At 53.9% G+C, this 43,610-nt stretch carries 49 protein-coding genes and 1 tRNA gene; 19 read left to right on the plus strand and 31 right to left on the minus strand.

Features of this window, described 5'->3' with window-relative positions:
* Together VGA14_RS00500 and VGA14_RS00505 are read left to right on the plus strand one after the other, a co-directional pair.
* The coding region (locus VGA14_RS00500) for a universal stress protein (RefSeq protein WP_331001778.1) at positions 1-228 on the plus strand (228 nt) is incomplete at its 5' end.
* 699 nt (positions 229-927) lie between these two features.
* Positions 928-1,227: a hypothetical protein gene (locus tag VGA14_RS00505; protein ID WP_331001779.1), complete on the plus strand. Its 300-nt coding sequence runs from the start codon at positions 928-930 to the stop codon at positions 1,225-1,227.
* A 207-nt stretch (positions 1,228-1,434) separates the two neighbouring features.
* Here VGA14_RS00505 and VGA14_RS00510 read toward each other — a convergent pair whose 3' ends face one another.
* Positions 1,435-2,010: a hypothetical protein gene (locus tag VGA14_RS00510; RefSeq protein WP_331001780.1), complete on the minus strand. Its 576-nt coding sequence runs from the start codon at positions 2,008-2,010 to the stop codon at positions 1,435-1,437.
* A 289-nt stretch (positions 2,011-2,299) separates the two neighbouring features.
* Here VGA14_RS00510 and VGA14_RS00515 point away from each other — a divergent pair, with 289 nt between their 5' ends.
* Both VGA14_RS00515 and VGA14_RS00520 read left to right on the plus strand, forming a co-directional pair.
* Positions 2,300-2,476: a hypothetical protein gene (locus tag VGA14_RS00515; protein ID WP_331001781.1), complete on the plus strand. Its 177-nt coding sequence runs from the start codon at positions 2,300-2,302 to the stop codon at positions 2,474-2,476.
* Between the two features lie 741 nt (positions 2,477-3,217).
* Entirely contained in the window at positions 3,218-3,424 is a 207-nt protein-coding gene (locus VGA14_RS00520; RefSeq protein ID WP_331001782.1) for a hypothetical protein, read from the plus strand.
* A gap of 511 nt (positions 3,425-3,935) precedes the next feature.
* Here VGA14_RS00520 and VGA14_RS00525 read toward each other — a convergent pair.
* Positions 3,936-6,806 (minus strand): choice-of-anchor D domain-containing protein, encoded by a 2,871-nt coding sequence (locus tag VGA14_RS00525; protein ID WP_331001783.1) that lies wholly within the window; start codon positions 6,804-6,806, stop codon positions 3,936-3,938.
* A gap of 939 nt (positions 6,807-7,745) precedes the next feature.
* On the opposite strand from VGA14_RS00525, the gene VGA14_RS00530 reads away from it, so the two are divergent.
* Positions 7,746-9,080 carry a glycerate kinase type-2 family protein gene (locus VGA14_RS00530; protein WP_331001784.1) on the plus strand — a complete coding sequence of 445 codons (1,335 nt, stop codon included), beginning with the start codon at positions 7,746-7,748 and terminating at the stop codon, positions 9,078-9,080.
* On the opposite strand, the gene VGA14_RS00535 is transcribed toward VGA14_RS00530, so the two are convergent.
* From VGA14_RS00535 to purQ, 9 genes are all read right to left on the minus strand, one after another.
* Positions 9,074-10,069 (minus strand): biotin--[acetyl-CoA-carboxylase] ligase, encoded by a 996-nt coding sequence (locus VGA14_RS00535; protein ID WP_331001785.1) that lies wholly within the window; start codon positions 10,067-10,069, stop codon positions 9,074-9,076. The genes VGA14_RS00530 and VGA14_RS00535 overlap by 7 nt on opposite strands.
* Positions 10,070-10,073: 4 nt before the next feature.
* Positions 10,074-10,301, minus strand: coding sequence for a hypothetical protein (locus VGA14_RS00540; RefSeq protein WP_331001786.1), 228 nt, complete (start codon positions 10,299-10,301; stop codon positions 10,074-10,076).
* Positions 10,298-11,497, minus strand: coding sequence for a redox-regulated ATPase YchF (locus VGA14_RS00545; protein ID WP_331001787.1), 1,200 nt, complete (start codon positions 11,495-11,497; stop codon positions 10,298-10,300). The genes VGA14_RS00540 and VGA14_RS00545 overlap by 4 nt, the downstream gene beginning before the upstream one ends.
* A gap of 204 nt (positions 11,498-11,701) precedes the next feature.
* Positions 11,702-12,064, minus strand: coding sequence for a hypothetical protein (locus VGA14_RS00550; RefSeq protein WP_331001788.1), 363 nt, complete (start codon positions 12,062-12,064; stop codon positions 11,702-11,704).
* 37 nt (positions 12,065-12,101) lie between these two features.
* Positions 12,102-12,521, minus strand: a complete 420-nt coding sequence (locus tag VGA14_RS00555; protein ID WP_331001789.1) for a CoA-binding protein — start codon at positions 12,519-12,521, stop codon at positions 12,102-12,104.
* Positions 12,522-12,557: 36 nt separating this feature from the next.
* A complete protein-coding gene (locus VGA14_RS00560) occupies positions 12,558-12,929 on the minus strand; it encodes a hypothetical protein (RefSeq protein WP_331001790.1) in 372 nt (123 codons plus the stop codon).
* Positions 12,930-12,962: 33 nt separating this feature from the next.
* Complete coding sequence (gene purF, locus VGA14_RS00565) at positions 12,963-14,399, minus strand: amidophosphoribosyltransferase (RefSeq protein WP_331001791.1); 1,437 nt, start codon at positions 14,397-14,399, stop codon at positions 12,963-12,965.
* 75 nt (positions 14,400-14,474) lie between these two features.
* Positions 14,475-16,643, minus strand: a complete 2,169-nt coding sequence (gene purL, locus VGA14_RS00570) for a phosphoribosylformylglycinamidine synthase subunit PurL (RefSeq protein ID WP_331001792.1) — start codon at positions 16,641-16,643, stop codon at positions 14,475-14,477.
* 2 nt (positions 16,644-16,645) lie between these two features.
* Complete coding sequence (gene purQ, locus VGA14_RS00575; protein WP_331001793.1) at positions 16,646-17,335, minus strand: phosphoribosylformylglycinamidine synthase subunit PurQ; 690 nt, start codon at positions 17,333-17,335, stop codon at positions 16,646-16,648.
* A 111-nt stretch (positions 17,336-17,446) separates the two neighbouring features.
* Between purQ and VGA14_RS00580 the strand changes: the two genes are divergently transcribed.
* Positions 17,447-17,905 (plus strand): cyclic nucleotide-binding/CBS domain-containing protein, encoded by a 459-nt coding sequence (locus tag VGA14_RS00580; RefSeq protein ID WP_331001794.1) that lies wholly within the window; start codon positions 17,447-17,449, stop codon positions 17,903-17,905.
* On the opposite strand, the gene purS is transcribed toward VGA14_RS00580, so the two are convergent.
* The gene (gene purS / locus VGA14_RS00585; protein WP_331001795.1) at positions 17,902-18,165 is read right to left on the minus strand and encodes a phosphoribosylformylglycinamidine synthase subunit PurS; all 264 of its coding nucleotides are present in this window, start codon (positions 18,163-18,165) and stop codon (positions 17,902-17,904) included. The genes VGA14_RS00580 and purS overlap by 4 nt on opposite strands.
* A gap of 90 nt (positions 18,166-18,255) precedes the next feature.
* Between purS and VGA14_RS00590 the strand changes: the two genes are divergently transcribed.
* Positions 18,256-18,329 (plus strand) — tRNA-Thr (locus VGA14_RS00590).
* Between the two features lie 3 nt (positions 18,330-18,332).
* Here VGA14_RS00590 and VGA14_RS00595 read toward each other — a convergent pair.
* Both VGA14_RS00595 and VGA14_RS00600 read right to left on the minus strand, forming a co-directional pair.
* Complete coding sequence (locus tag VGA14_RS00595) at positions 18,333-19,067, minus strand: ABC transporter permease (RefSeq protein ID WP_331001796.1); 735 nt, start codon at positions 19,065-19,067, stop codon at positions 18,333-18,335.
* Positions 19,067-19,984, minus strand: a complete 918-nt coding sequence (locus tag VGA14_RS00600; protein ID WP_331001797.1) for an ABC transporter ATP-binding protein — start codon at positions 19,982-19,984, stop codon at positions 19,067-19,069. The genes VGA14_RS00595 and VGA14_RS00600 overlap by 1 nt, the downstream gene beginning before the upstream one ends.
* 234 nt (positions 19,985-20,218) lie before the next feature.
* On the opposite strand from VGA14_RS00600, the gene VGA14_RS00605 reads away from it, so the two are divergent.
* Genes VGA14_RS00605 through VGA14_RS00620 form a run of 4 tightly spaced genes read left to right on the plus strand, consistent with a single transcriptional unit; the run spans position 20,219 to position 24,173 of the window.
* Positions 20,219-20,539 carry a hypothetical protein gene (locus VGA14_RS00605; RefSeq protein WP_331001798.1) on the plus strand — a complete coding sequence of 107 codons (321 nt, stop codon included), beginning with the start codon at positions 20,219-20,221 and terminating at the stop codon, positions 20,537-20,539.
* Positions 20,540-20,579: 40 nt separating this feature from the next.
* The gene (locus tag VGA14_RS00610; protein ID WP_331001799.1) at positions 20,580-21,803 is read left to right on the plus strand and encodes a M50 family metallopeptidase; all 1,224 of its coding nucleotides are present in this window, start codon (positions 20,580-20,582) and stop codon (positions 21,801-21,803) included.
* A gap of 52 nt (positions 21,804-21,855) precedes the next feature.
* A complete protein-coding gene (locus VGA14_RS00615; protein ID WP_331001800.1) occupies positions 21,856-23,985 on the plus strand; it encodes a beta-CASP ribonuclease aCPSF1 in 2,130 nt (709 codons plus the stop codon).
* 47 nt (positions 23,986-24,032) lie between these two features.
* Positions 24,033-24,173 (plus strand): hypothetical protein, encoded by a 141-nt coding sequence (locus VGA14_RS00620; RefSeq protein WP_331001801.1) that lies wholly within the window; start codon positions 24,033-24,035, stop codon positions 24,171-24,173.
* Here VGA14_RS00620 and VGA14_RS00625 read toward each other — a convergent pair whose 3' ends face one another.
* Positions 24,174-24,464, minus strand: a complete 291-nt coding sequence (locus VGA14_RS00625) for a UPF0147 family protein (protein WP_331001802.1) — start codon at positions 24,462-24,464, stop codon at positions 24,174-24,176.
* A gap of 67 nt (positions 24,465-24,531) precedes the next feature.
* Positions 24,532-24,849 (minus strand): hypothetical protein, encoded by a 318-nt coding sequence (locus VGA14_RS00630; protein WP_331001803.1) that lies wholly within the window; start codon positions 24,847-24,849, stop codon positions 24,532-24,534.
* A 73-nt stretch (positions 24,850-24,922) separates the two neighbouring features.
* Between VGA14_RS00630 and VGA14_RS00635 the strand changes: the two genes are divergently transcribed.
* Positions 24,923-25,111 carry a hypothetical protein gene (locus tag VGA14_RS00635; protein ID WP_331001804.1) on the plus strand — a complete coding sequence of 63 codons (189 nt, stop codon included), beginning with the start codon at positions 24,923-24,925 and terminating at the stop codon, positions 25,109-25,111.
* 81 nt (positions 25,112-25,192) lie between these two features.
* Here the strand turns inward: VGA14_RS00635 and VGA14_RS00640 are convergent, their stop codons facing one another.
* Genes VGA14_RS00640 through VGA14_RS00650 form a run of 3 tightly spaced genes read right to left on the minus strand, consistent with a single transcriptional unit; the run spans position 25,193 to position 27,607 of the window.
* Entirely contained in the window at positions 25,193-25,618 is a 426-nt protein-coding gene (locus VGA14_RS00640) for a universal stress protein (protein WP_331001805.1), read from the minus strand.
* Between the two features lie 25 nt (positions 25,619-25,643).
* On the minus strand, positions 25,644-26,687 hold the full coding sequence (locus tag VGA14_RS00645; protein ID WP_331001806.1) for a hypothetical protein: 1,044 nt from the start codon (positions 26,685-26,687) through the stop codon (positions 25,644-25,646).
* 32 nt (positions 26,688-26,719) lie between these two features.
* Positions 26,720-27,607, minus strand: a complete 888-nt coding sequence (locus VGA14_RS00650; RefSeq protein ID WP_331001826.1) for a class I SAM-dependent methyltransferase — start codon at positions 27,605-27,607, stop codon at positions 26,720-26,722.
* A gap of 176 nt (positions 27,608-27,783) precedes the next feature.
* Here VGA14_RS00650 and VGA14_RS00655 point away from each other — a divergent pair, with 176 nt between their 5' ends.
* Positions 27,784-28,317, plus strand: coding sequence for a hypothetical protein (locus tag VGA14_RS00655; protein WP_331001807.1), 534 nt, complete (start codon positions 27,784-27,786; stop codon positions 28,315-28,317).
* 42 nt (positions 28,318-28,359) lie between these two features.
* The gene (locus VGA14_RS00660; protein WP_331001808.1) at positions 28,360-28,527 is read left to right on the plus strand and encodes a hypothetical protein; all 168 of its coding nucleotides are present in this window, start codon (positions 28,360-28,362) and stop codon (positions 28,525-28,527) included.
* Here VGA14_RS00660 and sucD read toward each other — a convergent pair whose 3' ends face one another.
* From sucD to thiC, 3 genes are all read right to left on the minus strand, one after another.
* Positions 28,528-29,430: a succinate--CoA ligase subunit alpha gene (gene sucD / locus VGA14_RS00665; protein WP_331001809.1), complete on the minus strand. Its 903-nt coding sequence runs from the start codon at positions 29,428-29,430 to the stop codon at positions 28,528-28,530.
* Positions 29,431-29,432: 2 nt separating this feature from the next.
* On the minus strand, positions 29,433-30,542 hold the full coding sequence (locus VGA14_RS00670; protein WP_331001810.1) for a succinate--CoA ligase subunit beta: 1,110 nt from the start codon (positions 30,540-30,542) through the stop codon (positions 29,433-29,435).
* Positions 30,543-30,809: 267 nt separating this feature from the next.
* A complete protein-coding gene (gene thiC, locus VGA14_RS00675) occupies positions 30,810-32,144 on the minus strand; it encodes a phosphomethylpyrimidine synthase ThiC (protein ID WP_331001811.1) in 1,335 nt (444 codons plus the stop codon).
* Positions 32,145-32,236: 92 nt separating this feature from the next.
* Here thiC and thiD point away from each other — a divergent pair, with 92 nt between their 5' ends.
* From thiD to VGA14_RS00690, 3 genes are all read left to right on the plus strand, one after another.
* Positions 32,237-33,574 (plus strand): bifunctional hydroxymethylpyrimidine kinase/phosphomethylpyrimidine kinase, encoded by a 1,338-nt coding sequence (gene thiD, locus VGA14_RS00680; RefSeq protein WP_331001812.1) that lies wholly within the window; start codon positions 32,237-32,239, stop codon positions 33,572-33,574.
* A 66-nt stretch (positions 33,575-33,640) separates the two neighbouring features.
* Positions 33,641-34,342: a nucleotidyltransferase family protein gene (locus VGA14_RS00685; RefSeq protein WP_331001813.1), complete on the plus strand. Its 702-nt coding sequence runs from the start codon at positions 33,641-33,643 to the stop codon at positions 34,340-34,342.
* Positions 34,342-35,580, plus strand: coding sequence for a putative sugar nucleotidyl transferase (locus VGA14_RS00690; RefSeq protein ID WP_331001814.1), 1,239 nt, complete (start codon positions 34,342-34,344; stop codon positions 35,578-35,580). The genes VGA14_RS00685 and VGA14_RS00690 overlap by 1 nt, the downstream gene beginning before the upstream one ends.
* Here the strand turns inward: VGA14_RS00690 and VGA14_RS00695 are convergent, their stop codons facing one another.
* The 3 genes from VGA14_RS00695 to VGA14_RS00705 are packed head-to-tail and all read right to left on the minus strand — an operon-like array spanning position 35,581 to position 38,528.
* A complete protein-coding gene (locus VGA14_RS00695; RefSeq protein ID WP_331001815.1) occupies positions 35,581-37,032 on the minus strand; it encodes a UDP-N-acetyl glucosamine 2-epimerase in 1,452 nt (483 codons plus the stop codon).
* On the minus strand, positions 37,029-37,469 hold the full coding sequence (locus VGA14_RS00700) for a hypothetical protein (RefSeq protein ID WP_331001816.1): 441 nt from the start codon (positions 37,467-37,469) through the stop codon (positions 37,029-37,031). The genes VGA14_RS00695 and VGA14_RS00700 overlap by 4 nt, the downstream gene beginning before the upstream one ends.
* Positions 37,470-37,502: 33 nt before the next feature.
* Entirely contained in the window at positions 37,503-38,528 is a 1,026-nt protein-coding gene (locus tag VGA14_RS00705) for a galactose-1-phosphate uridylyltransferase (RefSeq protein ID WP_331001817.1), read from the minus strand.
* A 603-nt stretch (positions 38,529-39,131) separates the two neighbouring features.
* Between VGA14_RS00705 and VGA14_RS00710 the strand changes: the two genes are divergently transcribed.
* Positions 39,132-40,412, plus strand: coding sequence for an alkaline phosphatase family protein (locus VGA14_RS00710; RefSeq protein WP_331001818.1), 1,281 nt, complete (start codon positions 39,132-39,134; stop codon positions 40,410-40,412).
* 33 nt (positions 40,413-40,445) lie between these two features.
* Positions 40,446-40,601 carry a hypothetical protein gene (locus tag VGA14_RS00715; protein ID WP_331001819.1) on the plus strand — a complete coding sequence of 52 codons (156 nt, stop codon included), beginning with the start codon at positions 40,446-40,448 and terminating at the stop codon, positions 40,599-40,601.
* Here VGA14_RS00715 and VGA14_RS00720 read toward each other — a convergent pair.
* The 6 genes from VGA14_RS00720 to scpB all read right to left on the minus strand — a co-directional run bounded on the left by VGA14_RS00720 (position 40,591) and on the right by scpB (position 43,569).
* Complete coding sequence (locus tag VGA14_RS00720) at positions 40,591-40,800, minus strand: hypothetical protein (RefSeq protein ID WP_331001820.1); 210 nt, start codon at positions 40,798-40,800, stop codon at positions 40,591-40,593. The genes VGA14_RS00715 and VGA14_RS00720 overlap by 11 nt on opposite strands.
* A gap of 71 nt (positions 40,801-40,871) precedes the next feature.
* Positions 40,872-41,867 carry a transcription initiation factor IIB gene (locus tag VGA14_RS00725; RefSeq protein WP_331001821.1) on the minus strand — a complete coding sequence of 332 codons (996 nt, stop codon included), beginning with the start codon at positions 41,865-41,867 and terminating at the stop codon, positions 40,872-40,874.
* Positions 41,864-42,166: a Gar1/Naf1 family protein gene (locus VGA14_RS00730; RefSeq protein WP_331001822.1), complete on the minus strand. Its 303-nt coding sequence runs from the start codon at positions 42,164-42,166 to the stop codon at positions 41,864-41,866. The genes VGA14_RS00725 and VGA14_RS00730 overlap by 4 nt, the downstream gene beginning before the upstream one ends.
* A 67-nt stretch (positions 42,167-42,233) precedes the next feature.
* The gene (locus VGA14_RS00735) at positions 42,234-42,554 is read right to left on the minus strand and encodes a signal recognition particle subunit SRP19/SEC65 family protein (RefSeq protein WP_331001823.1); all 321 of its coding nucleotides are present in this window, start codon (positions 42,552-42,554) and stop codon (positions 42,234-42,236) included.
* A gap of 44 nt (positions 42,555-42,598) precedes the next feature.
* Complete coding sequence (locus tag VGA14_RS00740; RefSeq protein WP_331001824.1) at positions 42,599-42,988, minus strand: 30S ribosomal protein S8e; 390 nt, start codon at positions 42,986-42,988, stop codon at positions 42,599-42,601.
* Positions 42,989-43,014: 26 nt separating this feature from the next.
* Positions 43,015-43,569 carry an SMC-Scp complex subunit ScpB gene (gene scpB / locus VGA14_RS00745; protein WP_331001825.1) on the minus strand — a complete coding sequence of 185 codons (555 nt, stop codon included), beginning with the start codon at positions 43,567-43,569 and terminating at the stop codon, positions 43,015-43,017.
* Between the last annotated feature and the right edge of the window lie 41 nt (positions 43,570-43,610).

Raw genomic sequence — 43,610 nt, forward strand, 5'->3', positions numbered from 1 at the left:
GATAGTCTTGCAGAAAGAGCACAGAAGGAATATGGCATAAAACCAGAGCTCAAATGGCAAATAGGGCATCCCGCTAAGGTCATCGTAGATGTTGCAGAGAAGACGGTTGGCGCAGACTTGATTGTGATGGGTAGTAGGGGATTAGGAGGTTTTAAAGAGTTGTTGCTTGGGAGTGTGTCTCATGCTGTTGTCAATCACGCCAGAGAGCCGGTATTGATCGTAAGATAAAGCGTGCAAAGATTTGACAACCTTCAACACCAAGTTAACACCTTGCGCTAGCAGAACTTGAGAGCGGCGCTCTATGTGATGACGAGCTGGCGAGAGTCGGCGCGCTCGTCGCAGAGCTCCAGAGCATGGCCGCGCCTGCTGTGTAGGTCAGTTTCCATTCTTACAACAACTGTAGCCGAGTCTACTTGACAACTTAAATAGTTTCTTAGGTAAACTATTAGCGAGGTGAAATAATGGGGAAACAAGAGAGCGCAGATAAAGAGTCAAACGGCGATTGCTGTACCGATTCTTGCTGCAAGTTAGAACCGTGCAAGTGTGGATGCTGTTAGAGCCGTAAGAGGGAATGATATTCAGTCCTTGCAGCGTGAAAACTTCTTCTGGCATCTTGAGGTCAAAAATAGGGCGAGTCATCACATACGCTATGAAATGGTAGAACTGGCAGTTTGACAATTCTGGCAAATCGTCACAGATTTCAGAGTTTGTATTTAAAGGAAGGAACCGTAACGGCCGTGCATAAGCCAGCACCAACAACACAAGAATGTGGGTCACTCTGCATGGTATAGGCAATGCATCTGAATGATAATTCCCCGTTCTGCGTCCTGACATGGGAGTTGTGGTTAGAGCAATAGATAGCCAGACAACAGGTTGGAGCTTATCTTTATCTATCAGATCTACCGTACTTAGTACGTCAAAAACACCTTGAGTCTGGATACTAAGAAGCAAGATGTTCATGATGTCCTCCACGACGACTCTTACTATGAGAAAGAGGATTATGAAAGTCTTGTAGCGCTCTTGAGGCACATATTGCCGATCGGCCAAAAGTACAAGATATGGAAGGAGGATGAAGACCCCGGCGAAGCCTTGGAGCTTTTGCAGGATCAATTGCAAGCTGCGGTAGACGAAGATCGCAGGGCACTGCTTAAGAAGGGAAGGGACGATCTACTGCGAGAGATCCGAGTCAGCCTAGAGGAATATCAAAACTTTGTAGGCCGGCCGTAGGAAACAAGACTTATCAACCAAAATAGCATAACTAGAAAAAGAGCTAATGCTGCGAAAGGCTGTGAAGCCCTGATAGAATTCATGCGCTAGTTGCATCGCAAGTACCGCGGCGGAGCTATTTACTTTGATGATGGCTTACGAGGCATCAGAAAGCATTGGCGAGAAAATAGATCGCGTCTGACAGATGGTTTCAAAAAAGTAAAGGAGCTATTCTGCGGCCCTTTCCACCAGCTCTCCTGATGATGTAGCAAGTCTTCCACTAAACCCAAGAACGCCACCAAATACTATGTGCATGGCAAGCGCTCCTGTCACTATGGTTCCTGAAAGTTGCACCAACGTGCTAGCAAGCTGGTAGACAGAGGATGATGGGTCTGACGTTGCCACGATGTTCTCGAGCATTGGCTGCATAACGCCAAAGTGCAGAGGCAGGAACAATATCGCCCATATCGCCACGCCTGTGATTGTGCCGGTCGCAAGGCCTTTGAACACAGAGGTGATGTACAGCTTTTTCACGGAATTTGAAATTAGCAAGTAGACGATTCCAATTACCGTGGCGGTTATCATGTGTAGAAGAAAGCCAACATAGGCATCAGTCGCGGGGCCCTGCCCAAATGCCATGCCAATCATCTTGTAGAACGTTCCAGGCTGCGTCATGGTGGGTGTCAATAGGTTCGCATCGATAGCCAGAATCAGTCCGAATATGGACCATCCGGCTATCTGTCCTGCAACTATGCCCATCCTTATCGAGTCTTTGAACGTTGGCGAGTCGATCATCGGTACCATTGTATATTCTACACGACTCAAAGATTTTAGTTTTCTTGCTAGGGCCGCTGGTAAATGCTTTGCAATCGAGTGATACGATATAAATTCTACATCATATTGCACCATTTGTGATACATCATATACGCGAGATGATCAGGCAAGTGGGCCGTTTCAGGTAGACGATTCGATGTTCTTGCAGTGTTGCGTAGTTGGATGCTAATCTATTCCACAACTCAGACGCGTAGTGCATTGTGATCTTGTAATGCAGTGCAGTCCTATTAAATAAATCGATGCATCTCGAATCAATCCCATGGATCTCCCAAAACTCAGGCATATTGGAATCGACAGGTGGAAGCTAGAGCGAATCATTAACCTGCATGAGGGAGGTCATACCCTGCAGGATATTGCTGACGAGGTGGATGTAGAAGGCCATATAGTCGAAGAAGTAATAGAGCTGGTAAAGAAGCAGAAATCAGAGCCTATGTGAACGACCACATGAAACACGGATTCAAGTAGGGCATGTCAACATCATAATGAGCAGTCATTATTCCATCAACACAACGCCGGCAAATGTCCCGGTCTTCGACTAGCTGCTGCTCAAAGGATAGCGAATTTGGGTCTGTCGGCGCGTCGTACTGGACGCATGTCTCGTGCCTCCTGAGGCCTGTCTAAGAGCTTGCTGATCAGAAAGGCCCCGCCCATTGGAAAGCGCAACTGGGAGAGAAGGAGGGGCGGGACCTCATTGGAACTCGGTTATTATCTCACATGCGGCAGTTGGACTTAAGCTGCGAGTGTACACTGCATTGCAGACCCAGACTTCTTTATGCCCCCTCTGTCTGGAATGGGACTAGAGTCTATAGGAATAAAAAGCGTCTTCCTAACTTCAAGAAGATGCCGGACCCACTCAAAGAAGGCGCACGCCAAACAAAGTGAGTCATGTCGCATTGCATGTTTCAGCTGACGAATTCTCGACTTTTGTAGAATCGACAGCAAAATCCAACGGATTAAGCACTTGGCATGATGTACGGGGCTGGTACTATGACTTGTAGTCAATCTCTACATATTGGCTTGGTTTCTTGGTTTTCAAGTCTATTTCTGCAGGGGCCTTGACGGACAAAATCAGGAGTTAGGGGCAGGATATCAAGAGGGAAGATGATCATAGCCGACTATTACCATTCAATAAGATAGCTTAGTAGATTCTAAATGCGACGTCATCCGGTTGGACTGCATGGTTGAAGAAGGCGATAAATGTCTTGAATGTAAAATGGGCACGATGCAAGCTACTGGCTATGTCCTCAATAAAGGACGTATGAATACCGAAACGTTCCAAGGGTGGGAAGCAGAAAGAGAATATCAATGCGATAATCCGGCGTGTGGAAAGAAAAGGCGTAGCGTGCAAAGGTCGTTCAGCATCGATGCGATATTAGGAAAATAACACCTCCGCCGCACCAGATGCTGACGATAAGAAATAAGGGCCAATGAAGGCCCCGAAATCAAGGGCGGATCTCAGTATCAGGCCGAAGCGCAGTCACATCTTATTAACATCACCAATTTTTTCCTCCACCCAACAGAAGAAGCCTTTCAGAAATTACTTACCACCAAGATTACTATTCCAGAAACGACAACATTTACTCACAAATACAAAAGTCTAGGCCAAAACAGGATAGTCACGTGGGTAAGGAAATCTAGAATGGGAACGTGCTTCTCAGAGTTTCGTTATCCTAGCTTGAATGTCGGGAAAAGGTCTTGAATGGAGTTACGCAACCGTGCCCTTCGCGAATAAGACGCATGATAGCGGTACAATTCGAATTGAAGGTTACTCGAAAGATGATTCTCAAAGAATCTTTGCAGAATTTGCGGTTTCCTAATAGAAGACCAATCAGCAATTATGAAACCACATCCACATTCCTCTGGGACCATGATTATGCCTTGGGGTTGTCTATCATTTAGCAGCCTAGCGTATCTTCAATTTCTTGGGCATCTACTATCAGCTCCTCGGTTTCTTGATGGGTTAACTTCTTCCCTGCCTGGACCTCCACATGGTTTATGAAAGCGCCCAGTTTTCCACAGACCGATGCATCATTGTTCGGTTTGTCATCTTCTAGCAACCCTGGAGCCTGATTCAGCATATTGGCGTCTATCCCCATTCCTTCAGCTTTGATTATCAACACCCTTAAGGCGTCCGCGGGGCTTGTTGGAGGTGCTGTTCCGTTGCCTGCCAGGCTGGCTGAGGCTGAGCCGACGCCCGTGGCTGAAGCAGTCACTGTAGCTGACCTCGGGCCTGTGGCAGTAGGTGTGAAAGTCACGTCAAATGTGCATGAAGCGCCAACTGCAAGTGTTTGGGAGCTGCAGTTGTCGTTAGTGACGCTAAAGTCACCGGGGTCGCTACCACCAAGTGACACTGCTATAGCTGGCGAGGTCGACTGGCCTGTGTTGGTGACGGTGAACTGGTGTGAATCGCCGTCAGTGTTTATCTGTGCAGAGCCAAAGTCCTGGTCTGATGGTGTCACGTCAAGCTGGGCTGGAGTCGGTGGTACTTCTGTTCCTTCACCTGTCAGGTTGGCCGAGTCTGAGCTGCCACTTGCCTCTGAAGCAGTGACAGTAGCTGGCCTTGAGCCGACGCCTAGCGGGTGGAACATCAAGGTAAAGTTGCATGTCAGTCCTGATGCGAGCGTAGCGCCGGTACAGGTGTCGCCAAGCTGGAGGAGATAGTCACCGGGGTTGGTGCCGCCGTTGGCTAGGGATATGGTCCCAGACGTGGTCTGGCCTGTGTTGGTGACGGTGAACTGGTGTGAATCGCCGTCAGTGTTTATCTGTGCAGAGCCAAAGTCCTGGTCTGATGGTGTCACGTCAAGCTGGGCTGGAGGTGGCTCCGATAGGCAATCATTTGCCTGTCCTAGTGTACTTTCTCTGAAAAGCCACGCGTAGCTCCCATCAACACATAGCTGCCAGCTTCTGGAATCGTTCTCTTCGTCAAGCGGTGGAGTAGCAAAAGAGCCGACTGAATTTACCTGAACATCCAGTGTGTTTTTCAATATGACAGTTTCATCGTCGTTGTCTAGCCATTGACTGTCTAATCCGACTAGGAGAAAGCCTCCGACAGGAATTATTGTGTCAGAAGGCATAACTATCGTCTCATGCTCTGTCCCGTGGGTAGAGCTTACAGTCCAGCCGCTGACATCGACAGGCTCGGATGATGGATTGTATAGTTCTACCTGCTCCATAACGCCATCGTCAGAGATGTTATCATTTCCAGGCGGGTTCAGCTCAACTTCGTTGATAATAACGCAAGGTAACTCTGATAAGGGATTGCCATTGAAAGTGCCAAAGTTGTTAAAGACGCCGCCACTGCACCTAAAGATATTCCCCAGATTGGTGGTGGTGGAACCTTCGTTATTGTTGTAGGTGCCCCCGAAATAGATGTTTATGGTGCCTTCGTTGGTCGTGGCAGAGCCTAGATTGTTATTGTAAGCACCGCCTCCCATGATGTTCATGGAGCCATTGCTGCTGTTGAAGACGCCGAAGCTGCTTACGCCGCTATTGCTCACAGTAATATCTCCAGAGTTGGCGAGGGTGCCGTCATTAAGGATGCCCCTGCTGTTGGATCCACTATTGCTCACAGTAATAGTACCAGAGTTGGTTATGGTGCCGATGTTAAAGATGCCGAAGCTGCTTACGCCGCTATTGCTCACAGTAATATCTCCAGAGTTGGCGAGGGTGCCGATGTTGGTGATGCCGAGGCTGTTAAAGTCGCTATTGCTCACAGTAATAGTTCCAGAGTTGGTGATGGTGCCGATGTCGTGGTTGCGGATGCCGAGGGCGTTGTCAGAGCTGTTACTCACAGTCAACGTTCCAGAGTTGGTGATGGTGCCGATGTTGGTGATGCCGATACTGCTGGCGCCGAGGGCGTCGCTGCTATTCAGCACCGTAATCGTGCCAGAGTTGGTGAGGGTACCGGCGTTGCCGATGCCGATGGTGAATGGGCCACTATTCTCCACACTCAACGTGCCAGAGTTCTCGTTGGTGATGGTGCCGATGTTGAGGATGCCTACGTTGCTAAAGTCGCTATTCACCACCGTAATCGTGCCAGAGTTGGTGAGGGTGCCGCTGTTGGTGATGCCGGTGCTGCCTTCGCCGGTATTCTCAACGCTTAATTCGCCAGAGTTGGTGATGGTGCCATGGTTGTTGATGCCTTCGCTGCCGACGCTGTTAAAGCCGAGGGCGCCGTTGCTATTCAGCACCGTAATCGTGCCAAAGTTGGTAATGGTGCCTTCGTTGAGGATGCCGGTGCTGCTTAGGCTACTATTCTCCACACTCAACGTGCCAGAGTTCTCGTTGGTGATGGTGCCGATGTTGAGGATGGCGTAGTTGCTGATTTCGCTATTAGCCACTGTCAAGGTGTCAAAGTTGGTGAGGGTGCCTTCGTTGACGATGCCGGTGCTGATTTCGCCGGTATTCTCAACGCTTAATTCGCCAGAGTTGGAGATGGTGCCGCTGTTGGTGATGCCGATGGTGGCGATACCGCTATTCACCACCGTAATCGTGCCAGAGTTGGAGATGGTGCCGCTGTTGGTGATGCCGGTGCCACCGCTATTGCTCAGAATAAGTTCGTATGTGGGGTCAATTACAAGCTCATCGCCAGAGTTGATGGTAATGCTGCCATAAGTTAGCGTAAAATTAGTATCAAGGTGGACGACCGAATCTACACCTACGTCGCCATCAATTACAATGACATCTCCATCAGCCGGGGCAATGTTGCCATCCCAATTATCTGCGTCAGACCAATTTACCCCATCGCCACCCCCATCCCATATCACAGTTCCAGCAAACGCCTGCTGCGGAGTGCTTGTTAGAGCAAAAATGCCAACAGCTCCGATGGCAAAGAGTATAACGAACTTGACATGGCTGTCCGATTTTGGGATTGGAATTGCATGCGGCAAGATGTTGGGTAACCGGCCTATCATGTCACTACTTTACCATGAGATCTACTATAAAAATAGGTACAGAGTTTTCTTATAGAAGCAGTGATTGGTATGAATATCATGGCCATTATCTGGACTTGGAATCAAGTCTTCTGCATAAACATCGATCGTTTATGTAATTATTTCATTACGTGAATGGATCGCCGGACCGAAGGGCGAGGAGCTGCCCAAAATGAACGAGGACCCTACTGTAAAGCTCGGATGGACAATGTGCCACTTAAGGTGCAATTCTGAGCACAAGATATGCCACTATTTGCCTTGTGTAACCGGTGGTTGTTTAGAAAACAGTCACTATGACAAGCAGGTTTGTCGCACGATGTATAATGTAAGCAGAGCCATCATGACGTATCTTGACTCTTTTATAGCGTGTGGTATGATACTGCCAAAAAGCTTGTCCCTATGAGATATGTCGATTAAGAGGTCAAGAATGGTTAGATTCAACAGAGCCGATTAGAATGTTATCTTCTTAACTTTAAGAAAAACATCCTGGCCTTCAGCCATGGTCCTAGATTCGACAATCTGACCGGACTGTAGGTCCCACTCCTTGACAACTTTCTTTGGCATGGTTATTGACAGCGTTGAAGGATGATCCTTGCGGCTCTGAACGATGGAACTTGGGTAATGATTATAGCATGGTTTGCCCATTGTAATACAAAATTGCGTTTTGCGATACTGTACGGCCCTTTTTCCGTCGGAAAGCTTATGGAAGCGTGACTTTAACATAGGTTAAACTACAGGAAATAAAGAAATAGCAAGCCGACCATCCCAGTTTGTTTGATAAAAAACCGCGCGGCACTTGAGAGGTTTCACGGCAAGCAGTCGTCGCTCGTGCTGTCCGCGCTTGAAGCAGCGATAAAAAGCGTCGACCCCGGTGCCCTTGTCAAAAAATCATTGTCATATAGCAGGGGGACGCTTGTCGCCCGCAACATTACAGGCAAGAATTTCAAGATAGACAAATTCAACAGCATCTACATCGTCGGGGCGGGCAAGGCGTCTGCAGCCATGACATCGGCCCTTGCCAGCGTATTGAAAGACAGGGTTACAGGCGGGAGCATAAACGTGCCCCGCGGCACGGAAGCAAACAACATTGACAGGATTTCCATAATACACGCATCGCATCCGGTTCCTGACGACGAAGGGACAAGGGGAACTAAAAAGATAATCAGCATTCTAGAAAAAGCAGAAACAAAAGACCTTGTCATTATGGTCGTCTCCGGCGGAGGGTCTGCGATGATGCCGCTTCCTGCAAAAGGCCTTACATTGAAAGACAAGCAGGAGGCCACGTCGGCGCTGCTTGCGTCAGGGGCTACCATACACGAAATAAACTCTGTGCGCAAGCACCTCTCTGCAGTAAAGGGCGGACAGCTTGCACGATATACAAAATCTCGCGTGCTGTCGCTTGTCCTGTCCGATGTCATTGGCGACGACTTGGCAGTCATCGCATCGGGCCCGACTTTTCCCGACTCGACCACGTTTTCAGACGCACAGCAAGTCTTGGAAAAATACGGAATTACAGACACAAGGGCTGCGCGGCATATCGCAAGGGGAGCGCGTGGCTTGATAAGAGAGACTCCCAAGCCCGGCGACCCGATTTTTAGGCGCGTCGCAAACGTCCTTGTCGGCAACAACGAGCTTGCCTGCAAAAGCGCCTCATGCTATTTGCGCCGCAAAAATGTGCGCACGGAATTTCTCGGTTCCGGATTTGACGGCGAAGCGCGTGACTTTGGCGCCTTCTTGGCCAAGCTTGCCGGCGACATCAAGTCGAAATCACCTTTTGCGCTTGTCGCAGGAGGTGAGACGACCGTCAAACTCGGAAAAACTTCAGGCAAGGGAGGCAGAAACCAGGAAGCAGCCCTTACCTGTGCTCTGTGCCGCATAAAGGCAGTGGCGGCTTTTCTGGGCACCGACGGCATCGACGGGAACTCTGATGCGGCAGGCGCGCTCGTCTCGGGAAAATCCGCCGCCCTTGCAAAAAAAATCGGCGCAAAAGCTTTTCTTGTCAGACACGACAGCTATCATGCGCTTGAAAAAATGGGCTCGCTTATATTCACCGGCTACACGGGCACCAACGTGAACGACATTGCCATTATTTACAAGGCTGGTCAGTAGCTCACCGTCACGTCGCCCGACACGACATTCACGTCGCCGGCGGCAGTAGCAAGCACCAGCGAGCCGTCATCGCCTACATCCTTGGCCATGCCAGAAATGACCTTGTTCTGCTGCACCACTGACGCCTGCCTCCCGAGCATGTCTGTCCTTTTGCGCCACAGGGCGACTATAGTAACAGACCCCTTTTCCTCGAGCAGCACGACATACTGCTCCAGCTTTTCCAGCAAGAGCCTTGTCAGGTGCAGGCGGTTGACGTCGTGCCCGAGCTCGTCGGAAAGCGAGGTTATCGCAGGTCTTCCCTCCCTTTCCAGATGCAGTTTTTTAGTGTCAACGTTGGCGTTTATGCCTATGCCAATTACAGCGTAGTTGACCGCGTCTGCCTCGGCGCTCAGGTCCAGGAGTATGCCAGCAACCTTCTTGCCCTTCACCATCACGTCATTTGGCCACTTGAGCGTTGCGTCAAGGTCAGTCGCCTCCCTCACCGCGTCGCACACCGCCACTGCTGCGACAAACGGCAGCATCGTGCTTGCCGCTGTCGGTATGGACGGCTTTAGTATGACAGAGATCCAGATGCCGCCCATTGGCGAGAGCCACTTGCGCTTGAGCCTTCCGCGCCCGCCGGTCTGCTGTTCTGCAATCACGGCCGCGCCGTGCGAACCGGGCTTTTCTGCAAGCGCGATTGCGAGGCTCTGCGTCGACTGCGTGCTTTCCCTGTAGATTATGTTCTTGCCCACGAACGACGTCTTAAGCACCCTTGCAAGTTCCCAGGGGACGGGATTTTCCGTAGCACTCTCCAGCCGGTAGCCCTTGCCGTGCAGCGACTCTATCCTGTAGCCGAGCCGGCGAAGCCTGCGTATGTGCTTCCACACGGCGCTCCTTGAAATCCCTGCTTTTCTTGCAAGCGACTGGCCCGACGAATAGTCAGCGTTTGCCTTGAGCAAATCAAGAAACTCGACGACCCTTTTGTCCCTTGGCAGAGCGCGAGTCATGCCTTTACAAGTTCCACTTGTAGTAGACAGTGCCGCCCCTGCATGTGGCATAGACGTCAGAGCCAGCCTCCCTGAGCGAGCTTGACACCTCAAGCTCGGCAAGAAGGCTTTCGACGGCCGTGTCGTTGTCCTTTTTCCCAAAAAGGTTGAGTATCTCCTCTCTTGAGTACATCCTGTCCGGCTCCCTTTTCAGGATGCTGCGGATCTCTTGCAAGAGTTCCTGTCTTGTCATTTCTTTTTCTTTGCAGATACTATTGAAAGCACGTCCCTGTCTTTCAGGTGGTAGTCGGAAGGCAGGTGGAGCCCGTCGCGGATGTCTACTGCGTACAGCAGGCCCTTGGCAAGCTCGCTGTGTACTTCTCGCGCAAGGTCCTCCACAGTAGAGCCGGACCGCATCAGATACACGTCAGGGAGCACGTTTCCGTGCTTGTCTGCCATCTTCTTTGCGTCGGCGACAGGGTAGACTGCGTTCATCTTAAGTAGCTTGAAGACCGCGACGTTGATGGCAAACTGCACGCCCGTGCGCATGTACTCGCCCAGTATATCCTTTCTTATCAGGTTGAGAGCCCACTTTTGCTTGTCGTTGAGGGATGCAGGGTCGTTTATTTCAAAGCGCTCGTCGCCCGGAACGTATTTTATGAGGCCCTTGTGCTCGGCGCGCCTGAGCGTTAGTTCGGCGTCCGCGCTTGACGGCACGACTATCATATCCTTGTACTCCTCGCGCAGGCGCTTGAAGTTGTCAGTCGAACTGGACAGGTCAACTTTGTTTGCCACGATAAGGGTCGGCTTTGAAATGTCGCGCAGGCTCCAGCAAAAGTCCTTGCTCTGTTCCGGCCCAAAGTCGTCGAGCAGGATGCCGACAAGGTTGTTCTGCGCCAGTGCGAGTTTGACGTGGTCCTCCCTTACCCCTATACCCCTGAACACCTCCGTTATCGCTTCGACCATGTCTGCTGCCCTTGACATTTTGTCGCGGTTTGCCTCGAACAGTTTCAGGTACCACATCACCATCTCTTCCTCGATGTCGCCCACGTCGGCAACCGGGTCGCCAGAGCCGGGCTCTGCTATCCTGCCCGATGCGTCGATGCTTCCAGAGGCGTCAACTATGTGCAGTAGCGCGTCTGACTGCGCCGCGATTGAGAGGAACTGGTTGCCAAGGCCCTTGCCCTCCCACGCTCCTTTTATAAGGCCTGGCAGGTCCACAAGCTCTACAGGTATAAAGCGCCACCCGTCTATGCACCGCGAGTTTTTCGGGTGGTCCTGAACGCCAAATTCCTTGTGGACACACAAGGTGATTGCGGTCGCGTTGCCCACCGACGGCTGCTTGGTCGTGAACGGGTAGTTCGATATCTCGGCCGAAGCAAGTGTTGCGGAGTTGAAGAAGGTTGTCTTACCGGTGTTGGTCTTGCCGATCAGGCCGATCTTGATCATGTAAAAACCCCCACTGTTTTATTATATATAGGATGTGGATTAGTGGACATGGCTGCATACCGAGCCTACAAAGCCCACCAGCCCGACGAAACTTGCAAGCAGCGATGCATGGACAGCAAACGATAGCTTGTGTGATGTTGGTTTTGCATGTAAAGTCGTTAACGCCTGTGCCATCGCGTTATTTACGCCGAGCTAGCCGATAAACTAGTCGGCATGACGTTCGCCGGCCCTTTCTTTGGCCACCCTTATCTCGTCGCATCGCCACGCTATCTCTAACAGGTTGTCCTCCGTTAGGTCTGAGTCCCACTTCTCAAGCAGCATCCTCGATATCTCCGTAGCGTGGTAAAGCATACCCCAGTAGGGGTGGTGCTCTGCGGTCGTGTACGCAAGTTCCAAAACTTCTGCAAGCCCCGACGACGCCTTTTTTAGCGCGTCGGACTTTTCCGTGTACACCTTAACGATACCGGCGTCGCCATCGACGCCAACCCTAGCCATTACCCCCTCGGCTGCAAGCGCGTCTACGGCCTCCCTGACTTTCTGCGCTACCCTGTCTGTGCTCTCTGCCATACCCTGCATCCAGCGCGCCGGATAATTGAGCTTATGGTCAGGAGTCGAAAAGCCGATGGTGCTCTTCAAGCATGCACCGGTTGTAAACGACCTTGATGCCTTTCTGTTTTGCGAGCTTTTCTGCCTGTTCGTTGTAGATTCCAAGCTGCATCCAGATGAGTTTTATCCCCGGCTTTTTTATCGCGTCCTGGACAGCAGGCAGTACGTCGTCTGACGGCCGGAACACGTCAACGATGTCGACTGGCTCCTGCACGCTTGAAACCGCGGGATACGATTGCCTCCCCATTATCTCCGGCGCCGTCGGGTTGACCGGTATCACGTTGTACCCCTGCTCCATCAGATACTTGGGGACGTAGTTTGCCGGCTTGCCGTCAGTCTTGGACATGCCGACCACTGCGATGTTTTTCATTTTGTAGAACTCCCTCAGCTCGGCGTCAGAGAATGAGTCGATGTTCATCAGAATTTCCGCGGCGGTTTTGTTATTTAAACGCAGTCATGAGCCTATCATGCCAGGCAACTTTATCGGAGTGCGATATTGCTGCACTTTCCTGATGTCCGGGTCTGCAGTCACTGTGACAGACTCTAGCTGCGCCCCCTCGGGCGGCGACACCGTCCTCTTGGTACCGGCCTCCATTGTTCCAACAGACTCCGTCTGGCCGCCACCAAAATCGACCACGACGTTTGTAAGCGTGAGCCGGCCGGTGTTTGAAAGCACTACGCGGGCGTCGGTGAAAAGCGACTGCTCGTCCTTCAGCGCGTCAACGGTCAGCGAATAGTCTTGCGTCGGGATGGCGGGCACAAGCATGATTGCCATTGCCGCAGCGACAACGCCGCTTGCGATTGCAATCACGATGCCAACGCGCACTTGCAAAAAAGCCCGTTTCTAAGATATAAGTTCTCATTCGCCCTTGATCTGGGCCCTGGTCTTGAACAGCGGCTTGATGCCAAGCGGGGCATAGTTGCCAGTGGAGCAGGTAAAGCACAGCTCTTGCTCCGGGATGCCTATGGCCTGCGCCAGGTTTGCGGTGTCGTTGTAGGCGACGTAGTCTGCGCCAATCACATGCGCCACTTTTGACGCTACCTTTTCGTTGGACTGCTCTTCTGCTCCGTGCTGGTACGCGATGAGCTCTTCCTGCGACGGAAAGTCGATGCCAGCGTAGCACGGATAGCGTATCGGCGGGTACGTGACGACAAGGCTTATCCGCCTTGCGCCGGACGCCTTGAGCGTGCTTATTATCGAGGCCGAGCTTGTGCCCCGGACGATGCTGTCGTCCACCACGATGACGTGCTTGCCCTCGACCACATCGCGAATTGGGATGATGCCTTTGTTTATCTCGACCCTGTCGTTTTGATATGGCTCGATGAAGCTTCTCATATTGCCCTTCTTGCTGTACCTGTCCTTCAGAAGCCCCTCCTCAAATGGCAGACCCGCCTCGAGCGCGTAGCCAAGCGCCGCCGGCCTTGCCGAGTCCGGCACCGGGACGACGACGTCGGCCTCCCTTATCGGGAAACTCTTGGCTAGGAACTGCCCGATGCGCTTGCGCGCCGCATATACGTTGATGCCCTCCATTATGGAAGACGGATGTGCAAAGTATGTGTATTCAAAGGCACAGTGCGCGTGCGGGCTCTCCGTTGCAAACTGCTTGGTCTCGATGCCGGCCTTGCCCATCTTGACCAGCTCGCCCGGCTCGACGTCGCGCACCAGCTGCGCTCCAACTGCTGAAAGGGCACATGACTCCGACGCCACCATGTAGGTCGAAGTCTCTTTGTGAAAGCCGAGTACCAACGGGCGGAAGCCTCGCGTGTCGCGGGCGGCGTAAACAGAGCCGGCGTCTGTAAGGAACGTAAAGCAGAACGAGCCGACCATCTCGCTCTTTAGTATTGACATTGCAGAAGCGATGTCGTCCTTCTCTGCTATGTGCATAACGAGCCTCTGCGCCGCCACAAGCGTGTCACTCATTGTCTGTGGTGTGAACGTACACCCGCCCACCATTCCTGAAAGTTCTTCGACGTTTGCTATCGTGCCGTTATGCGCTATGCACAGGTCCTTGACCTTGAGCGGCTGCGCGTTTTCAAGGTTGCTCTTGCCAAAGGTGGAATACCTGACGTGACCTATGGCCGCACTTGACTTGTACTTTCTGACTATGGACTGAAAGTCGGGCGCAGACGCTGACACGAGCCCGAGCCTCTTGAAGGGCGCCTTGCCCGGGACGGCAATCCCCCAGGCTTCTTGCCCCCTGTGCTGGACCGCGCGAAGCATATCTATTGCAAACGGCACTACGTTGTGGCCGGCGAGCGAGAAGATGCCTACTACGCCGCAGTTTTCATGGACCAAGGGCTGTTCCCTCCCTGAAAAGTGCACAGGCCATAAGTGGAGCTAGCTTGGCGGCATGATCTAAAAAACGTATCTTCACTGCATTATCCTGCTAAGCGCGCCGAAAGCCTGTTCGAGTTTTGCAAGCGGAAGCGATATTTGCATTTTCCTGCCCTTAGTAAATTCGGCCCTGCCCCGGGCAGACCGGCCCACCTGGGCAAATTTCACCCCCTCTGACTTTAGCAGCTGGTCTACCTCCGCAGACTTGCTGGTGCCTACGACGTAGCGAGAGTGCGACTCCGAAAAGAGGAGCTCGTCTGACCTATTGCAGGTGCTTGGAACCTTGTCGATGTTTACTCTGAACCCGGTCCTTCCCGTCACTGCCATCTCTGCAAGCGCCACTGCGAGTCCGCCCTTTGAGCAGTCATGCGCGCAGCCCACAAGGCCGTTTCTTATCAGTTTCATGACGGCAACGCCGTTTGCTCTGTCTGTTGCAAGATCTACCTGCGGCACCTGTCCTCCCGTTATCCCGTGCACGTATTCATAGTATTCGGAACCGCCCATCTCCGGCTTGGTTTCCCCGACCACAAAGATCGTATCGCCCTGTTTTAGTGCGGAGCGGGTAATCCACGACCTGTCGTCGATGAGCCCGAGCGTGCCCATGACAGGCGACGGCTTTATTGCGCCCTTGGAAGTCTCGTTGTAAAAACTGACCTTGCCCCCGACGACCGGAATTTCCATGAAGTTGCAGTAATCCACAATGGCGTTTACTGCCTGCGCAAACGTCCAGAATATCTTGGGGTCTTCGGGACTCCCAAACTGCAGGTGGTCCACCACGCCTATTGGCTCGGCGCCGGTGCATATCACGTTGCGCACGCCCTCTGACATGCAGCCAAGCGTGCCCTGGTAGGGGTCTAGGTAGCAGTGCTTGGAGTTGCCGTCAAGCTTTGCCGCGACAAACTTTCCGTTGTCAAGCCGCATCACCGCCGCGTCGGCCGCGCCGGGCTTGACCACCGTGCGTACGCCGACTTCGTGGTCGTACTGCTGGTAGACCCAGCTCTTGCCTGCAATCGTCGGGTTTGACAAAAGCGCCAGTAGCGCCTTACCAAGGTTTATGGCTTTTGGCTGGCGCGCCTTTTTCAGCCTGTCGAGGTACGCCGGCTTCTTGTTGGCCCTGTCTGCATGCGGCGCATGTGCCACCAGACTCGATGGCATGTCCGCGACTACCTTGCCGTCTTGCCTGACAGTCAGGTTCTTGTGTCCTTCCGCCTTGCCAATAACTGAATATCCTATCTCGTACTTGTCAAGAATAGACTGTAGCGCAGGCATCTTTTCTGCATCCGTGACATACAGCATGCGTTCCTGCGACTCCGATATCATCAGCTCGTTGGGGGTCATGCCTGTTTCCCGCGTGTGCACCTTGGACAGCTCCACGTCAAAGCCCCTGCCCAGGCTGTCCGAGGTTTCTGAAAGGCAACAGGACAGCCCGCCGCCGCCGAGGTCCTTGATTGCCTTGACGCAACCCTGCTTGACTGCTTCCATCGTCGCTTCTAACAACAATTTTTCAAGGAACGGGTCGGGTATCTGTACTGCGGAGCGGTTCTCTGCTTCCAACGCCTTTGAGGCAAACGACGCGCCGTGGATGCCGTCCCGGCCGGTAGCGCCACCCACAAGCACCAAATAGTCGCCTGCCTCTGCGCGGTTTGCAATAACCTCCTCCTTCTTGCCAACACCAATCGACGCCACGTCCACGAGGCAATAATCCTCAAACGATGGGTCGAACTCTACCTCTCCCCCGACGGTAGGTATCCCGATGCAGTTGCCATAGTCGGCTATGCCCTTGACGACGTTCTTGAAGAGCCACCTTGACTTTTGAGCCTGATTGCCCTTGCCCTCTATGGGCGCAAAGCGCAGAGCATCAAAGACCGCTATCGGTCTGGTGCCCATAGACATGATGTCGCGTATGACGCCGCCCACGCCTGTTGCAGCGCCGCCAAATGGCTCGACTGCCGACGGGTGGTTGTGGCTTTCAATGTGGACCGTGAGCACGTAGCCGTCGCCCACGTCAAGCACGCCGGCGTCGTATCCGGGGCCCACAATAACACGTCTGCCCTTTGTCGGCAGGAGCTTGAGGTATTTTTTGGACGACTTGTACGAGCAGTGCTCCGACCACTCAGCGCCGACGATATCCTGCTCGACCGCATTTGCGCGCCTTTTCAGCTTTTCCTCGAGGTGGCGCAGCTCCCACGGTGTGAGGACGCCCATCGTCAGGCGACCGCCTTTTGCTCAAGGAAAGACGCAAGAGAGCGGAATATTGCTATGGCCTCGCCAGAGCCGCGTGCAGAGACTATGCTCTCGCTCGCCCTCTCTGGGTGCGGCATCATGCCCATGACGTTTCCCTGCTCGTTGCAGATCGCCGCTATAAGTTCGGTTGAGCCGTTAGGGTCGTCGTGAGAGTACTGAAGGACGACCTGGTTCTTTTTCTTTAGTTCCTTGACGATGTCAGGAGTTGCGACGTACCGCCCCTCGCCGTGCGCAACAGGTATGTCAAACTCTTGGCGCTTTGAAAACGACCGCGTAAATGGAGTGCTGTTATTTTGCACCTTGACCTTCGTCCACCTGCAGACAAACCTTAGCGAGTGGTTCATCAAGAGCGCGCCGGGCAACAGCCCCGACTCGACGAGTATCTGAAAGCCGTTACATATCCCAAGAACCGGCGTCCCCTCCTTCGCAAGCCTCTTGACCTCCTGCACAATCGGGCTGTGTGCTGCGATTATCCCTGCGCGCAGTCGGTCTCCAAAGGCAAAGCCTCCGGGTATGACCATCGCGTCGTAGCCCAATATTCTGTCTTTTGTATGCCAGATAAAGTCAGCCTGCACGCCGACAACATTGTTCAAAACGTGGTGGACATCGCGGTCGCAATTGCTCCCGGGGAAAACGGCGATCCCTATTTTCATTATTTTGAGTCTGACTTCTCAATGCTCGTATTAATATCTTGAGGGCCTTTCCCGGATTCTAACTGGCTCACCACGGCAAGGATTAAATCGGTACACGTGCGTGTGTAGGACATGGCGGCAAGCGTGGTGCGCGACATCATGACAAAGGAAATTGTCACCATCGACGGAGACAAAACGGCACTCGAAGCCGCCAAGATGATGACCGAGAAGGGCATAAGCTCGCTCTTTGTAGTAAAGGAAGGTACGACTGCAGGCATCGTGACAGAGCGGGACTTTATCAAGAAAATATGCGCAAAAGAGCTCGCCGTTTCACAGGTCAATGTGTCAGACATAATGTCCAAGATCCTAACGACTGCTACGCCCGACACGCCGATTGAAGTCGCGGTGCAGCGCATGGTGAACCACAAGGTACGCCGGCTACCGATAATGGAAGGCGACAGGGTCGTCGGCATAATAACAGTCACAGACCTTGCCAAGCACCTGAGAACAACGTTGCTTTTGGAAGGCACACTGGGCGACACGGGAAGCATCGACGACGTAATCGCAACAATGACCCACGACAAGCACTAGGCTTTTGACGCCTTTACCATGCAGGTACTCACCACTGGATTGAAGATGCGCAATTCTTCGCACAGCTTTTGCACAGTCTTTTCGGCGTCCTTTTCGGAACGTGCACTCACCGCCATCTTTAGCATCTTGGCGGAGCGCACGGACTGAACCTGCGAGTACCCGCCCTTGAGGACCAAGTCCCGGTGTATGGTCTCGCCTTCAGGGTCGTTGATGTAGGGCTTATTCTCGATGATGACTTGCACGAGAAATTTCTGCGCCATCGCCTGTTTTGGATGCGCGCTGTAATTTAAATACATAAGGCGCCTGTCGCCGAAAGTATTAATTATGTACAACCAAATCTGCCAGCTCGAGGTCACGTAGCTCAGCCTGGCAGAGCGGCTGACTTGTAATCAGCAGGTCGTGGGTCCAAATCCCACCGTGACCTTTTTCACGTCTCTCGCCAGATAGCCTTTGTTTTAGCAAGAGCGACAAAGCCTACCAGATATGCTATTTGCACGGCAAATCCAAAGCCAAGCGACCAGTCCGCCGGCGTTGCAAGCCCCATCGTCTGCTGGAACATTATGGAGGCGTGCGTAGTGGGAACCGCGTACGACAGGTAACGTAATGCGTCTGGCAGCGTCGACACTGAATAAAACACCGGCGGCAGCACAGCCAAGATGACGTTTACAAACGATATCACCTGCGTGGCGTTTCGCATGTGGAGCATGTGCGACGATATGAAAAAGCCCATCGCGGACATCGAACCCCACAGGAGCAGTATTGTGACCAGGAGCAAGGGGATGGTCAATAGCGACCCGCCAAAGTACACCACAAGAATCGCAAGCACGGTAAGTGCCGGCAAGCCAAATAGCAGTTCAGAAAGCGCGAGTCCCATCATGTATGTCAACGGCGACACTGGCGACGCGACGAAAATGTCCTGTATCTTGTACTCTGTCTTGTAAAACGATATGTCCTGCCCGAGCGCAAGGCCGTACCCAACAAGCGCCATGACAAGCGAGCCGGCGACGGCAAGGTGCACGTACTGGCCGCCGCTTACCACGAAGAGCACGAACAAGAGCGAGAACGGGCTTATCGCGGTGAACACCAGTGACATCGGGTTTCGCTGAAGCCATAAAATCCCGGTCGAATACGCGATAAGCATGGCCTGTCTCACAGGTAGCATCAACTTTCGTTTCCCTCCATGTTTCCGACCAAATAGACAAACACGTCGTCAAGCGTGACAGGCGACACGGTGAACGGCAGGTTGCGCCGTATCGCAAGCTCTGACAGTTCGCGCACGGCAGACTCAAATGCAAACACGCGAAGCGTCCCGACTCCCGTGTCGGTGACTGCGCCGTACGACTTTAGGGTCTCTTCGTCAAGCCCGTCCTTGGCGATATCAATCCGCGTGTTGTGCGGTATAACTTTGCGCAGGTCAGAGATCGTGCCCTGCGCCACGATCGAGCCCCTGTCGATTATTACGAGACGGTCTGACAGCATCTCTGCCTCGTCCATGTAGTGTGTTGTGAGCAAGATGGAGCGCCCTTCTGCCTTCCAGTCTTTTATAGCGCACCAAACCTGCCTCCTTGAGACCGGGTCGAGTCCTATAGTGGGCTCGTCCAGAAACAGCATTTGCGCGTCGACTGCCATCGCCATAGCGACCAGCACCTTCTGTTTCATGCCGCCGGACAGGTTCATCGCCGGCCTGCTGCGCGCTTCCCACAACTCGAGCCTCTTGAGCATCGCCTCGGTCTTTTCCCGTGCCCGCTCCTTGTTCTCGCCCCTTATCCTGAGCCAGTTGTACACGTGGTCCCATGGTGTCAAGGCTCGCAGCGGCCTTCCTTCCTGCGGCACCACTGAGATGAGGTCGCGCACCTGCTTTGCGTGCTTTATGACGTCGAGCCCGAGCACACTTAAGCTGCCTGCTGTGGGCATCAACTGCGTCGCACACATGCGCACAAAGGTGGTCTTGCCGGCGCCGTTTCTGCCAAGGAGCGTGAACACCTGGCCCGACTCGACTTCCAGCGAGATGTCGGAGAGCGCTGGGCTGGGCGAACCCTTGTACACCTTTGTAACATGCTCGGCTTGAATGGCAAGCACGCAGGTGCTACGGCAAGCCCAAATTAGAGTTTTTGAACATAGAAGCTGCAAGTAGACGAATCGTCGACGACCATTTTATCTGCCGGCATAGAAAATAGCCTGTCCGCGCCGCTGACAAAAGCATCTGTCTTTCCGAAAAAACCAGATAGTATCCCCAGGGAAGGCCCTGCCGTTGCGTGCAGGATCGTTCCGGCTTCGATATGCAAATAAGGGTCTCCTGAGAAGAGCTTTTTGATGAAAAGAGAGTTCGTAGTAGCCAGGATTGAAGCTTCTCAGGACGGTAGCCCATACGTCTATGTCACTTTCAACGACCCAAAGGAGTACAAGCCCGACAAGTCCATGAGCCCCTTTGGCCAGAACACTATGGCATTCTCGTCGATAGAGGACATGATGAAGAACATGCCAAAGGTGATGGCAGGGATGCCCGGCATGTTCGGCGGCATGACAGAGACGCCAGTCATGAAGTTGAGTATGAGGGAGTACCAGGACCTAGGCATAAAGGTGGGCGACAAGGTCGCAATCGAGATACAGAAGGTCGAGGCTTCGGGCGTCTAGCCGTTATGCTTTAAATAATCAAACAGCGTAGAAGCGGCGATTGGAACAGCAAAGGAAAGTCCGCGCAGAGGTAAAGCTGCCACTCATTCTCATCCACACGCCATTTGGGCTGGATTTCTTTGACAGGGTGGCCAAGTGGCCTGGCGCGAAGGCGTGGGCCCACTTTAACACGTACCTCATGCCAATCATCACGGCTCTTGCAATATTCCTCATTGCCGGCTCGCTTGCTATACTAATCGCAAGCGCGGACGCCCGCGAAGGCATCAGTAACATAGGGCCGCAGGCAAACCTGCTCATCCCCGGCCTCAACCCGTACCTGCCCATAACGTACGGGTGGATAGCGCTCATCGTAACAATCGTCATACACGAGGCGGGCCACGGAATCATCGCCCGGATCTACAACATAAGGGTCGAGTCTACCGGCCTTGTGTTGTTCCTCGGGATCCCGATTGGAGCCTTTGTCAACATCGAGCGGGACGAGTTGAACAAAGTCACTCTCAAGCAAAAGAGCGCGGTACTCACCGCAGGCCCGTTGAACAACATGATACTTGCCGGCCTTTCGCTTGCGGCGCTCTACTTTGTGATAACTACTCTCACCCCGCTTCCGCCCGACCCCAACTCTCCCCAGTTTGGCATTGCAGTCTTAACAGTAAACCCCGGCTCGCTTGCCGAGTCGATAGGCATGACTCAAGGGTCCGTGATACAGACGGTTAACGGTCAGGAGATCAGGGAGCTTGATGACTTGGGGAACATACTACGGGCGAACCTTGGCGACACCGTCGACATAACTTGGGTCAATAGCAATAACCAAGCCATAACCAGGCAGGCGACACTCCCCGCCGCGGTGGAGCAGGGGCGGGGAATACTTGGCATCACCGTCACGCCCCTCTTGCCTGACTCTGGCGCCGTGCTAGAGCGCTACAAGGGCGCGTTCAGCGCAAACCCGATTGCCATACTGCTCCCGCCGACGATGCAGCAGGGCGCAGTGCCGTACTCTGACTTGATGGCACCTAGGTACGAGTCAAGTCTTGGACCTGCGTGGGTGCTCGTAGCCAACATGCTGTTCTGGTTGTGGTTTGTCAACTTTAACGTCGGCATATTCAACGCGCTGCCGATAGGCCCACTTGACGGAGGCCAGCTGTACGGCTCGCTCATCGAAAAGAAGGCCAGGTCGGCAGCGCTTGCAAAAAACGCCACGAACCTGCTCACGGCTATAATGGTTGCAATAGTTGCTGCAGCGATATTGTTGCCGTACGTCCTGTAGCACTAGGCTTTTATAACAGAAAGAGCGATGTACAAGTGCTTATTGCCGGTTTGTGCCGTGGCATTTTATCGACCGTGACCACGTAGCATACGACAATACAAGGACCGAAAAAGAGTTGGAAAAGCGCGAAGAGTTTGAGAGGCGTGGGGAGTACAGGAGAGGCCACGAATTTCGTGACAGGAGGCCGCCAGCAGAAAGCCCGGTCGCTAAGGTGACCACGGAAAGCGAGGAGGAAGTAGCCAAGACCATACTGCAGTCAATCCCGGCAGACTCGCAGATTATCACCGTCAGGTTCGAGGGTCCCAACATCGCGCTTTATACTAAAAACCCGCGCTTTGCGCTTACCGAATTGACGTATTACCTGTCATCGCTTTCAAAGACCCTGAAAAAGCGCTTCATAATCAGGACGGACCCGTCCGTGCGCCTCGAGGAGGACGCGACGAGGCAGGCAGTCGCGAAACTGTTGCCAAAGGACGTCTCGGTCTCGGCAGTGTTTTGCGACGACGCGACAGGCGAGGTCGTGCTCGAAGTCAGCAGGCCCGAAGCCATAGACCCGGCGATGATCGTCGAAGTAGCACAGACCACGGGTTGGATTGCGCACACTAGGCGCTCGCCCCACATACCGTCTACGAGCATTAACACGATACACTCTACGCTAAAGAACTCTGCAAAGGAAAGGACGGACTTTTTGCAAAAGCTTGGAAGGAGGCTGTTCAGGGGTCCGCTGGTAGTAGGCGGCTTTGAGAACGCAAACGGCAAGCAGGAGTCAGACTCGCAGCCACGGCCGCAGGGCTGGTCGACAAGCAAGGAAGAAGTGATGTTGTTTTGCCTCGGCGGCGTAAAGCAGGTAGGCAGGTCGTGCTTTATCGTAGTCACGCCAGAGAGCAAGGTGATGCTTGACTGCGGCATCAACCCCGGCGAGATGTCGGGGCTTGATGCGTACCCGCGTATCGACTGGCTCAACTTTGACCTTGACGAGCTTGACGCCGTCGTAATCAGCCACGCCCACATTGACCACCAGGGCTTTTTGCCGACGCTCTTCAAGTACGGCTACCGCGGGCCGGTCTACTGCACCGAGCCCACATTGCCACTAATGACGCTCCTCCAGATGGACTCGGTCAAGATTGCAAACGCAAACGGCAACTACCTTCCATACGAGGCACGCGATATTCACGAAGTGATAAAGAGGACTATAACGCTCCCTTACGGCAAGCCGACCGACATTTCACCTGACATCACAGTAACCCTGAACAACGCAGGCCACATCATGGGAAGTGCCACTGTCCACCTGAACATTTCCGGCGCGCACAACATACTATACAGCGGCGACTACAAGTACGCCCGCACGCAGCTTTTGGACAGCGCCGTGTCAACGTACCCAAGGGTCGAGACCCTCATCACAGAAAGCACGTACGGCAACTCGTCTGACGTCATGCCGGACCAGCAGGCGGTCTACAGAACGTTTTCAGAATCGATAAACAGAGTGTTGATGGAAGGAGGCAAGGTATTGATTCCTGTGCCGGCGGTAGGCAGGGCGCAAGAGATAATGCTCGTCATGGCAAAGGAGATGAGCGAGGGTCGGCTCGTCGAGTCGCCCATATACATAGAGGGCATGATTTCCGAAGCCAGCGCCATCCACATGTCGTACGCACACTATTTGGGCACGGACGTGAGGCGTTCCGTCTCGCAGGGCGTAAACCCCTTCCTATCTGAGTATTTCACGGTCATTTCCGGTTACGGCAAGCGCGACGAGATACTTAACGACGAACATCCGGCCATAGTCATGGCAACGTCGGGCATGCTCGAGGGCGGGCCGTCCGTAGAATACTTCAAAGAACTTGCGCCAAACCCCAAGAACAAGATAGTCTTCGTTTCGTACCAGATAAACGGCACACTTGGCCGTCGTGTTTTGGACGGTAACGTGTCTGACGTCAGCATGATGGACAAGTCGGGCAAGGTCAAAGTCGTGCCCATCAGGTGCCAAACGCAAAAGATTGACGGCTTTTCAGGTCACAGCGATTTTAACCAGATAATGAACTTCGTGGCCAAGGTCAAGCCAAAGCGCGTGCTTGTCAACCACGGCGAGCGCTCAAAATCTGAAAACGTGGCAAGCTCTGTCTATTCAAGGCTAAAAATCCGCTCAAGCGTGCCTGACAACCGCGAAGTGCTGCGCCTAAGATAGGGCAGAGTTTTTTACCCTGTCCTTCCAATACTAAGGTGTAAGGCCCTATGGCAATAAGATACAAGTGTGTCCACTGCAACATAGTCCTCTCGGGAGAGGGCGCGTCGCGCCACTACCTTGCAAACCCGACGCACAAGTTGGAGAAACTTCCGCCACCGCCAAAGCCGCTGAAAAACCCTACCCCCTAGTTATTCTCTGATGCTTTCAAGCGTCGACACGACCTGCCAGAGCATTGTCCTGATATGGGACTGCATCTGGGGGCTCTGCGTCGCGCTGTCCAAAAGGCTGATTGCGTTTGCCGCCCTGACCGACGGGCTGCCTGACTTGTCGTCCTTGAGGGCCATCAGGACTTCCTTTATCATGTTCCTAACGCTTTTCTGCACGTCGTTGTTCTTGGTTATTGAGTCAAGTGTTTCTATAGCGCGCGCAAGGCGCTCGTTGTTTTCCTTTTCCTTCTGTTCCTTCTTGGCTGATGTCAATGCCGTTCTCTCTCCCGCCGTCGAGCGTTCATAAGATGCGGGCTTGCTTTTGAATGTTTTCGTCGCTTCAGTAGCCCTGCTCGATTTCGCTTGCAGCGAGCTCTTGCACGTATTTTGCGCCCTTATCAGTCAGCGAGAAATGCCTGACGTCGGCGTCGTCCACGCCGTCCGGGAGCGACGAGGCGACGTATCCTTCCTCAAGCAGGCCGCGGAGTGCCTGCGAAAGGAGCAACTCGAAATAGCCCTTGTTGATGTTATAGTCGTACTCGTTTTCCGCCTTTTGTGGGACGAGCCACATCTTGATCTGGCCCAAGCTGGCACCCTGCGCGCCGGCGACGTGCATTAGGTTGTCAAGTATTATCCTAGCGGCAGGACCCGTGTCCATGTCGGTAATATCATGCGCATGCAATAAATGGCTTGCTGCAGAGGTTTTATAGCGCGTACGCTATTCTCTAATTGTGGCAGAGAGGCTGCGCTGCAACATTTGCAACTGCGAGATAGATCTTGCAAAGGCCCAAGGCCACGCGGAGACGAAACAGCACGCAAAGCTCAAATCCAAACTGGAACAGGACCTGAGCGCAACAAAGGAGAAAGTGTACGCACACGACGTGTCTGTCGTCCTGCGGTGGTCAGAATCCGCCGACTGACCAGCCAAATTCGCGTTTCCAGTGGAAACCGCCTATACAAATAGTTCTATTTCTTTTAAACTGACTAGTGGCCACAATTAATCATTTCACTATCAGAACCGGGCACTTGGCGTTTTGCAAAACTTTCCTTGACGTGCTGCCAAGCACCATCCCCTTGAACCTGCCAAGCCCCCTACTCCCCATCACTATCATGTCAAAGCCGCCCTTTTCCGCATAGCCGACGATGTTTGAAGCGGGGTCGCCTTCCATGACAGCTGACTCCACTTTCAGCCCCTGCTTTTCCGCAACGTCTCCGTACCTGTCAAGCACTTTTGCGGACTCTTGACGGTAGTTCTTCAAGAGCTCGTCTAGCAGCTTTTGCGACTCGACGTATACGGTAGGCGGCGTTTCTATCACGAGTACCACTGTCATCTGCGCGTCCGTGTCCTTTGCCAGCTCCAGTGCACGCTCAAAGGCCCGGAACGAATTTTCAGACCCGTCGACTGGCACGAGGATTTTCGAGGGCACGCCGGTCATATCTATTGCACTCTATTTAATGTAAGGTGAGGTCCTGGGGCAGGAGGAACTGGATGACCAACGAGACCGCGTACATCGTCGTTAGGACTATGCCTATCTTGACTCCGATCAACTTTTTGAACATCATGGCTACTGCTGCCATGGTCACGACTGTGACAAGTATGATCTGGTATTGCAGGATCTCGCTTGCCTCTATTATGGCGTTAATGCCGCCGTGGTACGCGACACCAAACACCGCTACTGCAAGGAGCAGTGTGTTGTTCAGTATCTTTGAGCCAAGCACGTTTGCGACCGCTATCGACGCCCCGGCCGCTCCCTTTCTCGCAAGCAGAATCATCGAGATCTTTTCCGGCATCTCGCCGGCAATCGGACTGATTATTACCGCAAGCACGATCACCGACACGCCGACTTCAATCGAGTAGCCCTGAAGCGAATGGATGAAGGGTCCTGCGCCAAAAAATATGCCGGCGGTGCCTGCAGCAAAGGCAAGGACTGCCTTTAGCATCTGCCCTTTGCTAGGACCACTTTCCTTTTTGGCTTCCACCAGCTTGCGGCCGTCGATGGCGTGGTCGTTTGCAATTTTTTCTTTTTTGCGCTCTTGGCGCATCTCCGCAAGTGCCATGAAGAGGTAGGCGCCAAACAACCCGGAGAATATGACACCGTCGATAAAGCTGTAGCCGTCAATGAAGAGCACTGCACTAATAGCGGCCGTTGCAATCAGGAATATCTTGTCCAGCTTGAAAGTCGATACGTCGATGCCCTTCAGCGGAGACTTTGACAGGCGTGTGGTTGCCACAAGCAGCATAACCGCAAGGCCCAGTGTCATCATGAGCAGGTTGCTGCCAAGGCCGGCGCCTATTGCAGTCCCGTAAAAGCCGCCTGCTGCAGCATAAACTACGATGGCTATCTCTGGAAGTGTGGTTGCAACGCTCAGGAGCGTGCGCCCGACAAACTTGGCGCCGTACTTTTTGGACAAGTTTTCTGCCCCGTACGAGAGCACCCAGCTTGCAAGTGTGAGCTCCCCAAGCCAAAGGAGCATCGCAAGCAGGTTCTCGGCCAATTACAAAGTTGTGTTGGACGAGCCGGTATAAATTACAAATGCTGACCTGCGTGAGGCATGGCAAAGATGTAGGGCGTGTCCACAGGCTGCTCTGCAGTCCAGTGCGTCGGTAGTGTGATGACCTGCTTGACCTCGAGCCTAAATCGGCTTATGACCTCGCCCCAACCCCACTGCGAGTTGTCCCTTGCAAACTTCCGCTTGACATAGCTTCCCATAAGCACGAATCCGGCCGTCTTATTCAGGTCGGATGAGAGTATCTTTTCGAGCACGCTGTTTGCAAGCATCTCGCCCATCTCCGGCAGGCCCGATATGTAGAAAAGCGGCCTCGTCAGCCCAAGTGAAGAATAGTCGAACTGTGTAGCGTCGGCGCACCTCGCGTCAAAGTCTAGGCCTGTAGCAGATGATATGTTTTCCTGCAGCGCCACCAAGTCCGGGTCTATCTCTATTCCGTGGCCACTCAGACCGGCGGCCCTAGCGCAGTACGCTATCCTGCCGTCGCCGGAGCCAATGTCCACCACCTGCTCAAAGCCCATTTCTTTGGACGCAAGCGCTAGCGCGTACGCGGACAGTATCCACGTAGGGTAGAAGGGCTGGTAGCCCGAATCGTGCTTGATGCTTGAAAGCCAGTACTCGTTGATGTCCCCTTCGTATACAGTGCAGGGAATTCCGATAAGTTCCATGTCTTTTGAGCCAAAGTAGATTGGGTTGCTCTTTGCAAAGGCGTGCATCGCGGCAAGTCCGCTCGGCCTGATCGGCAACTGTTCAGACGACTGGACGGGCACCGCCTCGTGCATGTGGCTGGAGCCCTTGTAGTTTTTCGCGAACTCGGCCTTGAGCTTGACTATAGTGTCTGCAATGTCCATCAGTAAACCGACTCCGCGCTCGGCCGCAGGCCCCGCTTGAAGCTGGTCCTGCCGCATTCTTGGCACCGGTAGCGGCGACGGCGTTTGTACGTGTATATCGCGTCGGGCTCTTCAAGTACGTCGTGTGCAGTGCGGGCCATGCACCTATCGCAGAAGCGCTTTTCCACTGACAACACCTGTCATCGGCGCGCCTGTAATTTTAATATGTACTGATGTTTCAAATAACCCGCAAGATGGCCACGCTGTACACAAAGCTTTTCCGCAAAGAATGTGAGGGCAAGTTCGGAATAACGCGCGGCGTTGTAAGAGACGCCATTGCGCAACCGGACCGCGAGCAGCGCCTCTCGTCGCAAGGCCTCACCATCATAATGTACAGCAAAAAGATGAAGAGAGGCGACTATGTGCTTGTCAACACCCACGTCCAAGGACATGACCTGATGGTAGACCTAGCCTTCAGGGTAAAGAAAGAGCTTGCAGAGCAGACCAATACAGACCTGCCTTTCCCGCTCATGCGCGCGCTTGCATACAAGCTTGGCCTTCCGGTCAGGGTGGGCGAGCACGAAAGCAGGTTCATCTACAACGAAGTCATACCGGTATCAAGCCGCGACATCAAAAAGGTGGTCAGGATACCCAGCCCAGAAAACCGCAGGCTCGTCTCTGCGATATGGATCAGGATGCTGCAGAACAGCATGGGATCACTAGCCCAGTGTGCGCTTGTCTTCTGCATAGACGCGAAAGCGTACAGCGCATGGCTCAGGGGCTCCTGACGACACACCTAGCTTTTCACACCAGATTTGTGGACGGCAGTTGTGCGAAACCCTCAGATTTTGCAGATGCACTCGGACATCATGAAGCTCCTGTCGATTGGAATCGGCGAGAAGTTCTTGCAGGAGACTAAAATCGCCCCGGCGCAAATATGCGATCTCGTAAAGGAACTGCTTTACCCGCGCGAGCGCTACAAAGAGGAGTTTGCGTAATTACTTGCGCATCTTTTGCGCAAGCAACTCCGGCACTTCAGCAGGCCTCTTTGCAACCGGCACGCCTGCCTTGGCGTAGTTTGTAACCTTGGACTCGGCAGAACCATAGTTGCCGTAGACTATTGCACCTGCGTGGCCCATCCGCTTTTCCTTGGGCGCGGCCCTCCCTGCGATATAGGCCACTACCGGCTTTGAGAACGACGTGTGAACAACATAGTCTGCAAGCTGCTCCTCTGCTTCGCCTCCTATCTCGCCCACCACCACGACCGAGTCGACATCGGGCCTGTCGCGCACGAGGTCAAATGCCTCTATCAGGTTGGTGCCGTTTATCGGGTCGCCACCGATGCCAAGGCACAGCCTCTGGCCGTACCCCTTGTTTGACAGGTTGAACGACACTTCGTACATCAGAGTTCCGCTCCTTGAAAATACAACGGTGTTGCCCCGCTTGAACGGCTGCGCTGGCATTATGCCCACCTTCATGACTTCCGGCACGATGACACCAGCGGTGTTTGGGCCCACCATCCTTGCGCCTTTTGTCTTGGCGCGCTCTATCACCTTTATAGAATCGCTTATAGGCACATGCTCTGGGATTGCGACCAGTAATTTGATGCCTGCGTCAAGGGCGTCCATCGCCGCGTTCAGAAAGAACGGCGCCGGGACGAATATGCCGGACACCTGCGCGCCGGTGGCCCTGACTGCGTCGGCCATATCGTTGTAAACGGGTATCCCCTCAAAGGACTGCCCGCCCTTACCCGGCGTGACTCCCGCGGCGATGTTCGTGCCGTAGGCCTTCATGAGGCGCGTGTGAGTCGAGCCATAGCTGCCGGTCATCCCCTGCACTATAACCGGTTTTTTCTCATCCCCATTGCCTACAAGTATATCAAATATGTCAAAATCTGCCATCGCTATTTCCTCCCAACTTCGGCCACAGCGGCCTGTATTGCCTCTTCGACCGTGTTATAGAGCTTCGCCCTGCTTCCTCGCAGCATCTGCCGCGCCCGCTCGGACTCGGCGCCTGAGATCCTCGCAAACACGGGGACGGTTATCACGTTGTTCTTGTAGGCATCAAGAAGACCCTGCGCCACCAAATCAGTTCGCACGATGCCGCCAAACAGGTTGACAAGGATTCCTTTCACGTTCTTTATCTGGCTCACGACCCTCAGCGCCTCGTAGATTGTTTCAGTAGTCGCCCTGCCCCCAAAGTCAAGAAACGCGCCTGCCTTTCCGCCGGCGTCTACTACTAGGTCAAGCGTCGACATGACCAAGCCCGCGCCGTTGCCGATTATCGCGATGTTGCCGTCAAGTTCGACAAGTGAAAAGCCGGACACCTCGGCCTGCCTTTCCAGCTCCGAGACGTGCTCGTATTTTTTCAGCTCGGGATGGCGGAACATGGCGTTGTCGTCGATTATCACCTTGGCGTCAAGTGCAATCATTGAGCCGTCGCCAAGTATCGCAACGGGGTTTATCTCTGCAAGCTCTGCTTCCTTCTCACTTGCAAACCTCGACAGTTTTGTGGTTAGGTCGACAAACGCCACAACCGCGTTGCCTTTAAGCCCAAGTTTGGTAGCCGTGTCCTCTGCCACCTGCGGCGTGAGGCCTTCGATTGGAATGTCGACTACCACCTTGTTGCTGGCGCTCTCGATCTCGACGCCGCCCTCCGCCGACGATATGAGCGAGTAGCAGCGCTTGCTCCTGTTCAAAAACAGCGAGAGGTAAAGCTCCTGCTTGATGTCTGCCATCTCTTCAAGCAGTATGCCCCGGGGTAGCTCGCCCTTGACCTCCTTGTGGACAAGCTCGTTGAACTTGGGCTCAAGCTCTGCATCTGACTTAACCTTCAAGATGGCGCCGGCCTTGCCCCTGCCGCCGACTGTAAGCTGCGACTTTAGCACAAGCGGAATCCCTATCTTCTTTGCCCCCTTCTTTGCCTCTTCAATGGTGTTGGCCAGGTGCGAGCGGGGTATCCTTATCCCATACTGATCGAAAAGTTCCTTACCTTGATATTCCAGCAATCGCATATTTGCAGTGAGGGCAGCGAGTTACGTTATTTATAATTCTACTTTGCAGGCGCAAATCTACCAAAGTTAGCTAGCGTGTCTAAATTAGCTTGCTTGATGGATTAAGCGGCGCTTTTAATACGACATGCTATGCAGACAGCCCAGGATGCCGATTCAGAGCGGTTCGTGTTTTGCGAGACCCACGGTAGGCGCTGCAGCGTTGCCCAAGGAGGTCAGAAATGCCCGTGTTGTGGAAAGCGGGTCTGCCTGTGCAACTATGTTCTCTGATCAGCTGGGCTGCGCCGGCGCTTCTTCTTTCGGCTCTTTTGGCTGCCTCTGCTGCGGGAGCATGATGTAGACGCATGCGGCTCCGCACATGGTGCACGGCACGTTGTTGCCATCGTGCTGGCCTTCCCTGTAGTGAATCCTTGCCGCTTCTTCCGGGTTTATCGCCAGCTTTATCTGCTGCTCCCAGTTGAGCGTGCGCCTCGCTTCGGTTATCGCCCTGTCCCACTTTATCGCCTTGTCGCGTATCTTCACCAAATCGCCGGCATGCGCGGCTATCCTGTATGCAATGAGCCCGTCCTTGACCTCCTCGGCTGTAGGCAGCGCAAGGTGCTCGGCCGGCGTGAGGTAGCATAGCAAGTCGACGCCTTCTGCAGCCGATACCGCAGCCCCGATGGCGCTTGCGATGTGATCGTAGCCGGCCGCAACGTCGGTGACAAGCGGCCCCAACACGTAGTAAGGCACTTCGCCAATCAGCGACTTGGCAAGCCTCACGTTTGCAGCCACCTCGTTCAACGGCACGTGGCCAGGTCCCTCTACCATGACCTGTACGTCCTTTTCGTGTGCTTTCTTGGCAAGCCTTGACACGTTAATCATCTCTGACACCTGCAGCTCGTCATGCGAATCGAGGATTGATCCGGGCCTCAGCGCGTCGCCGAGGCTGAACGTCACGTCGTATTTCCGGGCAATCTCACACATGTAGTCGAAATGCTTGAAGTATGGATTCTCTTTCTCGTACTTGAGCATCCACGCAGCAGTTATGGTGCCGCCCTTTGAAACGATGCCGCCGTGCCTCCTCACTTCCAGGACACGCTTAGCAAGCTCGTTTGTCATGCCCGAGTGTATCGTCGTGTAGTCGACGCCGTCCCGGACGTTCTTTTCAAACGCGTTTAGGAAGTCGTCCTCGGTGATGTTGAGTGGGTTCTTGTATTTTTCTACGCCGTGCGAGTACGCCTGGTAAACGGGCACCGTGCCAAACGTTATCGGCGCGGCTTCCAAGAGCGACTGCCGTATGTGGTCAATGTCGCCCCCATCTGACAGGTCCATTATCGTGTCTGCGCCGTACTTTACCGCCACCTTTGCCTTTGATATCTCCTCGTCAAGGTCCTGGTGCAGGGTAGACGTCCCGATGTTCACGTTGACCTTCGTCTTCAATCCCTTGCCAATGCCCACTATCTTGCGCTCCTTCTGCGGCCTGGCGACGTTCTTTGGGATGATTATAGAGCCGCTTGCGACGGCGCGCACAATGAAATCAAGCGAAACGTCCTCTTCCTTTGCCACCTGTTTCATCTCGTCGGTAGCTATTCCCATTCTTGCGCTGGACATTTGAGTGACCATAGTATCGGTATGTATTGCAACAATGCGATATAAAGGATCGATGTTGAGAGCGTCCGATAGACTGAATAAGTCTTGGCGCGCACAAACCTGCGTTGAAGGTAGCGTTGTCCGTAGCTGGAAGCGACTCGGGTGCCGCCGCCGGCGTCCAGGCCGACCTGAAAACATTTTCCGCACTTGGCGTCTACGGGTGCATCGCTATCACCGCGATCACGGCGCAGAATACGAGAAAAGTCAGTGGTGTGTTTGAGGTTCCCGTCGATGCAATAAAGGCCCAAGTCAGGGCAGTCATGTCAGACTCGCCCCCCGACGCAATAAAAGTGGGCATGGTCTACAGCATCGAGATAATCGAGGCGGTCACAGGCATGCTTGCCGGGGCAAAAGTGCCCATAGTGCTTGACCCCATACTTGCGGCAGGCACCGGCTACGGACTGATGCAAAAAAACGCGTTGGAACATTTCATCAAAAAGGTTTTGCCGATCTGTACGCTTGTCACCCCGAACAGGATGGAGGCAGAAAAACTGTCAGGCGTCAAAATACGCGATGACGGCGATGTTATCCGAGCAGCAAAAAGGATACGCTCTCTTGGCGCGCAAAACGTCATCGTCAAGGGCGGCCATGCGGGCAAGAACGTTGTCACCGACATCCTCCTTGAAAAGAGCGACAAGCTGATCAGAATGTCAAACCCTAGGATAAACATAAAAGAGACGCACGGCTCGGGCTGCAATTTTTCAGCAGCCGCAACCGCGTACCTTGCAAGAGGGTTCGACGTTGCAGAAGCGTGTGACCGGGCAAACGAGTACGTGCACAACGCCATCAAGGGCGCAGTAACGTTCGGCAGGGGTCTGCCTGTGACAAACCCTCTCTCATCTATTTACCGCGACGCGCAGCGCTATGCGACGCTTGTGGAACTTCAGCAAGCAGTTGACAGGCTTGAGGCATTGCAGGGATTTGGGCGCCTGATACCAGAGACTGCGACCAATTTTGCTTATGCAGTCCTGGACGCGGAAGGTCCGACAGATGTCGCTGCAGTCAGGGGCAGGATAGTCAAGGCTGGCGACGCATCTGTTCCAGTGTCTAGAGTAGAATTTGGCGCGTCGCGCCACATGGCAAGCGCAGTCGTCGCCTTCATGAAAGTGAAGCCGGCGACGCGGTCTGTCATAAACATCAGGTACGAAAGCAAGCTTGTTGAAGTGTGCAGATCGCTTTTCTCCGTGTCAAGCTACGACAGAAGCAAAGAGCCTATTGGCACCAGACGCAAAGAAGATTCTTCAGTGTCGTGGGGCACAAGCGTAGCCCTTGCGAAAAACCCGGCGGCTGACGTCATCTACCACAAAGGAGCAATTGGCAAGGAACCCATGATAACTGTATTTGGCAAGAATCCGGGCGACGTGCTTCTCAAGATTGAAAAGATATTGAAAGCGTACCGGTGACGAAGTATTCTTCTGCAAAGACACGTTTTATCTTATATATGCCAGAATGCTATTTGAGGCTCGGAAATGAAGGCAGTCATACTTGCGGGTGGACTTGGAACGCGCCTGCAGCCCTACACATTCTTTATACCCAAGCCGATGCTGCCGCTCGGCAACAAGCCGCTTTTGGAATACATCATAGAGTGGCTGAGGAACGCCGGGGGCATAAAGGATGTGGTGTTGTGTGTCAGCTACCTGCACAGGACCATTGAAGACTATTTTGAAGACGGCGCGAGGTTTGGCGTCAAGATAGAATATGCGAGTGCTGAGAGGCCGCTTGCCACTGCGGGTCAGCTAAAGACTGCAGAAAAGTTCCTCAACGGGCCATTTGTTTGCGTCTACGGAGACTCGGTCTACGAGTTCAACCTGCGCAAGATGCTAAAGATGCACAAAGAGTCGGACGCGTTTGTCTCTATGGCACTCATGCCCTACACGACGAAACTGAAGTACGGCTTTATCGACACAGACAACAGCAATGTCATGGGCTGGCGCGAGAAACCAGAGATATCCGGCCTCATAAACATCGGCTGCTACGTCATGGACCCCGGCCTACTGAAGATGATACCGGCGACGGGCTCGTTTGGCATGGACGACGCGGTGAGAAAGGCCCTTGCAGAGAAAAAGAAAGTCAAGGCGTTCAAGATAGACTCCGGATTTATCGACATCGGCAACAAGAAGTCGTACCTAGACGCGTACAAGCAATACGCGAACAGGCTGGGCAAGATATAATGCCGGTCGCGCTTTTCGAGGACCACCACTGGAAGAACCTAAGTCCCCTTACGCTGACAAGAACGACGTTTGACGTCAAGCTAGGCGCAAGGACTATTTTCGAAGAGTACGAACATACAGGCAGGCGCCCAGATTTCCTGCTGTCAAGGAAGCACCTTGAAAAAATAACAAAAGAGAGGCACGGCTGCGAGGTGAACCCGAGCTCCCATGACGGCGACACCATTTTTATCAACGGGCTCGTGCACCCGTCGGCGCTTGACATTGCGAGGCTTGAAAAGGTAAGCCACACCTTTGCGATAACGTCCGGGAACAGGTTGGTGGTCGCGCGCCTTTCAAAAAAGAACGTGGAGTACTTGGCAAAGTGCGTCAGGGCCGGCGCGCAGGTCAACATAAAGAAGATGCAGGTAGAGAAGGCGACCGACGCGAGGGCGGCCGACGGCATGCCGGCAGACCTCTGGGACATCATCAAGGTACTTGAAAACTCGCTTGCTCTGCAGACTGCCTCTGACCGAAGCTCCGACCCGCCGGGCGCAAGGGTTACAGGCGCTGCAGGCGTCGTGGCAGCAGGCGCCGAGGTCGAGGAGGGCGCTGTGCTCGACGCAAGAAACGGAGGCATCTACATCGGCCCCGGGGCGCAGGTGGCCCCGTGCAGGATAACGGGGCCGGCGTACATCGGCGCCGGCGCGCAGGTAAGGCAGTTCTCTACGATAGAGTCAAGCTACATCGGTGCCAGCTGCAAGGTCACCGGCGAGATCGCGCATTCAATCATCTCCGACTACACCAACAAGGCCCACGCCGGCTTTGTGGGTCACTCGTACGTCGGAGAGTGGGTGAACCTGGGCGCCATGACCACGACTTCGGACCTGAAGATGACATATGGCAAGGTCAAGGTGGCCGGCACGGACACCGGGCTTGACAACGTGGGAGTGTTCATCGCTGACATGGCCAAGACGTCCATAGGCACTCTGGTCTACAGCGGCACGAAAATAGGCGTGTCTGCGCACCTGCACGGACTCGTCACCAAGGATGTTCCGTCGTTTTCCATCTGGGGCGCAGGCATTGGCGCCAAGAGCGCCGAGCTGGAGTTGTCGTCCGCCATTGAGACGCAGAAAAAGATGATGAGTAGGCGCGGGCAGGCGATGAGCAAGGCGTACGAAAAGATGATTAAAAATGTGTTTCTGATGACGGCGGCAGACAGGAAAAAGGCCGGCGTGCGAAAGGCCAAGTTTTCGGTCTAGTCACATGTAGTTTATGCCCTGCTTTTCCTTCCAGAGCCCGAGCCTCTGGTGTAGCCAGGGGTAAAAGTTGGCATCGCCTTTTTCAAACTCTTTCTTGATTATGCGCACTATTTTTTTCGACACCTGCCCTGGCCTGCCATAGATAGGCTTTTTCCTTTTTAGGTTCAACCCCAGTGCCTCGCCCTTTTCGCCGGTTATATCTACCATGGCAGATATCCACGACGGGCTCAGTGGCGGAACCAAGATGTTACTTTTTGCGTCAAACACGGTCTCGGGTCTGTCGGTGTTGAGCCTGACCGTGAGCGACGTGACTTTCGGGAAATACAAAAGCTCTTCCTGCATCGAGCCCGAGTCGGTCATTTCTGCCCAGCAGTGGCCACTGTCCAGAAACTCGATGACGTGTGAGTACTCTTTCCAGAGAGGCGTTATGACGAACTTGTCTGGGTAATCGCCTGCAAGTGTTTGCAGTTTTGACTCTAGGTTATAGTGCTTGAGCGCGGAAAGCGTGGCGTTGAGCATGACAAGCACTATTTTATTGTCTGAGTTTTTCACGAGATCCACAACCCCGCCTATGATGGACTTGAACCGGCGCTCCGTCAGGTTCTCCCGCCGGTGGATGTCCGTCCTTACCCATTCCCCCTGCTCCAGCTGCGGGTAGAGGTCAAAAACGCTTGTCTCTGGCTTTTGGCCACGCTTTTGGTGGATTGCGTCAACTACAGAGTTGCCGGTGACATAGACGAATTCCTCTGGGTAGCCCTCTCGAACCAAGTTGTCCTTGTTCAATTGCGTGGGCGCAAAAAAGAACTGCGTACCGGCAGAGCATATCCAAGTGTCTATCTGCTCAGGGAAGGGCTCTTCGCGGGCAATGAACCACTTGCCGGCAAGCTGGCTGTGGACGAAACTTTCCACCAGCCGGCGCGTCGGCTCTTTTCCGGCATTTATCCGCTTCATCGCCTGCGGGCTCATCGAGCGCAGGCCCGCCTCGTTCTGCGCCACCTTCTGTCCCATCCCAAAGACCCAGGCAAGGGGGGCAATGCCTGCGACTATGGTGTCGCCGTGAACGACTGGGAGCACCGGCCTTTCCGGGAAGTTCTTGCGGCAGTAGCGCCCGAAATAGCCAAATTTCAATATCATCTCGCTTGCCTTTTCCATGAGGTCGCCCCGTATCTGCAGGTTGCACCCGACAAATTCGTCGAGGCCAAACTCCTTCATGCCAAACCCAAGCACGTCGTCAAAGTGTTGGCCGGTGTTTATCACAAACGCTGGCACGCCCTCTCTTGCGGCCTCTGCCATGAGCGGGGCCTGCTTGTAAAAGTCCGGCTTTGTCCCGATTACTATTGAAAGCACCGGGCTTGACGCCTTGCGCGCCCGTTCGAACACCGAAGGCAGGCTGCCTGATACCCTGAGGGGCAAAAGATCCCTTGACACCGGTATCTCGCTGTCATGGCTCAACGGAGATCATCCAGTTGTGCTCTTCGACCCTTCTTTGATGCCAAGTAGCCGCCAAGGCCGGCGACCCCTGCGCCGGCCGCCATGAACGGGTACGGTACCACTCCCACTCCCCCGACTACAAACTCGTTCTTTATCAGCGGCACGAGCGTGGTGCCATAGTGCATGCCTGCGATCATTATGACGCCGGCTCCTATCAGAAACATGCCGGCCTGCTTGTTGCCGGTGCTCTTTGTCATCACAAACGCAAACACTGCAAGGATTATCGAAGGCGCGGCAGATATTGAGATCTGCTGTATCAAAAGGCCGGCAGGATCGACCACCCTATCAGGTCCCTGGCCTTCAGGGCCTATGAGAAAGTTGTAGAACGAGAGGACGAGGGCTACGAACATCACCGACAGGCCGAGAGAGGCCAGCGCGACCCATGTCTCCAGCTTCATGTCGCTTTTGTATAGAATTTGGTAATTAAACCATTATGTTATGCCAACGAGCCCCGCAAGCTCTTTCCGACTTGCCGAGCCAAGTATCTCGGCCGCCTTTTCCGGCCTGACGTTGTTCACGAAAACCCCAAACCCCCGCTCAAGCCCCGACCACGTTGACAATTGTGGGTAAACTTCAATGTGCCAGTGGATCTGCCGGCTGTTCTTTTTCTCCGGCGACAGGTGGAAGACGAGGTTGAACGGCACGTCCTTGAGCGCTTTTGACATGCCGCCAAGGGTCGACCTCAGCATGAGCGCAAGGTCGTTTATCTCCTTCTGTGTTATCTTTGAAAACGACGTGATGTGCCTTTTCGGATATATCCAGAACTCGTACGGGTACGTCGGAGCCCAGGGGCATAATGCAAGAAAGCTGTCAGTTGCCAAGATCTGCCTAGGGCCGCTTGACTCTACAGATAACATGTTGCAGGCAGGACAACTCCCGTTCTCGTTCATAAAGCGGTGCGAGCCTTCGGCCTCGAGTTCTATCGCCGGCGGTATCGCGGAAAACGTGACCATGTTCAGGTGTGGGTGCGCCACCTGCGCGCCCGCAGCCTGACCCGAATTGACGTATATCGAGACGTATGTAACGCCCTTTTGAGTGTAAAGCCACCTGACGCGGTCCTGTACGACGACAAGCACGTTGCCCCACTGGTCTACAGACATCTTGGTCAGGCTCTGCTTGTGCTCCGGTGTGGCCACGACCACCTGGTGATAGCCATAAGCAGGCTCGCTGTACAGCGGTTTTTCGCTGTAGCCTGCAGCAGATGTCGGCGTCACCACAGGCGACCTGCTTTCAAAGACGCGGACAGACCAATCGTCGACCAGCGCGTCCTCGCTGTCTGACAGGCGCTGGAGCATCCCCTCCTTGACCACGAGCGCAAGGAGCGCCGGCGGCGTCATTGACTCGTTGCCGGGGCAGTAGGGACATTTTTCAGGTTGCTTTCCTTCTTCCGGCGCGCCAGAGGAGTCTGGGACGAGCACGAATTTGTCAAGCACATTGTCTTTGCGAAGCTCCCTCAAGCACGTTCCCACAAAAGCGTGCAACCGCTTTTAATTAAAGGTTCTGCACCTTCAGCATCCGATGGAAAACTCGAACGTGCGCAGGCACCGGCGCAGATGTAGCGGATATTGCGCACAGTGCAAGTCAACGTCCCTGTGCCAGCGTCGTTGACTACCACACAGCCGCAGAACCTGCAGCGCTCAACAGTCAAAAAAACGCTTGCACGTTATTAGACCCTGCCAGCAAGGTTTTTCCAGTCCTGCGCTTTTCTTTGTACTGCGCCCCTTGACGGAGACATCAGAGGAATGATTGAAAGCGTGATTGATAGTGACCTTGCCGCCCGAAATGTTCCCAGGAGCGAGAGCCAAAGCTAAATAGAACGTGGAAACGCGACCACGCGTACGACTTTCGGTACGGCCACAGGGCCGGATATTACAAGGGCCTTGCAGAGGGCAGCATGATAGAAAGGTACAGACGACAGCTTTCAGACGACGAAAATAACGAGGTGTTCGAGCTTACGAACAGGCATGCAGCGAGGCTAAGGAGGTATTTTGCCCATTATTAGGAAAGGCCGAGGCGCAGGCAAACGAAAAAATAAATGGACGCGACTCGCTCTCGCCGGCATGAAAAAAGACGGCGCAAAGATTGTTTACGTGCTCCTTGACGGGGTCGGAGACCTGCCCCACCCCGCGCTCAACGGCCTGACGCCGCTAGAAGCTGCCTACACGCCAAACCTAGACGCGCTTGCAAGAAACGGCGCGATGGGCCAGGTGATAAGCGTCGGCAAGGGGATTGCGCCGCAGTCAGACATTGCTGTTTTTAACATGCTCGGCTACAGCTTTCGCGACGGCAGCTACGTCGGACGCGGCGTAATCGAATCAATAGGCTGCAACATTGATTTCAAGAATGGCGACCTTGCGTTCCGGGGCAACTTTGCGACGATCGACGACAGCATGCGCATTATTGACAGGCGCGCCGGCCGCGTGATATCGGCCGACGAGGCAAAAGCAGTCTGCAAGACCCTTGGCGAGAACATAAAGTTCAGCGACCCTGACGCGTCAGTAGCGCTCGAACCGACGGTCGCGCACCGCGTGGTCATACGCCTGCGCCACCGCAGGATGAAACTTTCAGACAAGATAACAAACACCGACCCTGCGTACGACAAGGTCGAGGGCATTGGAATAGCCAGGGCTACTACCGGCGACATGTTCGTACAAAAGTCGGAGGCGCAGGAAAACACCACTGAAGCAAAAACAGCCGCGCAGATGCTCAATGAGTTCACCGAGCAGGTCGTCAGGCTGCTGAAGGCACACCCGGTGAACAGGGCAAGAATTGCGGCAGGCAGAAGGTCGATGAACTGCATCCTGGCCCGCGACTCGGGCAACAGATTCCCGTCGGTTCAGCCAATAAGCGAAAAGTATGGAATACCCATTGGCTGCATAGTTGAGATGCCGGTCGAAGTAGGAATATCAAAGGTCCTTGGCATGAAGATGTTTGAGGCCGGCTCGCTTGAGGACTACGAGCTGAAGGCAAAGGTGGCGGCAAAGAGCCTTTCAAATGTCGACGCCATGTATGTCCACATCAAGGGCCCCGACGAGTTTGGCCACGACGGCGACGCGAGGGGCAAGAAAAAGAACCTTGAGGACATCGACCGGCGCTTCTTCAGCACGCTCATAAAGGACCTTGCCGGCGTCAAGAATCCGACAATAGTTGTGTCGGGCGATCACTCGACTCCCTGCATCAAGAAGGCGCACAGCGATGACCCCGTTCCGCTCCTTGTCTCCGGCGACAGGGTGAAGCAGGATGGGAGCGCGAGGTTCACGGAAAAGTACGGCAAGCGAGGAAGTCTGGGACTGCTCATGGGCGCCGACGTCCTTGCGACCGCGATAAAGATTGCCGGTTAAACGCATAAAAGGTCTGGGAGGTACGGTAACTATATGAACTGGCTGCCGGCCCTTGTAATCCTGCCCGAAGGCAGCGTGAAAAACGAGGGGGTGTTTTTGTTACTCGTGGCCGGCCTTGCAGTGCTTTTCGGCATTGCCATGTATCTCAGGCACAAAAGGAACAAGCAGCCGGACTGGCCTACAGAATGACAAACGTGCTGGCGCTGGACACCATGCTGAGCGCGGCCCAGACAAGTGACGCAGCCCATGACGACCTGTCGGCGTGGTAGGTGTGAATGGACCGTTCGTTTTCCTTTTCGCACGACGGGCATTTCCAGAGCACCGCCTCGTTGCACGACGGGCAGTTCTCGGCCGCTTCCATTTCGGTCCCGCAGGACCTGCAGTGCATTGCTAGCTTATCGGACAACTTGCTTTTAAACAATTACGACAAGAGTTATAGAATATTACTAAAAAAGGGCATCAGGCAAACCCGGGCCTCCCGGGCTTGACCTTGACTGTCAACTTGAACGAACCGAGTATGTCCTTGCACCTGTTCCTTATCGTGACCTCCGTCACGCCGGACAAGCTTGACACGTCGCGCTGTAGTATGTTGATGCCAAGCAGTATCGAGGCGACGTAGATGTATGCGGCAGCTAGCCCGTTCGGGGCCTTGCCGTCTGCAAGCATATGGTCGTTTGTCTTATGCGCAATGTCTATTGCCAGCCTCTCCACCTTCGTGTCTATCTTGGCCATGTTGGAGAGCTTTGATATGTAATGGTCGATAGAGGTCGCGGACTGGATCTGCGGGACGTTGACCGGCCTTTCTGTTTCTGAGAAGCTCCCCATCTCCATGACCATCATCCTGTAGTATTTCGAAGCAAGTTTCGCGCAAGACCTGTCCTGCTTTGTCGCACCTGTTGCGATCACTATCTCGTCAAGCGACCGCACGACGTTGCACTTCTTGCACGCAAGGTAGATGGTGGCAGCTGCCATGCAGGCTATTGACTTACCCTTTGCCTCCTGTATGCTCTCGTAATTCCTGTAGACCATAGCGGCGGTCTCCAGGATGAGCTTTGGAAGCGACATGGCAGCGCAAGTCTCGTTTATCCTTGTAAGCACGTTAGAGAGCCGGCGCTCATGTGGCGAGACTATGCGGGACCTTATGTGCCACTTGCGTATGTTGTTCATCTGCTCAGCCATTTCGGAGCCTATGGCCTTGCCGGCATAGTCCTTTGAGCCAAAGGCGATCTCCGTCCTGAGACCGTAGTCGTGCAGCGCAAAGCTGGTGGAGCCACTCGCTCTCGTGTTGCGGGCCTTTTCCTCAAAGTCTGTAGAGTTTGACTCGCGGCCGTAGTCGCACATCGCGTCGACCACGACGCACCCGCACCGCTCGCAGATGAACTCGCCCTTGCTGTAATCCTGAATCAGGTTTGCGCCGCACTCGGTGCACTGCGTCGCGTACTCGACAAAGGTCATCTCCTCGGCCTCCTTGCGGGCCTGACGGCCATCCCACCTGAAAACACCTTGGCGCCCACTAGCCTCGCTGTCCTGTCAGTCATCGGAATGACGGACGCGTACGGCGCCTTTACCGGCCCGATAAGTTCTGAAATCTTGCCAATGCGCTTGCCTGCAGAGTCAACCAGCATCTCTCCCGGCCTTGCCTCCGCTGTCAGTTTCACGATAAGCCTCCCGCTCCTTGCTAAATGCATAACTTCTCCGATCTCCCCCACGTACTCGACAATCATGTTGATGTTGCTATCATAAGCTTCTGTCAAAATTGTTAAGTTTGTTGATAAACAATATTCTTGTGTCCGGGGTTAAATCGCTGCATGCATAGTTAAGTTACTTTTTCCCGGATTTCTGCCTCGCGCGCTTTTGCAACAGCCTTTCCGCGACGCTGTCCACGACTTTGGACTTGCTCACGCCCTCTTTCTTGGCCATCATGACGTATCCTGACTTTACAAACGACCGGCGTGGAAAGCGCGCCTGGTCGCTGATGGCGTCGTCGGCCACCTGAAAGCCGGCCGTCTTGATTGCCTCGACCAGCTCCGTAACTGTCGGGTCAAACACGGCCCTTTCGCGCTTGACCTTGCGCCCCTGCCGGCGCTTCAAGTTCTTGTTAAAGTAGTCAAGCCAGAGTATGACGTGGTCATAGTCTTTCACGGCAAAAATGTACGAAGGGGCCTCATTAATAAATTGAGGCGAGGTTACTGCTTCTTGACGAGAACTGCATTAACGACGCCAGTCTGCCCCGGCCTTGAAGTCACAAGCGCGGTGCCTGCCTCTGTCTCTATGACAGCGCCCTTGCTTATCACCCCACGCCTCTCATAGTCGCGGTTTGCAGGGTTCTTGGAGACCTTGGTTATCTTTGACTTCGTCGCCTTGTGCGTCTCGGGGTTGATGACGTTTGCAAACTCGGCGGTCTTGAACGCCGCCTTGACGTTTGCACCCCTCGTTCTCCTAGTCACGATGTTGGTAGGACCTGCAATAGCCTCATTTGGATACCTGTCAATCTCGAACTTCCTCCTACCCCTGTTGGCGATCCTGCGTCCGCCTGTGGACTTGCGGCCCGCAAGGTTCTCTATGGACTTGCGCATTTGCCTTCAGGTATTTTACACTCTAATTAAGACTTTTCTGGGTTTGCCGGCCTTGGGTTCTGCCTGTTAGTCTCTGCCACCAGCTTGCTCTTCATCGAGTTGAGGTCTGTGATGCCAAAGTACTCCTTGAAATTTTCAGTGGTGCGGTAGACCTTTAGACGCCCAAGTGACTCGTGCTCAACAAACTGCATCTGCTCGAGCTCCTTGACGTGCTGGTAGACCTGACTCCCCCGTATCTGCACCAAGCGCTTTGAGGTAACGGGCTGCTCGTAGGCGATGTAGGTGAGCGTCTTTAATGCGGCTGCAGGAATCAGCGGGTGCTGGGCAAACCGGCGTATCAACGGCGTGTATGACGGCTTCAGCTGGAAAACGTACGAGCCGTCCTCCAGCGGTGTTATCTCTATTGCCTTGAAGGTCGACTTTGTCTTTTTCACGAGGTCGTTTACAATGCGTACCACCTTTTCCTTGGAGTTGGTGCCTGACGCCCTCACCAGCTCATCGACCGTTAGAGGCCTGCCCGCAGAATACAGCGCCGCTTCAATCCTTGCAGTTACCTCATCATCCGGGAGCGTATTGCGCACTGATTGTAGTAAAAGCTGGAATTACTTTATTGTTTCTGCTT

The organism is Nitrososphaera sp. (assembly GCF_036397675.1).
GTDB lineage: Archaea > Thermoproteota > Nitrososphaeria > Nitrososphaerales > Nitrososphaeraceae > Nitrososphaera.

Bases quoted from the DNA above. Each gene is read 5' to 3' on its own strand.
- VGA14_RS00700 (WP_331001816.1), bottom strand. From the start codon at position 37,469: ATGAAGCTGGAGACATGGGTCGCGCTGGCCTCTCTCGGCCTGTCGGTG.
- VGA14_RS00595 (WP_331001796.1), bottom strand. From the start codon at position 19,067: ATGCTACCTGTGAGACAGGCCATGCTTATCGCGTATTCGACCGGGATT.
- VGA14_RS00740 (WP_331001824.1), bottom strand. From the start codon at position 42,988: ATGCGCAAGTCCATAGAGAACCTTGCGGGCCGCAAGTCCACAGGCGGA.
- VGA14_RS00690 (WP_331001814.1), top strand. From the start codon at position 34,342: ATGCCGGTCGCGCTTTTCGAGGACCACCACTGGAAGAACCTAAGTCCC.
- purL (WP_331001792.1), bottom strand. From the start codon at position 16,643: ATGGGCGTCCTCACACCGTGGGAGCTGCGCCACCTCGAGGAAAAGCTG.
- VGA14_RS00580 (WP_331001794.1), top strand. From the start codon at position 17,447: ATGGCGGCAAGCGTGGTGCGCGACATCATGACAAAGGAAATTGTCACC.
- VGA14_RS00550 (WP_331001788.1), bottom strand. From the start codon at position 12,064: ATGGCAGAGAGCACAGACAGGGTAGCGCAGAAAGTCAGGGAGGCCGTA.
- VGA14_RS00720 (WP_331001820.1), bottom strand. From the start codon at position 40,800: ATGCACTGCAGGTCCTGCGGGACCGAAATGGAAGCGGCCGAGAACTGC.
- VGA14_RS00670 (WP_331001810.1), bottom strand. From the start codon at position 30,542: ATGCGATTGCTGGAATATCAAGGTAAGGAACTTTTCGATCAGTATGGG.
- VGA14_RS00545 (WP_331001787.1), bottom strand. From the start codon at position 11,497: ATGATCAAGATCGGCCTGATCGGCAAGACCAACACCGGTAAGACAACC.
- VGA14_RS00510 (WP_331001780.1), bottom strand. From the start codon at position 2,010: ATGGTACCGATGATCGACTCGCCAACGTTCAAAGACTCGATAAGGATG.
- VGA14_RS00655 (WP_331001807.1), top strand. From the start codon at position 27,784: ATGGCCACGCTGTACACAAAGCTTTTCCGCAAAGAATGTGAGGGCAAG.
- VGA14_RS00685 (WP_331001813.1), top strand. From the start codon at position 33,641: ATGAAGGCAGTCATACTTGCGGGTGGACTTGGAACGCGCCTGCAGCCC.
- VGA14_RS00555 (WP_331001789.1), bottom strand. From the start codon at position 12,521: ATGAACATCGACTCATTCTCTGACGCCGAGCTGAGGGAGTTCTACAAA.
- VGA14_RS00620 (WP_331001801.1), top strand. From the start codon at position 24,033: ATGGCAATAAGATACAAGTGTGTCCACTGCAACATAGTCCTCTCGGGA.
- VGA14_RS00725 (WP_331001821.1), bottom strand. From the start codon at position 41,867: ATGACCTTTGTCGAGTACGCGACGCAGTGCACCGAGTGCGGCGCAAAC.
- VGA14_RS00710 (WP_331001818.1), top strand. From the start codon at position 39,132: ATGAAAAAAGACGGCGCAAAGATTGTTTACGTGCTCCTTGACGGGGTC.
- VGA14_RS00605 (WP_331001798.1), top strand. From the start codon at position 20,219: ATGAAAAGAGAGTTCGTAGTAGCCAGGATTGAAGCTTCTCAGGACGGT.
- VGA14_RS00540 (WP_331001786.1), bottom strand. From the start codon at position 10,301: ATGACAAGACAGGAACTCTTGCAAGAGATCCGCAGCATCCTGAAAAGG.
- VGA14_RS00535 (WP_331001785.1), bottom strand. From the start codon at position 10,069: ATGACTCGCGCTCTGCCAAGGGACAAAAGGGTCGTCGAGTTTCTTGAT.
- VGA14_RS00515 (WP_331001781.1), top strand. From the start codon at position 2,300: ATGGATCTCCCAAAACTCAGGCATATTGGAATCGACAGGTGGAAGCTA.
- sucD (WP_331001809.1), bottom strand. From the start codon at position 29,430: ATGGCAGATTTTGACATATTTGATATACTTGTAGGCAATGGGGATGAG.
- purQ (WP_331001793.1), bottom strand. From the start codon at position 17,335: ATGAAAATAGGGATCGCCGTTTTCCCCGGGAGCAATTGCGACCGCGAT.
- purS (WP_331001795.1), bottom strand. From the start codon at position 18,165: ATGGCGCAGAAATTTCTCGTGCAAGTCATCATCGAGAATAAGCCCTAC.
- VGA14_RS00520 (WP_331001782.1), top strand. From the start codon at position 3,218: ATGGTTGAAGAAGGCGATAAATGTCTTGAATGTAAAATGGGCACGATG.
- VGA14_RS00715 (WP_331001819.1), top strand. From the start codon at position 40,446: ATGAACTGGCTGCCGGCCCTTGTAATCCTGCCCGAAGGCAGCGTGAAA.
- VGA14_RS00630 (WP_331001803.1), bottom strand. From the start codon at position 24,849: ATGGACACGGGTCCTGCCGCTAGGATAATACTTGACAACCTAATGCAC.
- thiC (WP_331001811.1), bottom strand. From the start codon at position 32,144: ATGGTCACTCAAATGTCCAGCGCAAGAATGGGAATAGCTACCGACGAG.
- VGA14_RS00650 (WP_331001826.1), bottom strand. From the start codon at position 27,607: ATGCGGCAGGACCAGCTTCAAGCGGGGCCTGCGGCCGAGCGCGGAGTC.